We start from the raw sequence: 42,514 nt of genomic DNA, 5'->3' as shown, positions 1-42,514 counted from the left end.
GATGGTCTGGCCCGAGATCACCGCGTCGAACCTGCCGGCCTGAACCCCGGCGATGAAACTCTGGAAGTTCGACGGGACGAATTCGACCTTGGCGATCTTGAGCCGTTTGGCCAGTTCATTCGCCACATCCACGTCGTAGCCGGCGGGCTTGCCGTTCTCCAGGAAGTTCCACGGCGGGTTGGCCTGAGTCTGCGCCACCCGGATGACGCCTGCGGTCTTGACTCGTTGGAGGAGATCACCCTCGCCTTGGCCGGACCCGCATCCGGCGACTGCGGCGATCAGGACAACGGGGACGATGAGGAGTGAGAAGCGGATCATGGCATGAGCCCTCGATACCTCTGGGGGGTACATCTGTTCGGTCTACGGTGCCTCTCAGGTGCCATTTCGTCAAGTACCCCCGAGGGGTAACTTTCGGACAAACCAAAGTGCGCTATTTGGTGCGTCCTCGCAGAGAGATGCGAGTCACAGGTTGAGGTGTCCAGAGGGGTCGGCTTCCGGTGACGGCTCCCTTCCAGGTGCGAGCCGGAAGCCCAATCGTGCGTCGGCCACGGCCTCATGAAGTCGCCAGGCCGAGCGAGCCGAGCCGACTGCCGACCGGACCGCGCTCACCCATCTCAACTCCAGTCCGGTGGCGAGCGCACCGCTCCCGGCCGCCAAGGTGCCGGTCCCAGCGTCCACCGTCTTCCGCGGAGCGGCCGATCGCAGAAATGGTCATTACCTGTAGAGCATGAGGCGCTGTCCACGACGTACATGACGAACGCCCTTTCCCCGGTGGTTCACCTGCTGGATGTGGTTATCCGCCGCCGTCCACCACGCAGATCACCGAAGGAAGCATGCAGGTGCAGCGGGTCTTGTCGCCCGTCACAGGGCTGGAGTCATGGACCGTGCTGGGCCACGACCGCCCGATCCGACCAAGTTCGCAACCCGGACTGTGCCCGTCAGGAGTTGCGTGGGGTCACCAGGCCGGATTCGTAGGCGGGAACGACGAGTTGGGCGCGGTCGCGGGCTCGGAGCTTGGTCATGGCCCGGTTGATATGGGCTTTCGCGGTCATCGCGCTGATCGCCATGAGGTCGGCGACCTGGTCGTTGGACAGACCCTGCGCGAGCAGGGCGACGGTCTCGCGTTCGCGGTTGGTCAGCTCTTTCAGCCCGGTACCGGTGTGGAGCGGCTGGGTGACGTAGCGGTTGATCAGTTTGCGGGTGATCGACGGTGCGAACAGGGCGTCCCGCGAGGGCGACGCGTACGGCGTGCAGGAGTCCTCCGGCACGATGTCCTTGACGAGAATCCGGCCGCGCCGGCGCGCAGCGCGTCGAAGACGTATTCGTCCAGGCTGTAGTTGGTCAGGATGACGACGTGCATCCCGGCCAGGGCCGGGTCCGCGGCGATGCGCGCCGGGTCGCCTCGATGCCGTCGACGACCGGCATCCGGACGTCGATGAGCGCCATGTCGGGCAGGTTGATCGTGTCGGCGGGCACGGATCCGGCGGAGCGGACCGCGACCCGGCCGCGGAGGTGGTGGTGGAGCAGCGCGGCGGCCATCCGGGAGCGGCCGGCGTTGTGCAGGCAGACGAGCAGCACCTGCGGTAGCACCTCGGGTGCGTGGGGCACGGTCACTCTTGGCATCTCGGCAGATGGGTGAGCCGGTCGGTGGCCGACCGGCTCACCGCATGGGGCACATGAGGGCGCAAGGCGAGCCCGTCGCGTCGGGGCGTTCAGGGCCTGGGTGCGGGGGCGGACCGGTGGGCGGTCTGGAACAGTTCGATCAGGTTGCCGGCGGGGTCGGCGAGTAGGATCTGGCGCCCGCCGGGGCCGGTGACCACGTCGCTGCGGAACGGTAGGCCCGCCTCACGCAGGCGGGCGACCTCGGCATCCAGGTCGTCAACGACCAGGTGGATGCGGTTGCGGCCGACGCCGGCGGCCTGCTCGGGGGTGGCGCGGGCACCGGAACTGGCAGGCCCCGACAGCAATAGCCGCAGTGGCCCGCGTACCACGTCGGCGAAGGCGGGCGCGGCGCTGAAGTTCACGGTGAAGCCGAGGTGGGTGGTGTAGAAGTCGACGGCGGCTTGGACGTCGTCGACGATGTAGCGGACGCTGGCTACCTGGTCGGTTGCGTTCATGGCCGAACCTTTCGGTGTGGGGCGGGGAACAGGATGGGTTGCAGGTGCCGGATGCGGGTGTCGATCTCTGCGGCGGTGCGGTCGAACGCGGGGTGGTCGTCCTGGGCGGTGTCGTCGCCGCTGGCGGCGGCGGGGTCGGGGATGCTCCAGTGCAGGCGTTGCGGGTGGCCGCCGAAGTCGGGGCAGGCCTCGCGGACCTTGTCGCACAGGCTGATCACGTAGTCGAAGTGGCGGCCGGTCATCGTGTCCAGATGGCGTGGGCGCTGGTCGGTGATGTCGATGTCGTACCGGCGGCGGAGCACGCGTACAGCGTGGGGGTGGAGGGCGGCTTTGGGGTGGTTGCCGGCGCTGGTCACCAAGGCGCGGCTGCCCACGCGATGGTGCAGGAGCGCCTCGGCGATGGGTGAGCGGGCGCTGTTACCGGTGCACATGAACAGCACGGAGGGTGTTTCCGCCGCAGGAGTCTCGGCCGTGTTGGCCGGCTCGGCGGGGAGCAGGCGCAGTGCGGGATGCAGGGCGGCACCGGCGTCGGCCAGCGCATCCGCACAGCGCTCCAGGTCCAGGTGGTAGTAGCTGTCGCGGCCGTCGAAGCTGCTGCGGCGGGCGTTGACCAGCCCGCCGGAGCGCAGCAGCCGCAGGTGGTAGGAGACCAGGTTCTGCGGCTCGCCGACCAGAGCCACGAGTTCCCGCACGCGCAGGTCGCTGCGCGCCAGCTCGCTCAGCAGCCGCCAGCGCACTTCATGGGCGGCCAGCCGGACGAACGGCGGCGGGCCGGCCTGATCGGACAGCACCATGTCCGCAGAATACATCAAATTAATTTGATGGAGTTGGTGGTTGCGACTGCGCTGACACAACAAGGTGGCCGTGTTCATGGCGTCCCTGGACATGGGCAACGTCACTGTCGGGCTGCCGGAAGTCAGCACGGTACGTACATGCGTACAAGATCACGAGAAGCGGCCGCCGTACGACGATCGACGTGTGTATGGTCATCACGGCCTCGATCGCGCGCTTGTATTCGCTGCGGTCAGCCGCTCAGCTCGGTACGGCGGGAGCGGGCCAGAGCCAGCCCGCCGAGCACCGCACCGACCAGCCCAAGCACCAGAGCCAAGGCACCCCCGAATACTCCATTGCCGGTGCCGAGGCCACCATCGGCGACAGCCAGATTCACCGCGCCGTTGAGCCCACCGGCCAGCCCCACCACCAGAGCCATGACGGCTCCCCTCCTCCCGCCGTCGCCGATACGGCGGACGGAGCGCAGCGCCAGCCAGCCGATGACCACGCCGCCCAGCGCCACCAGCGCGGCCACACTGGCCCAGATTCGCTCAGGGGTTCCGAGGAAAGTATTGACACCCTGGCCCGCGCATTCTGCCGGCGTCGTACAGATTGGCGAGGCCGCCTGTGCGGCAAGCACAAATAGAACGGACATGAAGTTCTCCTCCGCTTCCTGCGACTGGACGCCAGAACTATGTCCGCTGAACCCGCCGCCGGTCATCCTGCTGACGGAGACACTTCCCCCTGCCGCAGACGCCGCACGAGCCGCGAATCTACTGCGTCCGCGGTAGGCGCGGGCCCGCGCCGGCAGCAGCCGCGTACCGGCTGCCAGAGCTTCGGAGGCGCACGCGCCGGGTCTTCGATCACCCTGGGCTTCGCGTCACGACAGCCTCACCCGACCTCGGCGAGCACGTCGATCCCAGCAGCCGGCCACGGCTGATCACGGATGCCTCTTCCTCGTCGTCGGCCTGTTCGCCAAACTCACCGAGAAACTCCGCTCGACCGACTGGACCTCCGCCCTGCCCGACGGCCTCAACCCCGTGGCGGTGGCGAACTCCCGCTCGAACATTGCTCCGGCCGCGCCCAGCAGCCGCTCCACCGGCGCACTGGCAAGGGGTCTTCCGGTCAGGCCTTGTACTCGGAGTAGCCGTAGCCGACAACCTGGGACTTGGGCCGGATCCGCTGCTCCACCTTGCCCTTGCCGGTGTTGCCCTCGGTGGAAAAGCCATGTTCGAGAGCAGGAAATAGGATCTCCTATCCTGTAGGCCAAATACGATAAAATTTTTACCTATTTCCGTGCTTTTTCAGGGCGCATTGTGCAGAGCAGGAGACGAGAGCTCCGCGAGGATCGGCAAGGCCCGCTCCGCCTGCAACGGGTCGATCGGGAGTACGTGGCGTGCCCACCAGCGGGACGCCTCCGGAGCCGGAGACGCTTCGGTGAGGCCGGGCGCGTAGTCGTCGAAGGGAGGGTCGTACACATACCCGACGATGACCCCGCGTCGGCGCAGTCTTTGGATCGCACGTTCACGATCCTCGACGAGGAGCGGCACCCGGAACAGAGGCTGATCCAGCTGCTCCAGCACCGCCGGCGCGACCGTCTTCAACTCGGCGAGCCGGTGTACGCCGGCAAGCCTGCGCCCACGCTGCGCCTCGAGCATCTTCATCCGGCGCAGTCCGTAGGCCTCGATCAGCGATCCCTGGCGCATGCGGTAGCGATGGTTGTCCGCGCATACCCAGGCGTCCAAGGCGTCCAGCCCGGGGCATTCCATGCCTCCGCCGGCCAGCCGCGGCGCGAGCGCCGTGCGCCGAAGCGCGATCCGGTGACCTTCACGCCGCTCGTTCAGGCCCAGCGCCTGGGCCGGCCACCAGACCGGGCCGCCGAGGGCTGTGGCCGAGACGGCGTTGCGAGCGATCACCTTGGCCAGGACACCCAACTCGGCGAGCGGGAATCTCCGTGAAAGCCAGCGCGTACGCAGTGCCTGCAATGCCGGGCGGTCATCCGGTTGCGCCATCGCCACGATTCCGCCCGGGGCGGCGCCTGGGTGTTTGGACAGGCTGAAGACACCGGCATCGCCGAATGCTCCGACCGGCGCTCCCATCACCGTCGTCTGCATGGCGTGCGCGGCATCTTCTATGAGAGGGATGCCGCGTTGGGCGCACATTCCGCCCAGAGCGACGATGTCGTCCGGCAGGCCGTACAGGTGGGTGGCCAGCACCCCGTCGAAACGCAGCCCGTCCATTGCTCGGGTGTCGATGTTGCCGTTGCGGGGGTTCGTCGGGGCGATGACCGGTCGCAGCCCTGCGGCCAGCACCAGGAACAGGATTTCGTCCGCCGAGATCGCCGACATCAGCAGGCGCTGCCCAGGTGACATCCAGTGCCGTAACGCGATGAACAGGCCAAGCCTGTGCGAGGGCACGTACAGGCACTCTCGGCCCAGCCGGGAGGCGAACTCCGCTTCGATTCGTTCGAACACCGGTCACCTCGAGTCGCCCGCCGGTGGCGCAGGGGCCGCCACACCATACAACTACGAAGAATAGTAGTTAGTCAGAGCAAGGCGACAATCAGGGCACCTCACGAGCTGAACGTACGAGGAATACGAGATCTCCCCAGGCCGACGAGGGCCTGGGAAGATCTTCTGGTGACTTGTCAGTGATGATGTGCGGCGGGCTCGTGATGGTGATGCGCCACGGCCGGCTGGCGACGCTGGAAGATGTGACCCCAGCGACGTGACCATCGTGGGCATCTCCCACCCGATGGCAGCCTTGCCGTCCACGCCAGAGTCCTCACTGCCTTATGACCGTGGCCAGCACCGCCAGGCGCTCGGCCGCACCTTCAATCCCATTCGTCCCGCCCTTCGCAGCGCTCCCCCAGAGGCCGAGATCGACTCGCCTTTTCGTCCGCCGCGAGGAGCAGGTCCGGAAGGGCGGCCGCAGACTTTACCTAGCCCCAAACCTGCTACTGGCAAGGCGTTTCAGCCCTCGTTCGTAGCCGATACACCGCGGATGGGCTTTGCCCCACTTGCGCCATCTATGAAGGCATATATACCTTTTACCCATCTGTGGTACGCGCCGTGATGAGCCTCTTCGTCGCGGCGTTGCCTTTTCGTTGACCAGACCGTAAGCCGCCATGGGCGGCGCATACGGCCGCCGAATCCGCGTCCCACGGAACCGGGGACCCAATCTTTCCGGGGTGAATCGGACGCCAGCCCAGGCTGCGCCCGTAGGGCACTTCCAAGCCCGAACCCGTCAGCTAACCCGGTAGGCGGCATGGAAGCAAGGAGTCAATGCCCCCATGCCCAAGCCCTGGCTTGCCGCAATCGTCCGTTCCTTCAAGAACCATCTCGATCTTCCCCCCAAGCGCCTTGGCCTCGCCGTTGCCGGCGCGATCCTGGCCGGGACCGCCGCCTTCACGGGCGCAACCGGCACCGCGCTCGCTTCGACCACCGACCACGACTCGCGGCACCAAGCCCAGCAGGCGACCAAGGCGTTCACCTACGGCGTGGACGTCTCCAGGTACGAGTCCCAGTACGACTGGACTGCCAGCCCGGCCCAGTTCGGCATCATCAAGGCCACCGAGGGCACGACCTTCCGCGACTCCTCATTCGCCCGCCACTGGCGCGAAATGGGCAAGAAGGGAATCGTACGCGGGGCGTACCACTTCGGCCACCCCCGCAACAACCCCATCGCCGAGGCGGAGTACTTCCTCGCCATGGTGAACTCGCAGCCCGCCAAGGCCGGCGACCTGCTGGTCCTGGACCTGGAGACCACCGACGGCAGGTCCGTCGCCGAGGTCAACGCCTGGGCCAAGACGTGGCTGTCGCACGTGAAGGCCAAGACCGGGGTCACGCCGATGATCTACAGCGGCTGGAACTTCGCCAACAAATACGGCAAGGGCCTGGCCCAGTACCCGCTGTGGGTCGCCCACTACAGCAAGGCCAAGGGGGCCATCACGCCGCCCGCCGACTGGAAGTCCTGGGCCATCCACCAGTACACCGAATCCCCCATCGACCAGAACGTCTCCGCGCTGACCCCCGCCCAACTGCGCGGCCTGGGCCGTCCAGCCGTCTGAGCAGGCAGACGGACATGGTGGAGGTTGGAGAGCGGCTCATATGCCCCTCCCCAACCTCCACCCTCACAGTGCCGTCATGGCCGCGATCCACCTCGACATCTACGATGAGCATTAGTAGTCAGCTACTAGACTCTCACCATGCATGACGTCGCCCCGTCGCTGGAGGCCGCCGTCGCCCCGGCCGCCGGTCCCGCCCTCCATGTGAGTGCATGATGAATCGACCTGTCATGCACAACGCGCACGCGCCTTCGCCGACGGGCGGCCGACACGTGGCGGCAGGCGTGCGGAACCGAAAAGTGCTGATCATCGTGGCGGCCGTGATCGCTGTCGCGCTCCTCACCTATGCCGTGCCCGCGGTCATCCTGGCAGGCGAGGCACCCTCCGGTACGCGCGTGGCCGGCATCGACATCGGCGGCCTGTCCGCGGCCGACGCCCGCGCGCGTCTCGAGCGCGAGCTGGGAAAGCGCGCAGCGCGCCGATTAACGCTGGCAGCGGCAGGCAGGACGATCCGCGTGACCCCTTCCGAGTTCGGGCTGGCCTTCGACATCCCGGCCACGGTGGAGGCGGCGTTGGACGGCACCAGCACTCCCGCCGGCGTCGTGCGTTCGCTGTTCGGCAGCCCCAGGAACCTCCCACCGAAAGTCACGGTCGACGAGCGTGTGCTCGCCGGCGGGCTGGGCAAGCTGGCCAAGGCCATCGACGCCGAGCCACGCGAGGGCGGCGTCCGGTTCCGCGGACTCGAGCCCCAGACGATCCTCCCCAAGCCTGGCCGAGCGCTGGATCGGGACGAAGCCGCGCGCGCCGTACGCGAAGCGTTCGCCGACAACCGCACCTCGGTTGCGCTGACGGTCCGCCCGGTACCGCCCACCGTCTCCGCCGCGGAGGTCCGCCGGGTCGCCACCACGGTGGCGACTTCGGCGGTCGCCGCCCCGTTCACCGTGACGAATGGCGAGCGAAGGGCCCAACTGCCTCCGGCCCAACTGGCGGCCGCACTCCGGTTCGTCGTCGATGACCAGGGAAAGCTGAAGCCCTCCTTCGCCATCAAGGGCCTCCTGCCCGACCTGGACAAGCAACTGGTCGAAGGGAGCCAGAGCCCGCGAGACGCCTCCTTCAAAATCACGAAGGGCCGGCCACAGGTCATTCCAGGGCGCCCAGGCCGCGGCGTCAACGCCAAGGCCCTCAGCATGGCCATCGCCGACGCTCTCACCACTGGCCGGCGCAGCATTGCCGCGCCTCTCGCCAAGATCCAGCCCCGGGTGACCACGGCGGAGGCCAAGAAGCTCGGCGTCAAGGAGAAGGTCAGCTCCTTCACCACCCGCCACCCCTGCTGCGCACCCCGCGTGACCAACATCCACCGGATCGCCGACATCCTGGACGGCTACGTGGTGCAACCCGGTGAGACGTTCTCGCTCAACACCATCGTCGGCAAACGCGACAAGGCGCGCGGGTTCGTCGAAGCGCCCATGATCCTGAACAACCGGTTCGTCAACGACGTCGGCGGAGGGGTTTCCCAGTTCGCCACCACCATGTTCAACGCGGTCTTCTTCGGCGGCTTCCAGGACGTCCAGCACACGCCTCACCAGTACTACATCACCCGTTATCCGGCCGGGCGGGAATCCACCGTCTCCTATCCCCAGCCGGACTTCCGCTGGCGCAACGACTCCCCTTACGGGGTGCTGGTCAAAACGTCCTACACCGGCACCTCCATCACCGTCGACTTCTGGAGCACCAAGCGCTACGACATCGAGTCCCAAAGCTCGTCCCGCTATGACATCAAGCCCTTCCCCACGCTCACCGAGACCGGCGAGAAGTGCATCCCGATGGACGGTGCGGAGGGCTTCGCCATCGACGTCTGGCGGATCTTCAAGCAGGACGGCAAGGTGCTGCGCAAGCAGAAATTCCACAGCGTCTACGCCCCCGAACCCCGTCTCACCTGCAAGTAACCCTGCAGCTCCGATCTCGCGTCAAACGTCGTACCTGGCACGAGATTCTACTATCGCGTCTAGTAGAACCTCTGGTAGCTTCGCCTGAGTGTCCAGCGCTCCTTCCCCCGACCGCGATGAGACGAGCCTGCTCCGGTCAGGATCCGTCATGGCGATGGGCACCATGGTGTCCAGGGCCACCGGATTCGTCAGGACGCTGATGATCGCCGCGGCTGTCGGAACACAACTCCTGGGAGACGCCTACAACACGGCCAACTCGATCCCGTTCGCTCTCTACGATCTGCTGCTGGGCGGGTTGATGACGGGAGTGCTGGTCCCGTTCCTGGTGAGGCGCCGGGCGGGGGACGACGACGGAGGGCTGGCGACCGAGCAGCGGCTGCTGACGGTCGCAGGCATCGGTCTGCTGGTCATCTCGGCGGTCGCCGTGGCGGCGGCGCCCTGGCTGGTGGGGCTGTACGCCGGGCGATTCGTTCCGGCGCAGTTCGAGGTCTCGGTACTGCTGGCCCGGTTCCTGCTTGCCCAGATCTTCCTCGTCGGGCTGAGCGGCGTGCTGGGCGCGCTGCTCAACGTACGGGCACGCTTCGGCGCGCCGGTCTGGGCGCCGGTGCTCAACAACCTGGTCATCATCGCGGTCGGAGCGATGTTCCTGCTGATCGCCGGACCGGGGGTGGCGCCCGAGAGCATCACCGGGGGGCAGGTCGCGCTGCTCGGGTTGGGAACCGTCGCCGGGATGCTGGCGCAGGTCGCGGTCCTGGCAGTGACGCTGCTGTCGGCCCGGTTCCGCTGGCGCCTGAGGCTTGACCCGCGTGGCTCCGGCCTGGGAGAAGCGGTGCGCGCCGGCGTGTGGATGTTCGGCTACGTGTGCTGCACCCAGCTCGGCTTCGTGATCACCGCGAATCTGGCCAACAGGTCCGGTGCGGTGAGCGCCTCCGGGTCGGCCGCCACCGGCGCGGGCCTGAGCACGTACACGTACGCCTACCAGCTCTTCCAGCTCCCGTACGCGATCATCGGGGTGTCGCTGCTCACCGCGCTGCTGCCCAGGATGAGCGGGCACGCGGCGGCGGGGCGCCAGGACGAGCTCCGTTCGGACTTCCTGACGGGTGCCCGACTGCTGATGGTGGCCATGGTGCCGCTGGCGGTAGCGCTGGCGGTAGCGGCGGAGCCACTGGCGCGACTGGTGTTCGCCCGCGCCGCGATCTCGGCGGCCGACGCCTCCAACATCGGCTGGGTCCTGACCGTGCTGGCGGTGGGGCTCGTCCCGTTCACCGCCTTCCAGCTCATGGTGCGGACCTACTACGCGCTGGGCGACACGAGAACACCTGCCATGCTGGCAGCGGGGAATGTCACCGTGCACGCGATCCTGGCCTCGGTGGCCTACCTGCTGCTCCCCCCGGAAAAGGTGGTGGTGGGAGTGGCCGCGGGTTTCATGCTGTCCTACGCCGTCGGCACCCTGGTGGCGGGCCGCCTGCTGGGCCGCCGCGTGGGCGGGATAGGCGCACGCGTGCTGGGCGGACTCCTCGGCCGGCTGTACGCCGCCGCCATGCCTGTCGCCGTGTTGGGGCTGGCCTCCCGGCTGTTGACGTCGGCACTGCTGCCCGTACTTGCAGCCTGCGCGCTGGGGCTGGCCGCCTTCGTACTGATCGTCCGCGCGTGGGGCGTGGAAGAGATCAAACTGATCCTCTCCCGCCTGCCCCGGTTCATGCGATGAATGGCCGGACGACGGTCACCTCGCCCACGACAGCATAGCCTTATCTACGATCGATCATCGTAGATGAGGTATCGTGGGCGGCATGATGCTGACGCGGAATTCTCCGGCATGTCGCCCCAGCGCTTGAGCAGGGCGCTCGCGGCTTCGGTCCTGATATTCGGCGTGTCGGCGTGTGGATTTCCAAGCATGGGAACGGGTGCGTCCTTGGCAGACCCGTCCAGAGCCGGCGCATCCACCGCGGCCACGCCGACTTCCCCCCCAAAGCCCTCTCGAACGTCCAAAAGCACCGTGGGTAAGGCCGTCCAGCAGGAAAACCTCTACGAGATCGCGACCGACGAGCCCGCGCGACCCGTCAAGCAGGCCGCCGTCACCTACCTTGAGGCCTTGTTCACCTACAGTTACGGCGCAGGCAGCCCAGCGGCCACGAGAGAGCGGATGGCCGCCGCACGGCTGCCCACTGCCCCCGCCCGAACCGCCACGCCACTGCTGTCCGCGGACGCCGACGGCGCTATCCAGGTGGAGTATCCACAGCTCGGCGGCCTGACCAAGGATCGGGCCTCCATCATGGCCGTGGCCCGACTGGCGCAGACGCGCAACGGCACAGTGACCACCAGGACGCGCACCCTGGACATCCGGCTGGCCAAACGAGGGTCGGCGTGGAGGGTCACCGAGATCGCCTCCCTGGGCGGGAAGCGGCCGGGCACGAGCCAGGCAGGACCGCTGGGGCGGAAGGTGCTGGCATCCAAGCGGATCGTGCTGCCCGACAGTGCGCGGTGGGACATCGAGGCCGGGCGGATCGACGACCGGACGCTCGGCGTGATGCTACGACTGTCCCGAAAGCACGAGATCTCGGTGACCGTGCTGTCCACCGGTCACCCGTTCAAGGTGTTCGACAGCCCGTCGGTGAGCAACCACACCCGAGGCCGGGCTGTCGACATCTGGGCGATCGACGGCAAGCGGGTGGCCGCCAAGGACGTCAGGGTCCGCGCCGTCATGGAAACAGCGCTGCAGTACGGCTCCGACGAGGTCGGCGGCCCGTGGGCGTTCTCCACGCGATATGGCGGGAGCTTCACCAACACGGTGCACGACGACCACGTGCACATTGGCTTCAAGCGCTGAACTCTGGGGAACACTTCTCCCGTTTACCCCCGGCGGGGTAGCGTTTGGCGGCCGGCCCCTGGTGCATACCTTCGCGCGCGTCACCTTGCGAAGTGGGCATCAACTCGCCGACGACCTCGCTGAGCCAGGTAGACGGTCAGCGACAGCATGGACAGGCCCACCACGTACAGGCCCGCGCCTGCCGCGATCTGCGCAGCGGTCACGCGCGTCGTACCTGCTGGAACGTAGATGGGGCGCGTTTGCTGTACGGTTTCCCGATCCCCCGTCTCGACCGGCAGCCATGTCTCCACCGTGCCGTTCCGGTCACGCATTTCGGCATAGAGGAACCACAGGCCTGCCGGCTCGACCCGCACCCGGCCGCTGCTGCGGCACGCGCCAGGCAACGCAGTGAGCGGACCGGACGCCTCTTCACCGGCTCGGCGGGCGACGATCCGCAGCGGGGAGAGGTTCGCGCACCCCTCCACGGTGAGGGTCATGGTTCCGGCACCGTCCGAGCCGGCTGTCAGAACGGCGGTGCCGACGATCTGACCCTGCCCCGGGTCGTGGGCCGAAGCAGGCTTGGGGGCCAGGACGGGCAAGCTCAGCGACAGCAGAAAGGCGGCAGCAGCCACGCCTTTTGCTCCACGCCCCATGAGAAGCAGGACTCCGCAGAAGCCGATCAGCGCCACCGCCGCGGGACCGAGCACGTCATCCACGTTCACACTGCTCAAGCCCACACCCGCGGACAGCAGCGTGGTGGCGGCCAGCCCTGCCGCACCGGCGACGTAGGCCGTCGCCGGGCGGCGCCACGGCAGGTCGATCGCGGCCAGCCCGATGACGGCCAGCGGGAGATCAGGAGCAGTGCGGCCCATGGCCAGCAGGAGCACGCTGATCATCAACCGCGCGAGGACGTAAACCGCGACCGCCCCCGCGACGAGGTATCGAACCGGCGAGAGGGAGCGGAGCAATATGGCTGCGTACATCGAGGCGACAAGCAGCACCGGGAGGTAGAGCGTCTCGCTGAACTGGGGCACGTCCGTTTCGAACTCGAGCACGGCGGTGACGGCGCTACCGAGCAGCAACGCTCCGCCCGCCCACCACAGCGGCCGCGGGGCGGCCGGCCGCAGGCCCGCGAGCACCCCTCCGATCAAGGCCAGCGTGCTGAACACGGTGAGCATGTGGCTCGGGCTCCACAACACCGAGTCCCGCCCGAAAGCCTCGTGCCACAGCGCGTCGATCGGTGCCGAGGCCAGCGTGGCCAAGCCCCCGACTCCCGCGATGAGCAAGGGAGGCTGCCTCAGCACCGCGATCAATGACCTCGTCCGCAAAAGGGCGAGAAGCCCCCAGCCCGCGACGATCAGGCCGACGACGGCCACCGAGCCGTACAGGAGCAGATGCGGGGGAATCAGCGCGTCGTCCCTGCCGATGTCGGTATGCCAAGCGTCGTCCCAATAGGTGGCGAAAAGCGAGACCAGACCGGCCATCACGACGAAGGCGGCCGCTGTGGGTGTGAGCAGCAGGTGCTGTGGTGCTGTGTTGTCAGACATAGTGGCAGCTTGACCGCTCCGTCCCGTTGGCCGCTTGTACGCAGCGGCTGTCCTCACTCCCAGCGCACAGCGCGCGCCAGCGCCGAGGGAGGAAGGCCGAACATGGCGTGCGTGACGCGGGTCAGATGGGAGCTGTCGGTGAAGCCTGCCGCATGAGCGGCCTCCGTGAGGGATCCGCCCTTCTGCACGGTTTCCATGGCCGCGCGTAGCCGTGCCCATCGCACGTACGCGGTGAAGGGCAGCCCCAGTTGCTCACTGAACAGGTGTCCGAGCCTGCTCGGCGACATGCGGACCTGTGCTGCCACATCCGCCAGGCGCAGAGGCCCCACCGTGCCCTGGTGGACCAGGTCCGCCGCCTGTCGCAGAGCGGGATGGGGATCAGCGGCGCGGGATGAGGTCAGCAGTGTCAGCGCCGTCTCGGGGAACTCCTCATCGATGGGAGCGGAAAGCAGGAGATCGGCCTTGCTCTCCCAATCGGCCACCTGGTCCTGGGCGGTCACGCCGGCACCGCGACTTGCCGGATCAAGGTAGATCGCGGCGCCGAAGGCGTTCTCGGAGCGCATGGCATGCTGAACACCGGGCGGGATCGCCACCGCCGCCACGTTCCGCTCGCCTCGCCGTTCATCCGTCACAATGACGCGTCCTGAGCCGACCACGAGCAGTTGCACGGCGGCATGCGCGTGAGCGTGAGCGGACCCGAGCTCGCCGACGAAGACCAACGCTCCGGGTCGCAGACGCACCGTTCCAGTCCATGCGCCCATATTTGCCATGGCTACTAGTATAGATAGTAGCCATGTGTAGCACCTCTCGAAATCCAGGCGCGCCAGAGAGATGATCCACCGGCCCACCTCTCTGCCAGTCGGGGAAAATCTACTATTAGCTATCGTAGTTGCGACAAATGTAGTAGCTTCCTGGCATGCCGCCTTCCCCGCGTCCCGCCGCGTCGCTGCGTGTGATGGAGCTTCGTGACATCCCGGCCGTGGTTCGGCTTCATGCGGCCGATCTGCCACATGGCTTCTTCGTCGAACTCGGGGAGAGGTTCCTTGCCCGCTACTACCGCACGTTCCTCACCAGCCCCGCCGGAGTGGCACTGGTCGCCGAGGTGGACGGCGAGCTGGCGGGCTTCCTGGTCGGCTCCACCGACGCCGCCACCCACCATCGCCACGTGATCAGACTGGATCGATGGCAGCTGGCTCGCGCCGGCGCCGTCTCGCTGCTCGTACGCCCGAAACTGACCGCCAGGTTCGTCCGCACGCGGATACAGCGCTACGCCAGGGGCATCCGCCGGGCCTCTGACGACGGCCGCCCGGGGACGGCACAGCGCAAGAGGCAGGGAATGCTCAGCCACATCGCCGTGGACGAGACCAAGCGCCGGTCGGGCGTGGGCAGCAAGCTGGTCGCCACGTTCGTGGAGGTCGCCAGGGCTCATGGCGTCGAGCACGTGCAGCTGCAGACCGCCCCTGACAACGGGGCAGCCCAGGATTTCTACGCGAACCTCGGGTGGAAACGCCAGGACGCGGTGCACGACGGCGACGACCGGGCCTGGGTCCCGTTCGTGCTCGAGCTCTGATCACGCGTAGATGAGCCCGAATTACTATGCATCATAGGGGATGCGCTTATCCTGGTGGCATGACGCGAGCAGAACGGGTGATCCTGCGCCTGATGCTGCTCGTGGTCGTGGCCCTCGGCGTCGTGGCGATGCATACGCTCGGCCACATCAACGGGCATGCGGACATGCCACCTGCCGGGACCCACTTCGCCATGCATGCCGCTTCCTCCGAGGCCGGCATCGCTGCCGGAGAAGAGTCCCACGAGGGCGCCGGTGCCGGCTGGGTGTGCCTGGCGATCCTCGGCACGGCTCTGACCCTGTTGTTGTTCCGGCTGGGCGTCCGTGACGTCCTCGGTGCGTCGGGCCTCGCCGGCCCGTCGCTCCGGTTCTGGTCCAGGTTCCTTCGCGCGCCGCCGATCCGGTCGCTGACGCGCACGGTCGTGCTCCGGATCTAGACGGGGATCCGGCCCCCTGAGGGTCCGAGGTCTCCCTTCCGGCACGATCTTTCAAGCGAGGAATCACCATGGACATCGATCGACGCACCCTGCTCAGAACCGGTATCGGCCTGCTCGGCGGGGCGGCTCTGGCCGCCTGCAGCCCGAGCCGTAGTACCACGGCATCCCCATTCGTCAGCCCGACCGGCGCGCAGGTGCGCGCCGCCGAGCAGGCCCGCAAGCCGGGCGCGGTCAAGGACGTTCGGCTGGTGGCCGCCGAGACCCAGGCCGACCTCGGCGGTGTGACGGTGCGGACCTGGGCCTATGACGGCCGCATCCCCGGCAGCCCGATCCGCGTCACCGCGGGCGAAGTGGTACGGGCCCGGCTGGCCAACCGGCTGCCTGCCGACACCACCATCCACTGGCACGGCCTCGCCCTGCGCAACGACGCCGACGGCGTGCCCGACGTCACCCAACCGCCCGTCAAGACAGGCACGGAGTTCGCCTACGAGTTCACCGCCGCCCACCCTGGCACGTACTGGTTCCACCCGCACTCCGGCACCCAGCTCGACCGGGGCCTGTACGCCCCGCTGATCGTCGAGGACCCGCGCGAGCCGCTCGGCTACGACGAGGAATGGACGGTCGTTCTCGACGACTGGCTCGACGGGGTCACGGGCACCCCGGACGAGGTCCTGGCCGAGCTGTCCCGCGGCATGGGAGGCATGGACCACGGCGGCATGACCGGCATGACGAGCACGACGCCCAGCCCGTCGTCCGGGATGAGCGAGCACATGCTGATGGGCGCCACGAGCCTGCTGCTCGGCGGCGACGCGGGCGACGTACGCTACCCGCACTTCCTGATCAACGGGCGCCTCCCCACCGACCCCGAGACCCTCACCGCCAAGCCGGGCACCCGGCTGCGCATCCGCCTGATCAACGCCGGCGGCGACACCGCCTTCCGCGTCGCCCTGGCCGGTCACCGGCTGACCGTCACCCACACCGACGGATTCCCCACCGCGCCCGCCGACACCGACGCGCTGCTCATCGGCATGGGCGAGCGCTACGACGTGCTCGTCACGCTCAAGGACGGCGTCTTCCCCCTGGTCGCGCTGGCCGAAGGTAAGAACGCCCTCGCCCGCGCGCTGATCCGTACCAGCAAGCGGACCGCCGCCCCCAAGCCGGACCTGCGCCCCCGCGAGTTGGAGGGCGACGTCCTCCGCTACGCCAAGCTGCACCCTCACGAGTCGGTACGGCTGGCGTCCAAACAGCCGGACCGCACCGTGAAGCTGGAGCTCACCGGGACCATGATGGCCTACGACTGGGCGATCAACGGCCGCAAGTACGACCCGAAGACCATCACCCCGATCCGGTCAGGGGAACGGGTGCGGCTGTCGTTCGTCAACCGCACGACGATGTGGCACCCCATGCACCTGCACGGCCACACCTTCGCCCTGCCCACCGGCGTCCGCAAGGACACCGCCATCGTGCTGCCGAACTCCACCCTCGACGTCGACTTCCAGGCCGACAATCCGGGCATCTGGATGATCCACTGCCACAACGTCTATCACGCGGAGTCGGGCATGATGACGCTGCTCGGATACCAGCCGACCTGATCCGGCTAACATTCGGCTGAACGGACGGATCGCCGGGAGGATCCCGATGACGCGGCGCAAGCTGGGACAGTTGGAGGCCGAGGTGCTCGCCGTGCTGGCGGGTGCGGACGCCTTCCTGTCCACCAGCGAGCTCCGCGAGCGGCTCGACGGCGCGCCCGCGCACACCACGATCAACACCATCCTGTTCCGGCTGCTGGACAAGGGGCTGGTGATACGGGAGCGGCGCGGGCGCGGCTTCGCCTACCGCCTCACCGCCAACGAGTCCGGGCTGGCGGCCGAGCGCATGTTCGGCCACCTCCGCCTGGCCCACGATCCGTCGGATGTCCTGAGCCACTTCGTCCACGGGCTGAGCCCTGCCGAAGAGGCCGCGCTCCGGGCCGTGCTCGACGACCGCTCATGAGCCCGGAGTCGTTCCTCCCGGCGCTGGTGCTGGCCGCACTGACCTTGCTGCTGAGCCGGCGGCAGCCACGCCTGCATCCGAAGTGGATCGCACGGGCCCTGGTCGTCCTGTCCGCGAGCACGGCGCTGGCGGTCATCGGCACGCTCGTGCTGATCATCGTGGTAGCCGCCCAGCCGAACGAGGGCGGCCACGGCTCGGCTCCGCTCCCCCTGGCGTTCACGTCCGCGGCCCTGCTGGCTCTCACCATCGTCCACGTTCTTGCCGCGGCCTGGCGCTGGCGGCGTGACCTCAGAACGGCCACCGGTCTGGTGAACGATGAGCGCCCGTTCGCCATCGCCGTACCGGGCAGACAGGGCGGTGTCACGGTCTCGACCGGCCTGCTCGGCCTGCTGTCCGGCCGGGAGCTCGAGGTGGTCTTCCGTCACGAGGAGACCCACCTCAGGCACCGGCACCACCTGTATCTCGCGGCGGCAACCGTCACCGCCAAGATCTTCCCGCCCCTTGCCCTCGCCGCCGGCGCACTTCGCTACGCGCTGGAGCGGTGGGCGGACGAGGACGCCGCCGCGGCCGTGGGCGACCGGAAGCTGACCGCGCGCACGATCGCCAAGGTCGCCCTCGCGTATTCGAACGCCACGCCGCAGGCCGGGTTCGCCTCCGGCCACACCGGCCGGCGCGTGGCCGCGCTGCTGAGCGAGACACCGCCCGACAGCCGAGTGGCGGGCCCGCTGCTCCTCGGCGGAAGCTGGATGATGATGGGCGGCACCGTCACCTCCGCCCTGCAACTGCACCATCTCGGGCTCTTGCTCCTGCTCGCCTAGACAGCCGCGCGATCGAGGGATGATGCATCAGTGGGCCGTCCCCGCCGATCCGATACCAGGCATCAGGGCCGCCGGGCTCTCGACCGGACCGATGGGCACCGCCAACCGCTATCACGCCCATCTGGACGTGTTCGTGGACGGCAAGCCGACCCCGGTCCCGGCGGACATCGGTGTCAGCGCTGCACACCCATGACACTCGCGGCGTGGTCCACATCGAGGCGCAGAGGTCTACGGCGCGCCCGACCCGCCCTTCACCCCTCCCACGAAGTACGAGTTCGGGCAGGGAGAGTGACTCGGCCGGCGGACCCGTGGCGGGCAGCACGGTGTCCGTCCACCAGAGGGACCGCCCCGAAGACCAGCCGGCGCGTGCCGGCATGGAGACCTATGACGAGCCGCCCGCCCGGGCGTAGCACACGAGCCAGTTCCTGCGGGGAAACGTCACTGCCGGGAGCAGCGATGACGCACGCGGCGTCAAAGGAGTGGTCGACGTACGGAAGGCGCCGCGTGTCGCCTCTGAACGTGGCCACGTTGGTCAGGCCTTGACGGCGGGCACGCGCCATGGTGCGGTCCAGCTTCTCCTGCCGGACGTCGAAGAGGTCGAGCCTGCCGTTGGTGCCGAGCCTCTTGGCCACGTCAAGGGCGTATGATCCGGCACCCAGGCCAACCGCCAGGATTCGCTCCCCTGGTCGAGGGTTGAGCACATCACACACCCGGTGACACGAGGCGAACGAGCGTGGAACGAGCAGTCGGACGAAGACACGCCGGCCGCATCGGCACGACGTGGAGCGGCGTCGGCGCAACCATGCCGCGCCTATCACCGCCAACCCCGCGATGGCGAGCATCCCGGCAGGTTTCATGACGAGCTTTCCGTTCACCCGAACAGGCTACGACGGTCAATAGTATATTTTGGACGGGTTGAGGAAGAGAACCGCTGCCGGGCGAGGCGCATCACAAGTCGCCAGGATTCGAGTTCCACCATGTCGTAGAGGCTTACATTGGGCGGCGAGCGGCGCTTCCCCAAGGCAGCCCATACCGGATCAGCTACTATGAGAAATAGCATAAAGCCTGGGAGAGGCACGGCATGCGGAGTCTCGGCGATCTCGAAGCCACGATCATGGACCGCTTGTGGTCATGGCAGCGGCCCGCCTCCGTTCGCGAGGTTCTGGAAGACCTGCAACGCGACCGGTCGATCGCGTACACCACGGTGATGACGGTCATGGACAAGCTCCACAAGAAAGGCCTGCTACGCCGCCATCCATCGGGCAAGGCCTACGTCTACGAACCCACCGCCACCCACGAGGCCTACAGCGCCGGCCTCATGCAGGAGGCGCTGGCCACAGGCGGAAACCAGGCCCTCACCCTGATCCACTTCCTTGAACGCCTCACACCCCAGGAGCTCTCCGCACTGGAGGAGGCACGCCACCGGGTCGCCCGGAAAGTCTCTTCCGAGTGACCGCCGCGATCATCCTGGCCACCTATGCCATCGGTGCCGGGTGCGTGCTCCATCTCCTGATCGAACGGGCTCACTGGCTGAGCCGGGCCCCACGCGCCACTATCGCGATCTGGCTGGCCGCAGCCGCTTCGGTAGTGATGTCGGCCGTGCTCGCGGGCGTGGAACTCGCCTTTCCCACCCACGCCTTCCGCGACGAGCTCGCCGCCTTCGTGACCGCCTGCAGCGACGCTCTCTCCGGCCACCCTTCCTCGGCCCCGCCTCGCCCGTTCGCGATTCTTGCCGGGCTGGCGATCACAGGACTGACAGTGGCGCGTTCGGCTCACTGCGCCCTGTCGGTGTTCCTCGGTGGCTGGCGAGGCAGACGCGCTCACCGCAGCGCACTCCTGCTCGTCGGGCGCCACCATCGCGCTCTGGACGCATTGGTCGCGGAGTACGACGAGCCGGCCGCCTACTGCGTCCCAGGACGCAAGGGGCTGATTGTGATCACGCGGGGTGCGCTCAACAGCCTCCACCCCAGCCAGGTGCACGCGGTGATCGCCCACGAGCGTGCCCATCTCAACGGTCGCCATCACCTGCTGCTGAACGCGGCTCAGGCCGTCGCGCGCATCCTTCCCCGGCTGCCGCTCTTCGCCCGGCTGGGCCAGGAGATCCCACGTCTCGTGGAGATCCTGGCCGACGACACGGCGGCACGCGAGCACGGACGGGACACGATCGCCACCGCACTCGTGGCCGTCGCCAGAGCGTCGACTCCTGCCAACGCCCTGGGGGTCGGCGGCGACACCGCGGTGGCCCGCATCGTACGCCTCCTCTCCCCGGCACCGGCACCCCTGGGCAAGAGACAGCGACTGCTTGCCGCCCTCGGAGTGAGCGGGCTGCTGGCAGGCCCGGCGGCCGTGCTCCTGGCGCCCCCGCTGATCACTTTCCTGGCCGGCTGTCCTACGCTTCAATAACGCCTACTATGGAGGATAGGAGGTAGTGATGCGTACGTGGACAACTCGGCAATGGCTTGTCGGACTCGGGGGTGCAATCGTCACGGCACTGTTTGTCGGGGTCCCTACCAGCATCATTTCCACGCCTTTTTTCACCCGGATGACGCCGGTGCTGTGGTGGAACTACCCGGTGTGGATCCTGACCGCCGCGCTCACCGGCTTGATCGTCGCCACCTACGTGGCTCCCGTCCAGCCGCCACCCGACCAGCAGAAGAAGACCCTGGTCGGGGGAGCGCTGTCCGCGTTCGCCGTTGGCTGCCCGATCTGCAACAAGCTCGTGGTGATGGCCTTGGGGGTCAGCGGCGCGCTCACCTATTTCGCGCCATTGCAGCCCGTGCTGGCCGTCGGATCGCTCCTGCTTCTGGCCGAGGCTCTCCGTCGCAGATTGCACGCCCTGCGTTCCTGCGCCGTCCCGACCGGACGCGGCACCTGAACCACCTTCGGCAAACGAGGCACACAGTAATGAACTGTTGCTGATTGTGATCGAAGGACGCCGTCTTTCCTCTGCCTCGGGCTTCTCGCTACCGCGAGCTCGTCGCCCCGGTACGGCGGCCCGCGTCCGCCCATGCCCGGGCCGAGCGCTCAGCCCGCATCACGGACGGCGACGCGGGCCCGCCGCGAGCCGGCGGCTGGTTCGACGATGGCCCCTGATCACGCTTGGCGTCACTACTCCGATGCCACTCGTGAGCCTCCGGCAATCAGGGGAAGGCGTCCATAGGAGGTTTGCCCCGCTCGACAGCAGGCGGTCGGCGCAGCGAGGAGCTCAGGCGTCCGTAAGTCTTGAGCATCCGGTCGGCCGGCGTGCGCAGCGCGGGATGGGCGAGCACCGTGTTACGGACTGCGCGCAAAGGAGTGCGGAGCAACCACTGCAACCCGGCCACCGGTGTCGAGCGGGCGAGCCGTCCCTCGGCGACAAGGAACTCGCCGTTCTTCAGCTTGTCCTTGTACTCCTTCTCCCCTCTCCCCATGTCGATGACGGCGATCCCGCGCTCGGCCGCCTCCCGCGCCATGGCCAGGTGGTGAACGAGACCCGGGGAGTAACGCGCGAAGGCCGGATCGTAAGCAGGAAACCAGCCGGCCAGGACGGTGTCGCTGCGCAGGCCGAAGTGACCGGCGACCGGCCGGTCTCCCGCGTAGATCATGTCCAGCACGCCACCGAACCCGGGGGTGTCGATGTGGAGCAGGCCCTCCACCAGTTGGACGACCCACGGCCAAGCGAATCGGTCGGTGCGTCCGGTCCGTCGGTATTGCTCGCTCTTCCAGCGCAGGAGCGTTCCGAAAGCGGTCAGATCGGTGGTGGCGTAGCAGTGTCGCACCTCGCCGATGTCGCGGCCGAGCTTGCGTTCCTTGTAGAGGGTGCTCTTGATGGTCTTGCCGGAACTCCGCTTGACCTCGCTCACGTAGGCGTCGTACCCGCTGCGCAAATCCATGATCGGAGATGGGTAGCGGCCTGCATGGTGCGCCGGAAACTGGTCGATCAGCAGGTGGTCGAACTCCCATACGCTCAGCCCGCACGCCTTGAGCAGGTGAAAGACGTCAAGCTCCACCTCTCTGCGGAAAACCCCTCCCTGAGCGTCGGTGAGCCCGGCCCCTACCGGCCTGCCCACCCCCAGAGCGTGTCGCTGGAAGGGAAAGAAGCCGACGATCTTTCCGTCGTCCTCGATGACGGCCACTCGCGCATCGGCGCGTAGCCTCCCCACCGCAATCGTGAACTCGGGGCAGAGGAAAGGGTTGGCGAGTTCGTACGAGGACTGCAGCAACGTGCGCCAGGCGCTCGTCTCCGGCTCCCCAAGATCGCCGGGATGGACAACAGTGATCTCCATGAGCTTCCTCGGACGACTCGGCAACCATCTACGATTAAAGATAGTAGATGGTTGCTTCCGGCCGTGGCCAAGGAAGTCATCGAGTGCTCCCTTTCTGAGCTGTAGGGGCTCCTGTGGAATCGCATCTCCGCCGGAGCCGAGTCACCACCCGCGGAGCAGAAGATCCGGCGGTCCTCCGGCCCCGATGAACCCGGAAGCATCGACCCGCGTACCTCCTGATACCTGTTCAGCACGGCGTCAAGTCGGAGAGGCCGGGAGGTGACATGCGCGGGAGCAACCGGCAACGGATGATCTGGCTGCTCCTCGTCGCCCTCGCACTCGGGGCAGGAGCCGTGCACACTTTGCGCTGTCATGGCCCGTCAGGTGACCCGGCCCTGCACTTCGCACCCGTTTCCCAGTACGAGACGACGTCTATCGCCGCCGACGACGCCGCGTCCTGTGTGATGGCGGTCAATCCGTCTCTTTCGTGTCCCGCCGTACTGACCTCGCTGCTCATTTTGCTGTTGGCCCTGGGCCTGTGGGCCGGGCGGCGGAGTGACGTCGGCGAGAGGCGGGGCGCGCTGCTGCCTTGGCACGGGAGAGGGCCGCCGTCGAGGACGGCTCCCGATCTGGCCGTTCTTTCGGTTCTGCGGATCTAGGCCGGCCGGTCACATCCGGCCTGCCTTATCCGATCCCAGATTCCGAAGGAGAGATTCACCATGACCATTGTTCAGCGCCTCACCATGACCACGGTCGCCGGAATAGGCGCCATCACCCTGCTCACCGGCTGCGGCGGCGCGTCCGGCACGACGACCGCGGGCGCGGGGGCCGCGGCGCCGGCCAGCGACATGAAGGGCATGGACATGCCGTCAAAGCCGGCCGACTCGGACTACGGCACCACGGACGAGTCGACGTCTGCGCCCACCGACGATGACATGGACGGCATGGATATGTCGTCCTCGAAGCCCGCCGCAGGCTTCAACGACGGCGACGTGATGTTCGTCCAGATGATGCTCCCGCATCACCAGGAGGCCCTGCAGATGGCCAAGTGGGCCCAGAACAACGCCTCCAACGCCGAGGTCAAGGACCTCGCCATGAAGATCCAGATGCAGGGGCAGCCGCAGCTCGGCAAGCTCAACGGCTGGCTGACCGCCTGGGACAAACAACCGCTGGCGGACGACGACCCGATGATGACATCGATGCCCGGCATGATGTCAGCGGCCGAGATGGCCAAGATGAAGAACATGAAGGGCTCTGCGTTCGACCGCATGTTCGCCCGGACGATGATCACCCATCATCAGGGCGCCCTCAAGGTGACCCAGGACGAGATCACCAAGGGCGGCAACGCCAAGGTCAAGTCCATGGCCAAGACCATTCGGACGAGCCTGCGGACGGAACTCTCCCAGATGAAGCAGTTGCTTCCGACGCTCTGAACCGCGCCGATCGATCCCCGTACGACACCGAGCCTGCCGTACGGGGATCTCTGCGGCTGCCGACGCGAACGAATCTAAAACCGTCGTCCACCTCGAGCAGCTGGTTCAACTACCGGTCATAGGAAACCGGGCAATCCGCGCGGTTTGACGATCCACAGGCCGGTGGTCATGTCGCTGCCGAGGATCACCCCCGTGTTGCCTGTCGATGAACACGCCCCAGATCTGCGGTGGGGTGTCACCTCCGGCGGGCGGGACGAACTGGTCGAGCCGGCGGGAGACACCCTGGGCATTCATCGTCCACCACGCGCTAACCTGAACATTAATGTTCGGGTTATGTGGAAGTGCTCCAACGGGGCAAGTGGAGGTCTTCGTGTTCGAGTTCACCGAGACGATCCTGATCGCTGCGTCGTCGGCGACCGTATGGGAACTGATGCGTGACGTCGAGCGCTGGTGGCCGCCGTCAAACCCGGAACACGAGAGCATCGAACGCCTCGACGACCGCGACGTCCTGGACGTCGGCGCCCGGCTTCGGATTCGAGAAAAGGTGGCGGGGATTCCCTGCGTGGCAGAGGGGGAGATCACCCGGGTTGAACCGTTGGCATCGGTTACCTGGGAAGCCCCTCACGCCCGCTATCGGTGGTTCGGCATCCCCATTACGGTCAGCGAAGGAGTCACGTGGGGCATCGAACCACTCGATCGCGACAGCACACGGGTGAGCGCTCACGTCTGGGCCAGCTTCCCGCGGGGAGTAAAAGGTCGCGTTCTCGAGTGGGTCTTCAGCCGCGTCCTCCGCGGCGTCGAGAAAGACCGTGAGCACGCGCGGACCGAGCTCCGCTATCTCAAATCGGTCCTTGAGGGCGCCTCGCACTGACCGCTCGGCGATCGCCTTGTCGTCTCCTGTCAGCCCGGCTGCGGACGGCGAGTGGCTGCGGAGCAGAGTGGCGATGAGAACAGCACCCAGCACGAGAGTCGGGAGGGCGACGTTCACCACGTTGCCGTCCAGGACGAGCATGAACCACACGAAGCACAGCACGACCAGCGGCGGCCTGTGACATCGGTAGACACCGGCGTCATGACAGGTGTCCCGCTGAAGCGGACGGCACCGATATATGGCAGGATCCACACCCGCCCACATTGGCCACAATCCGCGATAAGGCCAGAGCATATCGCTCTGAGGACATACCCTGGAATGCGTGATCGAGGCCGTCGACACCGCCGTCCCGCCCGGGGTGGGAGTGATCGTTGTCGGGCACTTCCCGCTGGCATCAGGACAGTGGATCTCCCCACACAGCCACACCCACCACCAACTGGCCTGGACGCGGCGCGGTGTGCTCAGCGTCGCCGTGGCCGACACGTACTGGGTCCTGCCGCCGACACGAGCCCTGTGGCTGCCGGCGGGAGTCGTCCATCAGACCGGCGCGACCCGCGATGCCGTGCTGTGCAGCCTCTACCTCAATCCAGAGCGGTGCGCCGTGAACTGGACGGAGCCCACCGCGGTCGGCGTCGACGGTTTGCTGGCTCATCTGATCGCCTACCTCGCTCGCGAGGATCTCGCCGACGACGCGCGACTGCGGGCCGAGGCCGTGGTGCTGGACCTGTTGCGGCCTCTGCCCGCCATGCCCATCGACGTCCCGGATCCCGTGGACGAACGCGTGCGCGCCGTGGCCGACGCCCTGCTTGCCGACCCGGCGGACCCACGGAGCCTCGAAGCGCATGCACGGGCCGTAGGAGTGAGCCGGCGTACCTTGACGCGGCTGTTCGCCCATGACACCGGCATGAGCTTCGATCGCTGGCGCACCCAGGTGCGGCTGCGAGCCGCTCTTACTCTCCTCGCGGACGGTCAGCCCGTGTCCCGGGTCGCGCACGCCGTGGGCTACGCGACACCGAGCGCGTTCCTTGCAGCATTCCGCCGGACCGTCGGCACCTCTCCCGGACGCTACCTCAACGACAGTTGAGCCAACCTCCGGCAGAGCAAGGTGTCTCCGATGATCCATAGTGGCTGCGGCATTCCCGGCAGTTACGGACGCTCAGCATCGCACCGCTCGAACGACCAGCCCTGCAACCCCGATTCTTCATATACACAGGTCAAAGGCACGAGCACGCCATCGACCGTTGCGCGCGAGCGAATTACGGAGTTTACATATTGAGCTCTTGCATCTACGGAAAACCTCTATAGAGTCGCATGCAACACCGCCAGCTCCCCGCGGCGGCAGTCTCGACCTCTTATACCCCCGGGAGGTTCCGTGTACCGGCGACCCGTCAGATCCATCGCGATCGCAGCCGCACTCTGGTTAGCTCTGGCCGGATGCGGCGCAGGTACGCAGCCTCCGCAGACGCAGCAGCAGACGAAGGCCGCCGCGAAGAGCGTCACCATCGCCATCTCGTCCGGCGAGGGCACGCTGACCCCGTTCACCAACCAGACCGGCTATCCGGGAAACAACCTGGTCAAGCTCATCTTCGACACCCTGGTCATCGTCCAGGGCGACGGGGTCACGCCGCTGCTCGCCAAGCAGATCGAGACCACCGACAACAAGGTCTTCACGCTGCCGCTCAGGTCCGGCGTCACCTGGCACGACGGCAAGCCGCTGACCGCGGACGACGTGGTCTTCAGCTTCGACTTCTACAAGAAGAACATGGAGGGCGACTCCGCGATCGACGTCCGGCCGGTGGAGAAGGTGACCGCGAGCGGCGACACGGTGACCCTGACGCTCAAGGCGCCCGACCCCGAGTTCCCGCGGCGGATCCTGGCCGACATGGCGATCCTGCCCAAGCACGTGTGGGAGTCGGTGGAGAAGGTCAGCGAGGCCGGGACGGACAAGGCGGTCGGCACCGGGCCGTACAAGCTCACGCGGTACGACAACGCCCGCGGCTACACGCTGTCCGCCAATCCTTCCTACGCGATGGGCAAGCCGAAGGTCGAGACCGTGAAGATCGTGGTCATCCCCGAGGAGTCCACGCAGTTCGCCGCGCTGCGCACGGGCGAGGTGCACCTGTCCACCCGCATCGTGCCCCCGCAGCAGCTCCAGGCGCTGCAGAACCAGCCGGACATCGGCATCGTGAAGGGCACCGAGTTCGCCTCCACGCTGCTGGCCTTCAACACCACCAGGGCCCCGTTCGACAAGCCGGAGGTCAGGCGCGCCCTCGCCAAGTCGATCGACGTGACGGACCTGGTCAAGACCGCGCTGCTCGGCCAGGGCACGCCGGGCAACCCCGGATTCATCCACGCCGACTCCCCCGTCAAGCCGGATCAGCTCGCCCCCGTCTACGACGTCGAGGCGGCCAAGCGCGAGCTCGACGCCCTGGGCGCCAAGCCCGGTCCCGACGGGATCAGGGTGCTCGACGGCAAGCCCATGTCGTACGAGCTACTGGTCCAGAGCACCTCCACCGACCGGCTGCGCAGCGCCGAGCTGATCCGCGACATGCTCAAGGCGGTGGGCGTGAGCGTGAAGGTCACCTCGCTCGACCCCGACTCGCTGGACGCGAAGGTGTGGCCCGACTACGACGTACGCAAGGGCCGCAACTACGACATGTCGATGTGGGGCTGGTCCGCGCCCGTCATGCTGAGCACCGGCAGCATCGCCCAACTGCTCGCCTCCGACCCGGACGACGGCTCCCTGAACATCGTCGGTTTCAAGAACGACGAGGTCGACGCCGTTGTGAAAACCCTGACCTCGGCCCCGACGATGGAGGCCAGGACGGCGGCGGCCAAGCAGCTCCAGGCGCAGATCGCCGAGCAACTGCCGTTCCTCACGCTGTACTACCGCAACGGCGCCTACGCCTTCCGCAAGGACGTCTACAGCGGCTGGAGCTGGCAGAACGGCTCGGCCGTGCTCAACAAGTTCTCCCTCGTCGACTTCAAGCTCCAATGACCTGGAGATACGCGGCGGGCCGGCTCGCCGAGTACGCTGCCGTGCTCGCGGTGGCGCTCACGCTGAACTTCGCGCTGCCCCGTGCCCTGCCCGGTGGCCCGCTCAAGTTGTTCGGCAGCCCGGAGGCGCTCGCCCGGCTCACCGCCGACGAGCGGGCGCAGCTCGCCACCCAGTACGGCTTCGGCAAGCCCGTGCACGAGCAGTTCCTCGACTACCTCGGCGGCGTGTTCACCCTCGATCTCGGCACCTCCCTGTCCGACGGGCGGCCGGTCACGCAGGCTCTCGGCGAGGCGCTGCCGTGGACGTTGCTGCTCGTCGGCACCAGCATCGTCTGCACCGCGCTCGTGGGCGTCACGCTCGGCGTGCTGGGCGCGCTGCGCAGGCGCCGGGGCAAGGGCTCGGGACTGCTCGGCACGGCGATCGTGCTCGACTCGTTCCCGCAGTTCTGGCTGGGGATGCTGCTCATCGTGCTGTTCGGCGTCCAGCTCCGGCTGCTACCGACCTTCGGCGTGTCGGGCGTCGAGGGCGTGACCGTTTCCGGCGTTCTGCTGCACCTGGTCCTGCCGGTGAGCACCATGACGCTGACCGGGATGGGCTACCTGTTCCTCTACACCCGGTCGTCGCTGCTGACCGTGCTGACCAGCGAACCGATCGAGCACGCGCACGCGCGCGGGGTGCCGTACGGGCGGCTCGTCCGACGGCACGCGCTGCGACCGGCGCTGCTGCCCGTCCACACGATCCTCATGATGGAGATCGGCTTCCTGGCCGCGGGCTCGATCGTGGTCGAGACCGTCTTCGCCTACCCGGGGCTCGGGCGGCTGACCTTCGGCGCGATCGCGGCCCGCGACTATCCGCTGATGCAGGGCGCGTTCCTGGTGCTGACGCTGCTGGTCGTGCTGATGAACGCGCTGGCCGACGCCACGTACCCGCTGCTCGATCCCCGCGCCAGAACCGGAGGCGGCCGATGATGTTCCTGCGTGCGCCCCGTCGCAACCTCCTCGGCCCCCAGGGTCTGATCGGGGCTGGAATCCTCGCGGTCGTCATCGGGGTCGCCTTGTACGGCGCGGCGCTGCCCGACGACGCAGGGCGTGCCAGGGTGGCGGCCCCCTACGCCCCGCCAGGCGCGGGGCTGCCCCTCGGGGCCGACGATCTCGGCAGGAACCTGCTCGACCAGCTCGTCGTCGGCGCGGGCACGTCCCTGAGTCTGGCGCTCATCGTCGCCATCTGCACGACGCTGCTGGCCGCGCTGGTCGGCGGGGCTGCCGGGATCGGGCCACGCTGGCTGTCGGCCGTCCTGATGCGTGGCACCGACGTCATGCTGGTGCTGCCGGAGCTGATCCTCTACATCCTCGCGGCGGCCTTCCTCGGCCAGTCCTTCGGCACACGCGTGGCGATCCTGTCGCTGATCCTCTGGCCGGTCCCCGCCAGAGTGCTGCGCGCCGCCGTCCTGACCGCGTGGTCCCGCGGCCATCTGGAGGTGGCCCGCGCGATAGGGGCGCCGCGCTGGTGGCTGCTCCTGCGGCACGGCTCGTACCTGATCGGCCCGCTGCTCATCCCGGTCTTCGTCCGTACGGCGATGCGCGCGGTCATCTACGACGCGACGTTGTCGTTCCTGGGTCTGGGCGACCCGACCGTGCCGAGCTGGGGCACCACGCTCTTCTGGGTGCAGACCAACGGCGTGTTCCTGTCCGACGCGTGGCTCTGGTGGGCGCTCCCGCCAGGCGCCGCGATCACGCTGACCGTGCTCGCCCTCGCCCTCATCGGCATCGCCGTCGAGGAACGCCTCAACCCCGCGCTCAGAGAGGCCACCCGATGACGCTGTCACTGCGCGACCTCACGATCGGCTACGGCGGGCTGACCGCGGTCGACGGCATCAGTCTGGACGTCGCGGCGGGCGAGATCGTGGCGCTCGTGGGCGAGAGCGGCTGCGGCAAGACCTCCGTCGCCCGAGCCCTGCTGGGGCTGCTCCCCCGCACCGCGACCGTGACGGGCTCGGCGCTGCTCGGCGAGGACGAGCTGGCCGGCCGTACCGACTGGAAGAACATTCGAGGCAGCCGGGTGGCCATCGTGCCACAGGGCGCGATGACCGGCCTGAGCCCCGTGCACAGGATCGGCGACCAGCTCACCGAGATTCTCACTTTGCACGGTGGCCGGGCCGAACCGGCCGAGCTGCTCGAACGTGTCGGTCTCCAGCAGGCCATGCTGCGCTGCTACCCGCACGAGCTGTCAGGAGGGCAACGCCAGCGGGTCGCCATCGCGCTGGCGCTGGCGGGCGAGCCCCGGCTGCTGGTCGCGGACGAGCCCACCACCGGGCTGGACGTGATCACCCAACGGCAGATCCTCGCGCTGCTCGCCGGTCTCGGCACCAGCATGCTCATCGTCTCCCACGACCTCGCCGGGCTGATCCCGTACGCGGACCGGGTCGCGGTGATGTACGCCGGGCGCCTGGCCGAAGTGCGACCCGCCCGCACGCTGGCCGACGAGCACGCCCACCCGTACACCGCCGGTCTGCTCACCGCCACCCCCGTCGCGGACCGGCGGGTGCCGTGGGGCAGCATCCCCGGCTCTGCCCCCGCGCTCGACCTGCTGCCGAGCGGATGCAGGTTCGCCCCGCGCTGCCCCCTGGCCACCGACCGGTGCACGGACGAAGCCCCTCCGCTGCGCGCGTACGGCACGGCGCAGGTGGCCTGCCACCACCAGGACAAGCCGGCGTACCCGGTGGTGCCACGGGGCGACCACCCGCAGGGACCGCCGGTCGCCCGCGTGCGGGGCGTCCGGCACGTCTACGGGGCCAGGTCGAGAACCGTGGAAGCGCTGCGCGGCGTGGACCTCGACATCCACGCCGGCGAGATCGTCGGACTCGTGGGCGAGAGCGGCTCCGGCAAGAGCACCCTGTCCAGGATCGTCCTGGGCCTGCTCCGGCCGTCGAGCGGCCGCGTCGAGATCGCCGGCGAGGAGCTGACCACGCGGCGCGGCCGTGGACTTCGCCGCCTCCAGCAGCGGATCGGCTTCGTCCACCAGGATCCCTATGACGCGCTCCACCCCGGTATGCGCGTCGCGAGCCTGGTGGCCGAGCCCCTGGTGCTGGCCGGCACGCCGCGGGAGCAGCGGGCCGGCCGGGTGCGCGAGGCGGCGGGCGCCGCCGGGCTGCCGGTGACCGACGAGTTCCTGCGCCGTTTTCCCGGCCAGCTCTCAGGCGGTCAGCGGCAACGCGTGTCCATCGCCCGGGCGCTCGCGGCCGAGCCCACCCTCCTGATCGCCGACGAGGCCACCTCGATGCTGGACGTGTCCACCCGCGCCGGCATCGCCACCACGCTGCGCACTCTGGCCGTCGATCGGGCGCTCGCCGTGCTGTTCGTCACCCATGACCTGGGCGAGGCGGTGCAGTCGTGCGACCGGATCGTGGTGCTGCGCAACGGAACGGTGGTCGAGCACGGGCTCTCCGCGGACCTCGCCCGCGCGCCCTCCCACTCCTACACGGCACAACTCCTCGAAGCAGCACTGACGAACAAGGACGGATAAAGAGTGACGGACGTCTTCGCGCGGCTCGAATCCTTCGGCGACCGCTTCCGCCTCCAGCGCGGGCTCACGCCGGGAGACGACTGGATCGGCTGCGATCGGCTGCTGGACCCGTGGTCCGACGAGCTGAAGCGCGTGCTCGACGCCGAGCGCCGGGCCAGCGGCCAGGTCTCCGACCATGCGACCGCGCTGACCGTGATGGCGGTCTACGCCGGCACCGTGACCGCGGCCGCCGTGCTGGCCTGGGCCGTCGAGGGCGCGGTGATCGACATGCGGCCGCACAACGTCGCCATCCGGCTCTCTCCCCATCACGGCTTCGAGGCAGTCGGGCTGCGCGAGCCCGCGGTCACGCGGGCGCCCGTGGAGCAGCTGGTCGCATGGGTGCTGGACGAGCACCTGCTGCCTCTGGCGCAGGCCATGCACGTACACACCCGAGCCGGCCTGCGGCAACTCTACGGCGGCGTGGCCCATGGGTGCGCGGCGGCCTTCTGCATCGCGAGCCGGCGAGGCGGAGACGTCGACCAGTTGGAAACCGCGTACAAGACCTTCCTGGCCGCGGCCACCGGAGATCCGGAGCGTTTGGGCACGGTCATCCGGCTCAAGGAGGGCGATCGGGAAGGGCTCTTCTACCTGCGCAACACCTGCTGCCTCTACTACACCTCGGCCGAGCAGGTGAAGTGCTCCAGCTGCTGCCTGGACTCCGTCGACGATCGCATCGCGAACTACCGGCGAGTGCTGGCCGACGGCGTCGTACCGCACTAACAGACAAGCCGTCCAAAAGGCATTGACCACCTCGCGTCGGTGAATTAACAGCAATTCACCGACTCTTTCTGATGCCATGCGAACTGCTACATCACCGGCATCATGCCCGACCTCGTCTTCGCCGGCACCGACACGGGCGTCAACATGGACACCGGCGGCATGCTGCACCACGTCGTCAACGTCGACTTCAGCCGCTGGGACGTCACCTGCCCACCGGGTTTCGGAGACGTGATCAACCAGCTCGGCCTGCTCCAAGGTGGCAACGAACGCTTCTTCGCGGCCGGCAACAAGCGCACGCTCAACACCCTCTACACCACGGGCAACAACGGCTACCACGTCAAAGCCGGCGACAAATGGGGCGACTCCGAGCGGTCCGTCCCCGCCGGATACTCCGACTCCACTGGACCACGACCGTCCCCCCCGGCGGCACCCTCGTGGCGGTCGGCGGCCACGCCCACGACCGCAGCATCAGCGTGTCCCTCCAGAACGTGACCAAGAACCGCTACTCCTGCACCTCCGTGGCCGGATACGCGCCCGACTCCATGTACCTGCCCGCCGGCCCCGGCGCCGGGACGGACGGGCACCCGGTCGGCGCCAACCCCGTCACTTCCGACGGGCATCCGAACGCACCGCTCATGGCATACATGGGATCGGTGTCGGACTTCACCACCTGCGACCCCAATCTCACCTTCTCCTTAGGCGACAAGATCAGGGTCCACACCCAGTACAACGAACCCGCCGCCTATGACGGCGCCATGGGCATCATGGTCGCCTTCGTCCGCTGGCGACAACCGATCCAGGAAGGGCCGGCCGCGCGCCTGGCCGTTCCCTGCATACACGGCCAGGAGACCGCCCGGGCACTCGGCGTGCCCGGGCGGATCCCTGGATCAGAGCCGGTCGAGGATCTTCTGCAGTTGCTCCACCTCGGCCTGCTGGGTGGTCTCGATGGTCTTGGCCAGTTCCTTGGCCTGCGGGTTCGAGCCGCCCGTCTGCTCGGTCTTGGCCATCGCGATCGCGCCGTTGTGATGGGCGATCATCTGCTGGACGAACAGCTTGTCGAAGGCCTTGCCCTTGGCCGCTTCCAGCTTCTTCATGTCCTCCTCGGACATGACGCCCGGCATGTCATGCCCCATGCCACCCTCGGGCGCGGGCTTGCCCCACTCCGTCAGCCAGCCCTTCATGGTCTGGATCTCCGGGTCCTGAGCAGCCTTGATCTTCGCCGCGAGGTCCTTGACCTCCGGGTCGCTCGCCCGGGTGGAGGCCAGGTCGGCCATCTCGACCGCCTGCTCGTGGTGCGGGATCATCATCTGCGCGAACATGACATCGGCGTCGTTGAACGCACCCGACGGCTGCGCGCTCGCGCTGGTGGCGGCAGGCGCGCTGGCGCTGCTCATCCCCTCGTGCCCGGCCATGGAGTCGCTGTTGCCACCGCACGCGGTCAGCAGAGCGAGCCCACCCGCGACGACGGCAACGGAAATCTTGCGGTTGATACGCATGGTTGTCTGGTCTCTCGATGTGTTGGAACGGTCGGCCTGTATGCGGGCCGCCTCGGGGCAGGTCCGCGCGGAACATCGGCCTATATGCGCAACATCGAGAGCCTTGCCAGGCGCAAGGACGTGGTCTTGGGCGGAGGTCTGGCGACCTGCCGGACGGATAGACGGGACCAGCCCCGGCCGCCGGTTCGCCGCCGCACTTTGATCCAGGCGGCCAGCATCATCATGACCATGAACGAGGTCAATACGGCCAGGCATACATCCGTCGGGTCAAACCCGGGCATGTCATGCTCGGGAACAAATGCCTGCAGCCCCACCGAAGCCATGGGAACGGGCTCCAGGACGACGCCCATGCCACGAACATCGGACGAGGTGCCGCCGTGGCCGCCGTCGAGATGTCCCAGCGTGTGCATGCCGCACACGCCCAAGGCGAGGAAGACGAGCAGGAAGCCGCGCACGACCCGCAACGCGAGGAGTCGCCGCGCAACCCCCATCGGCTCCCCCTTGGTAATCGGAACTTCCCGAGCTCCACCAATTTACTACGAAGCCTCGTAGCGCCCCACGGACGCCGCCGTCCCGGCGAGTTGCCTGACGGCGTGCGCCTGCCGGAGCGTCCGGAGGCGGCCGCGGCCACCGCCTCCGGACGCTCTGGTCAGATGGCGGTCAGCTCGTAGCTGGCGTCTACGATCGCCGGTAGCATTGAGTGCACCGGCGAGTAGAGGGGGCTGGCAGATGGTGCGTGGCCTGGGAGAGCTCGAGTCCACGATCATGGACCGCATGTGGGTCATCAAGGAGCCGGCCTCGGTCAGGGATGTCCTGGAGTATCTCCAGAAGGACCGCGTCATCGCCTACACGACCGTGATGACCGTGATGGACAAGCTCCACACCAAGGGCCTGCTCAAGCGCAAACCGGTCGGCCGGGCGTACATCTACGAGGCGGTGTCGTCGAAGGAGGCCTACACCGCCGATGTGATGCGCCAGTCTCTGGCCAGCAGCGGCAACAGGGCGGCCACGCTGGTGCACTTCCTGGAACGGCTCACCCCCGAGGAGGCGAGCGCGCTGGAAGCGGCCCTCCGGGTGTACCCGGCGAGGGACCGCAGCTCATGACGGTGGCCATCGTCCTCGCACTTTACGGCGCCTTTGCGGCCCTGCTACTGCCAAGGCTCCTACGGCGAGCCGGGTGGGCCGATCGCGCGCCCCGGCTGGCGATCATCATGTGGCAGGCGGCGAGCGTGTCGGTGGTCGTGTCGGTGCTGCTGTCGGCGTTCGCCGTGGCCGTGCCCGCCTCCGTCGTGGGGCACGGCCTGGCCGGGCTGTTCGAGGCCTGCGCCGCCCTGCTGGGCGACGGGGCGACGCTGAGTTCGACAAGCGCCCGGGTCGGCCTCGTCGTCGACGGGCTGATCCTCGCGCGTTTGGCCTATACCGGTGGAGCCGTGCTGCTGGGCGCGCGCCGCGACCGGCGGCGGCATGCCGAGACGCTCTCCCTTTTGGGCAAGCACGACGTCCATCTCGGCGCGCTCGTGGTCGACTACGACGAGCGCCTGGCGTACTGCCTGCCCGGCCGGAACGGGCACGCGGTCATCACCACCGGCGCGTTGCGCTCGCTCGCACCGGAGCAGGTCGCCGCCGTGCTGGCCCACGAGCAGGCCCACCTGCGCGGGCGCCATCATCTGGTGCTGGCCGGCGCCGAGACACTGGCACGGGCGTTCCCCCGCGTGCCGCTGTTCGAGGCGGCGCGGGCCGAGATCGCCCGCCTGGTCGAGCTGCTGGCCGACGACGTGGCCGCCCGCCGCCACCCGCGCGTCCACATCGCCGCAGCCCTGGTCCGACTCGCCACGGGACGGGTTCCGGCTTTCGCGCTGGGCGCGGGTGGCGAGACGGCGCTCACCCGCGTGCGCCGGATGCTGCATCCGCAGGAGCCGCTCGACAGGCGAGAGCGTCTCGCCGGGCTCTTGGTGGTGACGGTGCTGCTCGCCGGTCCCGCCACGCTTGCCGCGGCCCCGGGCGTGGGCGCGTTCCTCGCCCACCACTGCCACTCCTTCCTCACCCTCTAGCCTGTCTACGAAGATGGCTAGTAGATGATTGTCGGCTCGCGCCCATGACGCGTGTAGGTCAGCGGCTGCGTACAGGCGCCGCAGGAGTCGTGCCGGCTGTAGCTCTGGCGAGCTGTGGTCAGGCATCGCCGGAGGCCGGCGGTACGGGAGAGCCCGACCTCGGTGGGGCCATGTCCACGGCCTCGGCGTCGATCCCGCCGACGGAGCCCTCTACGTCGCGGGGCACCACGGGCTGTTCAAGGTCACATCCCCGACGACCATGACCCGGGTAGCCGACCGCGACCAGGACCACATGGGCTTCACGATCGCCGGCCCGAAGGCCTTTTGGGCCGGCGGACACCCTTCGGCCGAGGACGTCTCCCCGGATCGCCCGCCGCACCTCGGCCTCATCCGACGCCGGTAAGCTGCCCGGCCAGGCCACCGCGTTCACGGCCGTGGACCGGCGGCGCCTGCCGGCCGCGATGGAGGACGGCACGGTGCTGGAATCCAAGGACGGAGGCAAAACCTTCGCCACCGCCTTCGGCGCCGCGCGCTGAGCCGTCGATCGGCTAGGTGGCCAGGGTCTGGCGTCCACCGCCAGTGCGACGATGCCGCCCGCCCGCCGAAGAAGGCCTGGCGAACTGCCGTTTTCTCGCCCGCCTGATGACCAGGACAGTGCCGAGCAGCGCGACGAGGGCGCCTGCCGGGACCGCCATCGTGCCGACCAGGAGCGTGGCCCCTCCTGAGGCCGGCGCGACGGCTGCCACAGCGGCTTTCGGTGGCCCGGCTTTCCCGAACGCGGCGGGCTGCGTCGGAGACGAACCCAGCTCGCCTTCGAGGATCACGACCTCCCTGCCGCCTCCCGCCTTCTCTCGTACCTTTCTCGGCAACCCGTACCCCACGACCTTGCTCTGATCGCGGTCCTTGCGCTTCAGCCACACCTTGTCGATGTTGCCCTCGATCGTGGCTATCCGTTCGCCGTCGACCCGCTCAACGATGCCCGCATGATCGATCCCCTCGACGTCCTTCGAGCCGCTCCAGTCGTAGAACACGATCGCACCCGGCTCCGGCTTGTCGCTCCAGGCTCCCTGGGCCTGGAACCACTTCGCATGGTCGACGGTGTAGGCGAACTCGCCGACGTACTTCTCCACCCCCGCCTGGTTGGCGGCCCAGGTGATGAACATGTCGCACCACGGAGCGGTCTTGAAGTAGGGATCGCTTTGATCCACGTTGGCGTAGTACCAGTCGCCGAACCTGGTATAGCCGTTGCCCTGTTCCTGGTAGCCGAGATACTTCTGAGCAGCCTCGAGCAGACCCTCGTCAATGGATGCCATGGGTAAGGCGGATGACCCTTTCTCCTTGACCGCCTACCGGGTTAGCTGACGGATTCGGGCCAGGAGACGCCCTACTACCGCGTACGCGGCGGATTCACCCCGTGCTTGGATCATGCCAAGCGATTGGTTCCCCGGCCCCCGCCGGGGCGGGATTGAGCGGCTGGCCGGTCGCCTTCGGGGGAAGGCAGGCCACCCGGCCAGTACGATGAACTGTAGTAGTTAACTTGACCGGATCGTGACGTTATGCCGAAACGATCTCCCTTGAGGGAAATGTCGACCTACGGCATGGCCATTGACTCCGACGCCTTCTCGCTTTACTTGCGGCGTCGTTCCTGCTGCTTACGCCACCCGCACCCGGTCAGCCCCTGCGGCTTGACCACGGAGAAGGTCGTGATCACGAGCAACGCCACGACGCCGCCGACGGAATGCGCAGCGTGCCTGGCATGGCGGGAGGGTCGGCGCCGGACGGTGTGCCGTGCCAGCACCCGTGCGGTCGTCTCGCAGCTGTCCGCGCAGTCGAGGTTGCTGCGGATGCACTTGGCCAGCTCTGTGATGTTCTCCTCGCTCGGCAGGCATCCGCGCACGCGGTACACGCCTCGGTCCACCGGGCACACCGTGACGACGGCAAGGAACGCAGCACCGCGATCCTGGACGTCAGCGGGCTGCGGTGGGCCTCCGAGCAGAACGTCGTCGTGGCCACCTTGAGCCGCCGCCCGGGGGTGCTGGGCGTGGAGGCGAACCCGGTCGCCCAGACGGCGACCGTGGAATTCGATCCGCGCCGCACGTCGCTCGCCGAGCTGCGCGCCTGGTTGATCGAGTGCGGCTACCACTGCGCAGGGCAGTCGGTGCCCTCCCACATCTGCGATCCGATGGCCGAACCTGACCCGCCGCGTGCCACCCCGATGGAGGCCCCGCACGCCGGCCACGCCGCTCCTGCCGAGGAGGCGGTCTCACCACACGAAATGATGGGGCATGGCGGGCATGCCGGGATGTCCATGGCCTCGATCGCGGCCGTCAACGCCCTCGCCCTCAAACGGCTCCGCTTGCCCACTTCGTGAGCAGCCCGATCAAGATGACCATGACGAGACGGCGGGCTGTAGCTTCGGGCCGCTGGGCTGTGCGGGCCTATCGTCACGGCGCAGGAACGCCATGAGCACCCTGCGGGAGCCGGATATCCACACCAGTCAGAACGGCAGCAGGGCCTTCGCCACCACGGACTGACCCGCCTCAGGCGTAAAGGAGCTCTTGATCGATGGTGACCGCCGCCACGACGCCTGCCGCGGCGCCCAGGACGACCTGCGCTCCCGCGAAGGGCATCGCGGGACGCCTGGCCATGTCGCCGGCAGCGTAGAGGCCAGGACTGGACGTCTTGCCGAAGTCGTCGACCTCGACCGCGCCGTCCTCCAGCAGGCGGCAGCCGAGGCGTTCCGCCAGGTCGGACGCCTGCCGGGTGGAGGGATGGCAGAAGAGCGCATCCCTCTCGATGTAGCCGGCGTCCTTGAAGACGATCCGCGCCAGCGCCGTGCCCTTCCCTTCCAGCCGGTCCACCACGTCTTCCCTGATCTGAACGCCGCGGTCGGCGAGCATGGCGCGCTGGGCATCGGAGATCTCGCCGCCGTTGGTGCACAGCACGACGTCCGAGCTGAGCCTGGCCAGGTGAACGGCTTGATGAACGCCCCAGCCGTCGACCTCCAGCACCGCGAGCCGCCGCCCATGGCGCTCCCAGCCGTGGCAGTACGGGCAGTGCACCACGCCGTCCCCCCAGCGTTCCGCCAACCCGGAAACCGAGGGCAGCACGTCTCGCACGCCGGTGGCCAGCACCAGCCGGGCGGCCTCGGCCCGCCACCCGTCCTCCAGGACGACCTCGAACCCTTCGGCGGCGTGCATGACGCGCGCCTGCCGTACCTCCACGTCGGGGTACCGCGTCAACTGCTCCAGCGCGATCGCACGCAGTTCGCCGGGCGCGATGCCATCGCGAGAGAGCAGGTTGTGCACCGCTCCGCTCACCGCGTTCCGTCCGGGGCCGCCGTCGACGAGCAACGTGCGCCTGCGCACCCGCCCCAGCGTGAGCGCGGCGTTCAGCCCTGCGGGGCCGGCTCCGATGATGATCACGTCGTACACGGGAACACTCCTACTATCGCCTTGTAGTACTAGCTAGGCATAGTAAGCAACTTTGCTACTATCGGGCAATAGGAGGTGCTGGGTGAGCGACGAGCTGGAGCGCGCGGCGGCCGTGCTGGGGCCGCTGGAGGGCCGCATCATGCGCGCCCTGTGGTCGGGCACGGTCACGGAGCCCTTCGTGGTCCGCGCCGTACAGGTCCTGATGCCCGAGCTCGCCTACACGACGGTGATGACCACGCTGCGCCGCCTGGCGGACAAGGGCCTGCTCGCCTCCAGTGCCGAGGCGGGGCAGCGGGCCCACCACTACCGGGTGGCACAGTCGCCCGCCGAGTTCCTCGCGGCGGCGAGCGCGCAGGAGACGAGCAGGTTCGTGGAGCGGTTCGGCGACGCGGCGCTGGCGGCGTTCGCCGCCAAACTGGGCGACCTCACTCCCGAGCAGCGCAAACGACTGGAAGACCTGCGCGGATGATCCTTTACGGCCTGCGGCACCGGCCGCTCCCGCTCGCGATCGTGCTCGCGCTGATCGCGATCCGGCTGCTCTGGAGCCCCTCGCCCGAGCTCGGCATGAACATGACCATGGCCGAGTGCTGGGGGCTGGCGTTCGCCATCGTGGCCGGCATGAGCATCGTCTCCATTGCCGCCAGGACCACGTGGCTGGCCTGGCAGTCCGCCCGATCACTCGCGAGACTCCCGCGAACCGCGTTCGCCGCCAGGACGGCTTTACTGACCACCGAGGAGCCCCTTGCTTTCTGCGCCGGCATGCTGCGACCCCGGGTCTACGTGAGCGCGGGTCTCGCGAAGAGGCTGAGCGACGACGAACTACGGGCGGTCCTGTGCCACGAGGCCGCACACGCGCGTCGCCGCGACCCCCTGCGCAGAGTGCTGTTGTCCGCAGCCACGGACGTGCTGTTCTTCCTGCCGCTACTGAGGTGGGCGGCGCGGGTACAGAAGGAACGTGCCGAGCTGTGCGCTGACCGGGCGGCGATCGAGCAAGTGGGCGCCCGTCACGTCGCGGGGGCCCTGCTGGCCATGGAGGGGCGTACGGCGCCCGCGGGTGTCGCCGCCTTCGACGGCTCGGCCGCCGCGCGGGTGGCCCAGCTCGTCGGCGATGCTCCACCGTCACACAGGATCAGCCTCGGCCTGGTGGGACTCTCCCTGGCCGGTCTGGCCGCCGCGACCAGCCTCATGATGTGCGTCGGCCAGGGGCTGTGGATGTTCGTCACAACATGGGGGTTGTGAATGGCTCCGAGCCGATCGGCTCGGAGCCATTGCGCTTGGACCTACTTGAAGCGGCGTAGCCGCAGGCTGTTGCTGACCACGAAGACGCTGGAGAACGCCATCGCGGCTCCCGCGATCATCGGGTTGAGCAGCCCGAGCGCGGCCAGCGGCAGGGCGGCCACGTTGTAGGCGAAGGCCCAGAACAGGTTGCTCTTGATCGTACCGAGCGTCCTGCGCGACAGGCGGATGGCGTCGGCCGCCACCCGCAGGTCGCCGCGGACCAGGGTGAGATCGGAGGCTTCGATGGCCGCGTCGGTGCCGGTGCCCATCGCCAGCCCGAGGTCGGCCTGGGCGAGCGCGGCGGCGTCGTTGACGCCGTCTCCGACCATGGCCACGACCTTGCCCTCGGCCTGCAGCTTCTTGACGACGTCGACCTTGTCGGCGGGCAACACCTCGGCGATCACCTCGTCGATACCCACCTCGGCGGCCACCGTCTTGGCCACGGCCTCGTTGTCGCCCGTCAGCAGCACAGGAGTGAGACCGAGCGCCCGGAACCGCTCGATGGCCTCCTTGCTGGTGGGCTTGACTACGTCGGCCACCACGAGCACCGCGCGGGCCTGGCCGTCCCAGCCGACCGCCACCGCGGTCCGGCCGGCGGCCTGAGCGGCGTGCAGCTCTCGCTCGAGGTCGGGAGTGAGGTGCTGTGACCACTCCTCCAGCAGCCTGGGCCGCCCCACGAGCACGGCGTGCCCATCGACGATGCCCTGCACGCCAAGCCCTTCGACGTTGGCGAAGTCCTCCGGCGCAGGGAGTTCGCCGACGCGGGCGGTGGCGCCCTTGGCGATGGCCTGGGCGATCGGGTGCTCGGAGGCGTGCTCCAGCGCCCCGGCGAGGCGCAGCACCTCACCCTCGTCCTGGCCCTCGGCCACGTGGACATCGGTCAGGGTCATCTTGCCCTCGGTGACCGTGCCGGTCTTGTCGAGGACGATCGTGTCGATCCGGCGGGTGGACTCCAGCACCTCAGGACCCTTGATCAAGATGCCCAGTTGGGCGCCCCGCCCGGTGCCGACCAGCAGCGCCGTCGGCGTGGCCAGCCCCAGCGCGCACGGGCAGGCGATGATCAGCACCGCGACCGCCGCGGTGAAGGCCGCACCCACGCCGTCGCCGGTGCCCAGCCAGAACCCGAGGGTGCCGATGGCCAGGGCGATCACGACGGGCACGAAGATGCCGGAGATCCGGTCGGCCAGCCGCTGCACCTGCGCCTTTCCGGTCTGGGCCTCCTCCACCAGCTTGGCCATCTGGGCGAGCTGCGTGTCGGCGCCCACCCGCGTGGCGCGGACGATCAAGCGCCCGCCCGCGTTCACGGTGGCGCCCGTGACCGTGTCGCCAGGCCGGACCTCGACGGGCACGGACTCGCCGGTCAGCATCGAGGCGTCGACCGCCGAGGTGCCCTCCTCGATCACCCCATCGGTGGCGATCTTCTCGCCCGGCCGGACCACGAACCGGTCTCCCACATTGAGCTGGTCGCTCGGGATCCGCGTCTCCACACCGCCGCGCAGCACGGCGACATCCTTGGCGCCCAGCTCCAGCAAAGCCCGCAGCGCCGCACCCGCCCGCCGCTTGGAGCGCGCCTCGAAATACCGGCCCGCCAGGATGAACGCCGTCACCCCAGCCGCCGCCTCCAGGTAGATGTTGCCCGACCCGTCGCTGCGCTCGATGGTGAACGCGAACGGGTGCGTCATGCCCGGTGTCCCGGCCGTGCCGAAGAACAGGGCCCACAAGGACCAGCCGAGTGCGGCGAGCGTGCCGATCGAGATCAGCGTGTCCATGGTGGCGGCGCCGTGCCGCAGGTTGGTCCAGGCGGCCTTGTGGAAGGGCCAGCCCGCGTACACCACCACCGGCGCGGCCAGCACCAGCGACAACCACTGCCAGTTGGTGAACTGCAACGGCGGGATCATCGCCATCGCGATCACCGGCACGGCCAGCACCACCGACGTCACAAGCCGCTGCCGCAGCGGCTGGAGCTCGTCCTGCGGCTCCTGCTCGGCCGCTTCCGTCTTGGGCGGCGCGGGCAGAGCGGCCGTGTAGCCGGCCTTCTCCACCTCGGCGATGAGCTGTTGCGGGTCGACATCCTCGGGGAAGGTGACCTTGGCCTTCTCCGTGGCGTAGTTGACCGTCGCCGTCACGCCGTCCATCTTGTTGAGCTTGCGCTCGATGCGGTTGGCGCACGAGGCGCACGTCATGCCGCCGATCGAGAGCTCGACCGCGTTCTGCCGGTCGTCAGTGACAGAGGACATCACCGTTCTCCTTTCTCTCGCTCAGTGGCCGTGCCCGCTGGGCGTCGGCGTCGGGATCGCAGGCTGCCGACCCGTGCCGAGGGTGAAGTCGGCGGTGCGGACCTCGCCCTCGTGCTGGAAGTCC

Annotated in this window: 44 protein-coding genes and 2 riboswitches (1 of these 46 only partly in view); of the genes, 26 read left to right on the top strand and 18 right to left on the bottom strand. The window is 68.3% G+C overall.

Annotation, left to right across the window (positions count from 1 at the left end; translation table 11 throughout):
* The 7 genes from ACIHFD_RS42010 to ACIHFD_RS41980 form a co-directional block, all read right to left on the bottom strand.
* Window positions 1-318 (bottom strand): transporter substrate-binding domain-containing protein (locus ACIHFD_RS42010; protein ID WP_397371683.1); only part of this gene is annotated, 318 nt, incomplete at its 3' end.
* A gap of 620 nt (window positions 319-938) precedes the next feature.
* A complete protein-coding gene (locus ACIHFD_RS42005; protein ID WP_397371682.1) occupies window positions 939-1,268 on the bottom strand; it encodes a response regulator transcription factor in 330 nt (109 codons plus the stop codon).
* 73 nt (window positions 1,269-1,341) lie between these two features.
* Entirely contained in the window at window positions 1,342-1,614 is a 273-nt protein-coding gene (locus tag ACIHFD_RS42000; protein WP_397371681.1) for a hypothetical protein, read from the bottom strand.
* Window positions 1,615-1,712: 98 nt separating this feature from the next.
* Window positions 1,713-2,117: a VOC family protein gene (locus tag ACIHFD_RS41995; RefSeq protein WP_397371680.1), complete on the bottom strand. Its 405-nt coding sequence runs from the start codon at window positions 2,115-2,117 to the stop codon at window positions 1,713-1,715.
* Window positions 2,114-2,911 (bottom strand): ArsR family transcriptional regulator, encoded by a 798-nt coding sequence (locus ACIHFD_RS41990; protein WP_397371679.1) that lies wholly within the window; start codon window positions 2,909-2,911, stop codon window positions 2,114-2,116. Before ACIHFD_RS41990 ends, ACIHFD_RS41995 begins: the two co-directional genes overlap by 4 nt.
* 230 nt (window positions 2,912-3,141) lie before the next feature.
* Window positions 3,142-3,609 carry a DUF6223 family protein gene (locus ACIHFD_RS41985; protein ID WP_397371678.1) on the bottom strand — a complete coding sequence of 156 codons (468 nt, stop codon included), beginning with the start codon at window positions 3,607-3,609 and terminating at the stop codon, window positions 3,142-3,144.
* Window positions 3,610-4,192: 583 nt separating this feature from the next.
* Window positions 4,193-5,362 (bottom strand): DegT/DnrJ/EryC1/StrS family aminotransferase, encoded by a 1,170-nt coding sequence (locus ACIHFD_RS41980; protein ID WP_397371677.1) that lies wholly within the window; start codon window positions 5,360-5,362, stop codon window positions 4,193-4,195.
* 661 nt (window positions 5,363-6,023) lie between these two features.
* Window positions 6,024-6,168: riboswitch (cyclic di-AMP (ydaO/yuaA leader) on the top strand.
* Between the two features lie 12 nt (window positions 6,169-6,180).
* Here ACIHFD_RS41980 and ACIHFD_RS41975 point away from each other — a divergent pair.
* From ACIHFD_RS41975 to ACIHFD_RS41960, 4 genes are all read left to right on the top strand, one after another.
* Window positions 6,181-6,957, top strand: coding sequence for a glycoside hydrolase family 25 protein (locus ACIHFD_RS41975; RefSeq protein WP_397371676.1), 777 nt, complete (start codon window positions 6,181-6,183; stop codon window positions 6,955-6,957).
* A 281-nt stretch (window positions 6,958-7,238) separates the two neighbouring features.
* Window positions 7,239-8,900 carry a VanW family protein gene (locus ACIHFD_RS41970; protein ID WP_397371675.1) on the top strand — a complete coding sequence of 554 codons (1,662 nt, stop codon included), beginning with the start codon at window positions 7,239-7,241 and terminating at the stop codon, window positions 8,898-8,900.
* Between the two features lie 88 nt (window positions 8,901-8,988).
* A complete protein-coding gene (murJ, locus tag ACIHFD_RS41965) occupies window positions 8,989-10,608 on the top strand; it encodes a murein biosynthesis integral membrane protein MurJ (protein ID WP_397371674.1) in 1,620 nt (539 codons plus the stop codon).
* Between the two features lie 288 nt (window positions 10,609-10,896).
* Window positions 10,897-11,727, top strand: a complete 831-nt coding sequence (locus ACIHFD_RS41960) for a hypothetical protein (RefSeq protein ID WP_397371673.1) — start codon at window positions 10,897-10,899, stop codon at window positions 11,725-11,727.
* A gap of 80 nt (window positions 11,728-11,807) precedes the next feature.
* Here ACIHFD_RS41960 and ACIHFD_RS41955 read toward each other — a convergent pair whose 3' ends face one another.
* Together ACIHFD_RS41955 and ACIHFD_RS41950 are read right to left on the bottom strand one after the other, a co-directional pair.
* Window positions 11,808-13,253, bottom strand: a complete 1,446-nt coding sequence (locus ACIHFD_RS41955) for a hypothetical protein (protein ID WP_397371672.1) — start codon at window positions 13,251-13,253, stop codon at window positions 11,808-11,810.
* A 53-nt stretch (window positions 13,254-13,306) separates the two neighbouring features.
* Window positions 13,307-13,921 (bottom strand): helix-turn-helix transcriptional regulator, encoded by a 615-nt coding sequence (locus ACIHFD_RS41950; RefSeq protein ID WP_397371671.1) that lies wholly within the window; start codon window positions 13,919-13,921, stop codon window positions 13,307-13,309.
* Window positions 13,922-14,169: 248 nt separating this feature from the next.
* On the opposite strand from ACIHFD_RS41950, the gene ACIHFD_RS41945 reads away from it, so the two are divergent.
* The 5 genes from ACIHFD_RS41945 to ACIHFD_RS41925 all read left to right on the top strand — a co-directional run bounded on the left by ACIHFD_RS41945 (window position 14,170) and on the right by ACIHFD_RS41925 (window position 18,067).
* A complete protein-coding gene (locus ACIHFD_RS41945; RefSeq protein WP_397371670.1) occupies window positions 14,170-14,823 on the top strand; it encodes a GNAT family N-acetyltransferase in 654 nt (217 codons plus the stop codon).
* A gap of 59 nt (window positions 14,824-14,882) precedes the next feature.
* Window positions 14,883-15,257 carry a hypothetical protein gene (locus tag ACIHFD_RS41940; protein WP_397371669.1) on the top strand — a complete coding sequence of 125 codons (375 nt, stop codon included), beginning with the start codon at window positions 14,883-14,885 and terminating at the stop codon, window positions 15,255-15,257.
* Window positions 15,258-15,325: 68 nt separating this feature from the next.
* Window positions 15,326-16,849: a multicopper oxidase family protein gene (locus ACIHFD_RS41935; protein ID WP_397371668.1), complete on the top strand. Its 1,524-nt coding sequence runs from the start codon at window positions 15,326-15,328 to the stop codon at window positions 16,847-16,849.
* Between the two features lie 46 nt (window positions 16,850-16,895).
* Window positions 16,896-17,249 carry a BlaI/MecI/CopY family transcriptional regulator gene (locus ACIHFD_RS41930; RefSeq protein ID WP_397371667.1) on the top strand — a complete coding sequence of 118 codons (354 nt, stop codon included), beginning with the start codon at window positions 16,896-16,898 and terminating at the stop codon, window positions 17,247-17,249.
* Window positions 17,246-18,067: a M56 family metallopeptidase gene (locus ACIHFD_RS41925; RefSeq protein WP_397371666.1), complete on the top strand. Its 822-nt coding sequence runs from the start codon at window positions 17,246-17,248 to the stop codon at window positions 18,065-18,067. The genes ACIHFD_RS41930 and ACIHFD_RS41925 overlap by 4 nt, the downstream gene beginning before the upstream one ends.
* Before the next feature lie 251 nt (window positions 18,068-18,318).
* On the opposite strand, the gene ACIHFD_RS41920 is transcribed toward ACIHFD_RS41925, so the two are convergent.
* Window positions 18,319-18,909 carry a methyltransferase domain-containing protein gene (locus ACIHFD_RS41920; RefSeq protein ID WP_397371688.1) on the bottom strand — a complete coding sequence of 197 codons (591 nt, stop codon included), beginning with the start codon at window positions 18,907-18,909 and terminating at the stop codon, window positions 18,319-18,321.
* A 239-nt stretch (window positions 18,910-19,148) separates the two neighbouring features.
* Here ACIHFD_RS41920 and ACIHFD_RS41915 point away from each other — a divergent pair, with 239 nt between their 5' ends.
* The 3 genes from ACIHFD_RS41915 (at window position 19,149) to ACIHFD_RS41905 (ending at window position 20,942) form a co-directional block, all read left to right on the top strand.
* Window positions 19,149-19,520: a BlaI/MecI/CopY family transcriptional regulator gene (locus ACIHFD_RS41915; RefSeq protein WP_397371665.1), complete on the top strand. Its 372-nt coding sequence runs from the start codon at window positions 19,149-19,151 to the stop codon at window positions 19,518-19,520.
* Window positions 19,517-20,470: a M56 family metallopeptidase gene (locus tag ACIHFD_RS41910; RefSeq protein WP_397371664.1), complete on the top strand. Its 954-nt coding sequence runs from the start codon at window positions 19,517-19,519 to the stop codon at window positions 20,468-20,470. The genes ACIHFD_RS41915 and ACIHFD_RS41910 overlap by 4 nt, the downstream gene beginning before the upstream one ends.
* A gap of 139 nt (window positions 20,471-20,609) precedes the next feature.
* Window positions 20,610-20,942: a hypothetical protein gene (locus ACIHFD_RS41905; RefSeq protein WP_397371663.1), complete on the top strand. Its 333-nt coding sequence runs from the start codon at window positions 20,610-20,612 to the stop codon at window positions 20,940-20,942.
* A 265-nt stretch (window positions 20,943-21,207) separates the two neighbouring features.
* Here the strand turns inward: ACIHFD_RS41905 and ACIHFD_RS41900 are convergent, their stop codons facing one another.
* Window positions 21,208-22,332 (bottom strand): GNAT family N-acetyltransferase, encoded by a 1,125-nt coding sequence (locus ACIHFD_RS41900; RefSeq protein WP_397371662.1) that lies wholly within the window; start codon window positions 22,330-22,332, stop codon window positions 21,208-21,210.
* A 698-nt stretch (window positions 22,333-23,030) separates the two neighbouring features.
* On the opposite strand from ACIHFD_RS41900, the gene ACIHFD_RS41895 reads away from it, so the two are divergent.
* The 9 genes from ACIHFD_RS41895 to ACIHFD_RS41855 all read left to right on the top strand — a co-directional run bounded on the left by ACIHFD_RS41895 (window position 23,031) and on the right by ACIHFD_RS41855 (window position 32,386).
* Window positions 23,031-23,744: a DUF305 domain-containing protein gene (locus tag ACIHFD_RS41895; RefSeq protein WP_397371661.1), complete on the top strand. Its 714-nt coding sequence runs from the start codon at window positions 23,031-23,033 to the stop codon at window positions 23,742-23,744.
* 370 nt (window positions 23,745-24,114) lie between these two features.
* Window positions 24,115-24,615, top strand: a complete 501-nt coding sequence (locus tag ACIHFD_RS41890; protein WP_397371660.1) for an SRPBCC family protein — start codon at window positions 24,115-24,117, stop codon at window positions 24,613-24,615.
* 322 nt (window positions 24,616-24,937) lie between these two features.
* The gene (locus ACIHFD_RS41885; RefSeq protein ID WP_397371659.1) at window positions 24,938-25,699 is read left to right on the top strand and encodes an AraC family transcriptional regulator; all 762 of its coding nucleotides are present in this window, start codon (window positions 24,938-24,940) and stop codon (window positions 25,697-25,699) included.
* Between the two features lie 288 nt (window positions 25,700-25,987).
* Window positions 25,988-27,613 (top strand): ABC transporter substrate-binding protein, encoded by a 1,626-nt coding sequence (locus ACIHFD_RS41880; protein WP_397371658.1) that lies wholly within the window; start codon window positions 25,988-25,990, stop codon window positions 27,611-27,613.
* On the top strand, window positions 27,610-28,581 hold the full coding sequence (locus tag ACIHFD_RS41875) for an ABC transporter permease (protein WP_397371657.1): 972 nt from the start codon (window positions 27,610-27,612) through the stop codon (window positions 28,579-28,581). The genes ACIHFD_RS41880 and ACIHFD_RS41875 overlap by 4 nt, the downstream gene beginning before the upstream one ends.
* Window positions 28,578-29,429 carry an ABC transporter permease gene (locus ACIHFD_RS41870; protein WP_397371656.1) on the top strand — a complete coding sequence of 284 codons (852 nt, stop codon included), beginning with the start codon at window positions 28,578-28,580 and terminating at the stop codon, window positions 29,427-29,429. The genes ACIHFD_RS41875 and ACIHFD_RS41870 overlap by 4 nt, the downstream gene beginning before the upstream one ends.
* The gene (locus ACIHFD_RS41865) at window positions 29,426-31,135 is read left to right on the top strand and encodes an ABC transporter ATP-binding protein (RefSeq protein WP_397371655.1); all 1,710 of its coding nucleotides are present in this window, start codon (window positions 29,426-29,428) and stop codon (window positions 31,133-31,135) included. The genes ACIHFD_RS41870 and ACIHFD_RS41865 overlap by 4 nt, the downstream gene beginning before the upstream one ends.
* 3 nt (window positions 31,136-31,138) lie before the next feature.
* Window positions 31,139-31,894 carry a (2Fe-2S)-binding protein gene (locus ACIHFD_RS41860; protein WP_397371654.1) on the top strand — a complete coding sequence of 252 codons (756 nt, stop codon included), beginning with the start codon at window positions 31,139-31,141 and terminating at the stop codon, window positions 31,892-31,894.
* 102 nt (window positions 31,895-31,996) lie between these two features.
* Entirely contained in the window at window positions 31,997-32,386 is a 390-nt protein-coding gene (locus tag ACIHFD_RS41855; protein ID WP_397371653.1) for a hypothetical protein, read from the top strand.
* 395 nt (window positions 32,387-32,781) lie between these two features.
* On the opposite strand, the gene ACIHFD_RS41850 is transcribed toward ACIHFD_RS41855, so the two are convergent.
* Window positions 32,782-33,390 carry a DUF305 domain-containing protein gene (locus ACIHFD_RS41850; RefSeq protein ID WP_397371652.1) on the bottom strand — a complete coding sequence of 203 codons (609 nt, stop codon included), beginning with the start codon at window positions 33,388-33,390 and terminating at the stop codon, window positions 32,782-32,784.
* An 80-nt stretch (window positions 33,391-33,470) separates the two neighbouring features.
* The gene (locus tag ACIHFD_RS41845) at window positions 33,471-33,845 is read right to left on the bottom strand and encodes a hypothetical protein (RefSeq protein ID WP_397371651.1); all 375 of its coding nucleotides are present in this window, start codon (window positions 33,843-33,845) and stop codon (window positions 33,471-33,473) included.
* Window positions 33,846-34,119: 274 nt separating this feature from the next.
* Here ACIHFD_RS41845 and ACIHFD_RS41840 point away from each other — a divergent pair, with 274 nt between their 5' ends.
* Both ACIHFD_RS41840 and ACIHFD_RS41835 read left to right on the top strand, forming a co-directional pair.
* Window positions 34,120-34,494, top strand: coding sequence for a BlaI/MecI/CopY family transcriptional regulator (locus ACIHFD_RS41840; RefSeq protein WP_397371650.1), 375 nt, complete (start codon window positions 34,120-34,122; stop codon window positions 34,492-34,494).
* A complete protein-coding gene (locus tag ACIHFD_RS41835; RefSeq protein ID WP_397371649.1) occupies window positions 34,491-35,441 on the top strand; it encodes a M56 family metallopeptidase in 951 nt (316 codons plus the stop codon). Before ACIHFD_RS41840 ends, ACIHFD_RS41835 begins: the two co-directional genes overlap by 4 nt.
* A 548-nt stretch (window positions 35,442-35,989) precedes the next feature.
* Here the strand turns inward: ACIHFD_RS41835 and ACIHFD_RS41830 are convergent.
* Together ACIHFD_RS41830 and ACIHFD_RS41825 are read right to left on the bottom strand one after the other, a co-directional pair.
* Window positions 35,990-36,754: a CHAP domain-containing protein gene (locus tag ACIHFD_RS41830; RefSeq protein ID WP_397371648.1), complete on the bottom strand. Its 765-nt coding sequence runs from the start codon at window positions 36,752-36,754 to the stop codon at window positions 35,990-35,992.
* 14 nt (window positions 36,755-36,768) lie between these two features.
* A riboswitch (cyclic di-AMP (ydaO/yuaA leader) is annotated at window positions 36,769-36,923 on the bottom strand.
* A 145-nt stretch (window positions 36,924-37,068) separates the two neighbouring features.
* A complete protein-coding gene (locus tag ACIHFD_RS41825; RefSeq protein WP_397371690.1) occupies window positions 37,069-37,359 on the bottom strand; it encodes a hypothetical protein in 291 nt (96 codons plus the stop codon).
* Window positions 37,360-37,398: 39 nt separating this feature from the next.
* On the opposite strand from ACIHFD_RS41825, the gene ACIHFD_RS41820 reads away from it, so the two are divergent.
* Window positions 37,399-37,812, top strand: coding sequence for a cation transporter (locus tag ACIHFD_RS41820; protein ID WP_397371687.1), 414 nt, complete (start codon window positions 37,399-37,401; stop codon window positions 37,810-37,812).
* A 169-nt stretch (window positions 37,813-37,981) separates the two neighbouring features.
* On the opposite strand, the gene ACIHFD_RS41815 is transcribed toward ACIHFD_RS41820, so the two are convergent.
* Window positions 37,982-38,875 carry an NAD(P)/FAD-dependent oxidoreductase gene (locus ACIHFD_RS41815; protein WP_397371647.1) on the bottom strand — a complete coding sequence of 298 codons (894 nt, stop codon included), beginning with the start codon at window positions 38,873-38,875 and terminating at the stop codon, window positions 37,982-37,984.
* A gap of 82 nt (window positions 38,876-38,957) precedes the next feature.
* Between ACIHFD_RS41815 and ACIHFD_RS41810 the strand changes: the two genes are divergently transcribed.
* On the top strand, window positions 38,958-39,344 hold the full coding sequence (locus ACIHFD_RS41810; RefSeq protein ID WP_397371646.1) for a BlaI/MecI/CopY family transcriptional regulator: 387 nt from the start codon (window positions 38,958-38,960) through the stop codon (window positions 39,342-39,344).
* Window positions 39,341-40,114 carry a M56 family metallopeptidase gene (locus ACIHFD_RS41805; RefSeq protein ID WP_397371645.1) on the top strand — a complete coding sequence of 258 codons (774 nt, stop codon included), beginning with the start codon at window positions 39,341-39,343 and terminating at the stop codon, window positions 40,112-40,114. Before ACIHFD_RS41810 ends, ACIHFD_RS41805 begins: the two co-directional genes overlap by 4 nt.
* 41 nt (window positions 40,115-40,155) lie before the next feature.
* Here ACIHFD_RS41805 and ACIHFD_RS41800 read toward each other — a convergent pair whose 3' ends face one another.
* Window positions 40,156-42,390 carry a heavy metal translocating P-type ATPase gene (locus tag ACIHFD_RS41800; protein WP_397371644.1) on the bottom strand — a complete coding sequence of 745 codons (2,235 nt, stop codon included), beginning with the start codon at window positions 42,388-42,390 and terminating at the stop codon, window positions 40,156-40,158.
* 21 nt (window positions 42,391-42,411) lie between these two features.
* Window positions 42,412-42,514, bottom strand: the end of a protein-coding gene (locus ACIHFD_RS41795) for a hypothetical protein (protein WP_397371643.1). It continues 839 nt past the right edge of the window; 103 of the gene's 942 nt are visible here — the last part of the coding sequence; its start codon lies beyond the right edge, outside the window; the stop codon is at window positions 42,412-42,414.

It is taken from the genome of Nonomuraea sp. NPDC051941 (genome assembly GCF_044593615.1).
The sequence above is the reverse complement of the archived record's forward strand: the minus strand, read 5'-3'. Positions and strand labels throughout refer to the sequence as shown.

Excerpts from the sequence above, each read along its gene's own strand:
- ACIHFD_RS41995 (WP_397371680.1), bottom strand. The coding sequence starts at position 2,117 with ATGAACGCAACCGACCAGGTAGCCAGCGTCCGCTACATCGTCGACGAC.
- ACIHFD_RS41990 (WP_397371679.1), bottom strand. The coding sequence starts at position 2,911 with ATGGTGCTGTCCGATCAGGCCGGCCCGCCGCCGTTCGTCCGGCTGGCC.
- ACIHFD_RS41985 (WP_397371678.1), bottom strand. The coding sequence starts at position 3,609 with ATGACCGGCGGCGGGTTCAGCGGACATAGTTCTGGCGTCCAGTCGCAG.
- ACIHFD_RS41975 (WP_397371676.1), top strand. The coding sequence starts at position 6,181 with ATGCCCAAGCCCTGGCTTGCCGCAATCGTCCGTTCCTTCAAGAACCAT.
- ACIHFD_RS41955 (WP_397371672.1), bottom strand. The coding sequence starts at position 13,253 with ATGTCTGACAACACAGCACCACAGCACCTGCTGCTCACACCCACAGCG.
- ACIHFD_RS41945 (WP_397371670.1), top strand. The coding sequence starts at position 14,170 with ATGCCGCCTTCCCCGCGTCCCGCCGCGTCGCTGCGTGTGATGGAGCTT.
- ACIHFD_RS41940 (WP_397371669.1), top strand. The coding sequence starts at position 14,883 with ATGACGCGAGCAGAACGGGTGATCCTGCGCCTGATGCTGCTCGTGGTC.
- ACIHFD_RS41935 (WP_397371668.1), top strand. The coding sequence starts at position 15,326 with ATGGACATCGATCGACGCACCCTGCTCAGAACCGGTATCGGCCTGCTC.
- ACIHFD_RS41930 (WP_397371667.1), top strand. The coding sequence starts at position 16,896 with ATGACGCGGCGCAAGCTGGGACAGTTGGAGGCCGAGGTGCTCGCCGTG.
- ACIHFD_RS41925 (WP_397371666.1), top strand. The coding sequence starts at position 17,246 with ATGAGCCCGGAGTCGTTCCTCCCGGCGCTGGTGCTGGCCGCACTGACC.
- ACIHFD_RS41920 (WP_397371688.1), bottom strand. The coding sequence starts at position 18,909 with ATGCTCGCCATCGCGGGGTTGGCGGTGATAGGCGCGGCATGGTTGCGC.
- ACIHFD_RS41915 (WP_397371665.1), top strand. The coding sequence starts at position 19,149 with ATGCGGAGTCTCGGCGATCTCGAAGCCACGATCATGGACCGCTTGTGG.
- ACIHFD_RS41905 (WP_397371663.1), top strand. The coding sequence starts at position 20,610 with ATGACGCCGGTGCTGTGGTGGAACTACCCGGTGTGGATCCTGACCGCC.
- ACIHFD_RS41900 (WP_397371662.1), bottom strand. The coding sequence starts at position 22,332 with ATGGAGATCACTGTTGTCCATCCCGGCGATCTTGGGGAGCCGGAGACG.
- ACIHFD_RS41895 (WP_397371661.1), top strand. The coding sequence starts at position 23,031 with ATGACCATTGTTCAGCGCCTCACCATGACCACGGTCGCCGGAATAGGC.
- ACIHFD_RS41875 (WP_397371657.1), top strand. The coding sequence starts at position 27,610 with ATGACCTGGAGATACGCGGCGGGCCGGCTCGCCGAGTACGCTGCCGTG.
- ACIHFD_RS41870 (WP_397371656.1), top strand. The coding sequence starts at position 28,578 with ATGATGTTCCTGCGTGCGCCCCGTCGCAACCTCCTCGGCCCCCAGGGT.
- ACIHFD_RS41865 (WP_397371655.1), top strand. The coding sequence starts at position 29,426 with ATGACGCTGTCACTGCGCGACCTCACGATCGGCTACGGCGGGCTGACC.
- ACIHFD_RS41855 (WP_397371653.1), top strand. The coding sequence starts at position 31,997 with ATGCCCGACCTCGTCTTCGCCGGCACCGACACGGGCGTCAACATGGAC.
- ACIHFD_RS41850 (WP_397371652.1), bottom strand. The coding sequence starts at position 33,390 with ATGCGTATCAACCGCAAGATTTCCGTTGCCGTCGTCGCGGGTGGGCTC.
- ACIHFD_RS41840 (WP_397371650.1), top strand. The coding sequence starts at position 34,120 with ATGGTGCGTGGCCTGGGAGAGCTCGAGTCCACGATCATGGACCGCATG.
- ACIHFD_RS41835 (WP_397371649.1), top strand. The coding sequence starts at position 34,491 with ATGACGGTGGCCATCGTCCTCGCACTTTACGGCGCCTTTGCGGCCCTG.
- ACIHFD_RS41830 (WP_397371648.1), bottom strand. The coding sequence starts at position 36,754 with ATGGCATCCATTGACGAGGGTCTGCTCGAGGCTGCTCAGAAGTATCTC.
- ACIHFD_RS41805 (WP_397371645.1), top strand. The coding sequence starts at position 39,341 with ATGATCCTTTACGGCCTGCGGCACCGGCCGCTCCCGCTCGCGATCGTG.
- ACIHFD_RS41800 (WP_397371644.1), bottom strand. The coding sequence starts at position 42,390 with ATGTCCTCTGTCACTGACGACCGGCAGAACGCGGTCGAGCTCTCGATC.